The 55,926-nt window shown below is 60.8% G+C and carries 54 protein-coding genes (1 of these 54 only partly in view); 26 read left to right on the forward strand and 28 right to left on the reverse strand.

Annotated features, from left to right (window positions below):
- Positions 1-303 precede the first annotated feature (303 nt).
- Entirely contained in the window at positions 304-933 is a 630-nt protein-coding gene (locus QLG10_RS24375) for a PQQ-binding-like beta-propeller repeat protein (protein ID WP_110750559.1), read from the reverse strand.
- 35 nt (positions 934-968) lie between these two features.
- A complete protein-coding gene (locus QLG10_RS24380; RefSeq protein WP_282488180.1) occupies positions 969-2,189 on the reverse strand; it encodes a helix-turn-helix domain-containing protein in 1,221 nt (406 codons plus the stop codon).
- 219 nt (positions 2,190-2,408) lie between these two features.
- On the opposite strand from QLG10_RS24380, the gene QLG10_RS24385 reads away from it, so the two are divergent.
- The 4 genes from QLG10_RS24385 (at position 2,409) to QLG10_RS24400 (ending at position 4,669) form a co-directional block, all read left to right on the forward strand.
- Positions 2,409-2,864, forward strand: a complete 456-nt coding sequence (locus QLG10_RS24385; protein WP_282488181.1) for a glycine zipper 2TM domain-containing protein — start codon at positions 2,409-2,411, stop codon at positions 2,862-2,864.
- Positions 2,865-3,102: 238 nt separating this feature from the next.
- Complete coding sequence (locus QLG10_RS24390; RefSeq protein ID WP_033044024.1) at positions 3,103-3,555, forward strand: Ohr family peroxiredoxin; 453 nt, start codon at positions 3,103-3,105, stop codon at positions 3,553-3,555.
- 65 nt (positions 3,556-3,620) lie between these two features.
- The gene (locus QLG10_RS24395) at positions 3,621-4,073 is read left to right on the forward strand and encodes an Ohr family peroxiredoxin (protein ID WP_110750565.1); all 453 of its coding nucleotides are present in this window, start codon (positions 3,621-3,623) and stop codon (positions 4,071-4,073) included.
- A gap of 140 nt (positions 4,074-4,213) precedes the next feature.
- Positions 4,214-4,669, forward strand: a complete 456-nt coding sequence (locus QLG10_RS24400; RefSeq protein ID WP_110750567.1) for a MarR family transcriptional regulator — start codon at positions 4,214-4,216, stop codon at positions 4,667-4,669.
- Positions 4,670-4,780: 111 nt separating this feature from the next.
- On the opposite strand, the gene QLG10_RS24405 is transcribed toward QLG10_RS24400, so the two are convergent.
- On the reverse strand, positions 4,781-5,881 hold the full coding sequence (locus QLG10_RS24405; RefSeq protein ID WP_282488182.1) for a polyamine ABC transporter substrate-binding protein: 1,101 nt from the start codon (positions 5,879-5,881) through the stop codon (positions 4,781-4,783).
- 361 nt (positions 5,882-6,242) lie between these two features.
- Here QLG10_RS24405 and QLG10_RS24410 point away from each other — a divergent pair, with 361 nt between their 5' ends.
- From QLG10_RS24410 to QLG10_RS24425, 4 genes are all read left to right on the forward strand, one after another.
- Entirely contained in the window at positions 6,243-6,905 is a 663-nt protein-coding gene (locus QLG10_RS24410; protein ID WP_110750571.1) for a glutathione S-transferase family protein, read from the forward strand.
- Between the two features lie 346 nt (positions 6,906-7,251).
- On the forward strand, positions 7,252-8,628 hold the full coding sequence (locus QLG10_RS24415; RefSeq protein WP_282488183.1) for a pyridoxal-phosphate dependent enzyme: 1,377 nt from the start codon (positions 7,252-7,254) through the stop codon (positions 8,626-8,628).
- Complete coding sequence (locus tag QLG10_RS24420) at positions 8,625-9,803, forward strand: PLP-dependent aspartate aminotransferase family protein (protein WP_282488184.1); 1,179 nt, start codon at positions 8,625-8,627, stop codon at positions 9,801-9,803. Before QLG10_RS24415 ends, QLG10_RS24420 begins: the two co-directional genes overlap by 4 nt.
- Before the next feature lie 138 nt (positions 9,804-9,941).
- Positions 9,942-10,436 (forward strand): PaaI family thioesterase, encoded by a 495-nt coding sequence (locus QLG10_RS24425; RefSeq protein WP_110750578.1) that lies wholly within the window; start codon positions 9,942-9,944, stop codon positions 10,434-10,436.
- 16 nt (positions 10,437-10,452) lie between these two features.
- On the opposite strand, the gene QLG10_RS24430 is transcribed toward QLG10_RS24425, so the two are convergent.
- Positions 10,453-11,862 carry a DUF2252 domain-containing protein gene (locus tag QLG10_RS24430; RefSeq protein ID WP_110750580.1) on the reverse strand — a complete coding sequence of 470 codons (1,410 nt, stop codon included), beginning with the start codon at positions 11,860-11,862 and terminating at the stop codon, positions 10,453-10,455.
- 169 nt (positions 11,863-12,031) lie between these two features.
- Here QLG10_RS24430 and QLG10_RS24435 point away from each other — a divergent pair, with 169 nt between their 5' ends.
- On the forward strand, positions 12,032-12,484 hold the full coding sequence (locus tag QLG10_RS24435) for a hypothetical protein (protein ID WP_282488185.1): 453 nt from the start codon (positions 12,032-12,034) through the stop codon (positions 12,482-12,484).
- A gap of 443 nt (positions 12,485-12,927) precedes the next feature.
- On the opposite strand, the gene mqo is transcribed toward QLG10_RS24435, so the two are convergent.
- On the reverse strand, positions 12,928-14,571 hold the full coding sequence (mqo, locus tag QLG10_RS24440; RefSeq protein WP_188265452.1) for a malate dehydrogenase (quinone): 1,644 nt from the start codon (positions 14,569-14,571) through the stop codon (positions 12,928-12,930).
- A gap of 376 nt (positions 14,572-14,947) precedes the next feature.
- Here mqo and ilvD point away from each other — a divergent pair, with 376 nt between their 5' ends.
- Positions 14,948-16,630, forward strand: coding sequence for a dihydroxy-acid dehydratase (gene ilvD, locus QLG10_RS24445; protein WP_248678940.1), 1,683 nt, complete (start codon positions 14,948-14,950; stop codon positions 16,628-16,630).
- A gap of 134 nt (positions 16,631-16,764) precedes the next feature.
- Here ilvD and QLG10_RS24450 read toward each other — a convergent pair whose 3' ends face one another.
- Both QLG10_RS24450 and QLG10_RS24455 read right to left on the reverse strand, forming a co-directional pair.
- Positions 16,765-18,378 carry a methyl-accepting chemotaxis protein gene (locus QLG10_RS24450; RefSeq protein ID WP_282488186.1) on the reverse strand — a complete coding sequence of 538 codons (1,614 nt, stop codon included), beginning with the start codon at positions 18,376-18,378 and terminating at the stop codon, positions 16,765-16,767.
- 99 nt (positions 18,379-18,477) lie between these two features.
- The gene (locus tag QLG10_RS24455) at positions 18,478-19,152 is read right to left on the reverse strand and encodes a DUF2238 domain-containing protein (protein ID WP_110750862.1); all 675 of its coding nucleotides are present in this window, start codon (positions 19,150-19,152) and stop codon (positions 18,478-18,480) included.
- Between the two features lie 118 nt (positions 19,153-19,270).
- Here QLG10_RS24455 and QLG10_RS24460 point away from each other — a divergent pair, with 118 nt between their 5' ends.
- Positions 19,271-19,753 (forward strand): nuclear transport factor 2 family protein, encoded by a 483-nt coding sequence (locus QLG10_RS24460; protein ID WP_282488187.1) that lies wholly within the window; start codon positions 19,271-19,273, stop codon positions 19,751-19,753.
- A gap of 88 nt (positions 19,754-19,841) precedes the next feature.
- On the opposite strand, the gene QLG10_RS24465 is transcribed toward QLG10_RS24460, so the two are convergent.
- The 3 genes from QLG10_RS24465 to nirB are packed head-to-tail and all read right to left on the reverse strand — an operon-like array spanning position 19,842 to position 23,249.
- Positions 19,842-20,282: a CBS domain-containing protein gene (locus tag QLG10_RS24465; RefSeq protein ID WP_083349299.1), complete on the reverse strand. Its 441-nt coding sequence runs from the start codon at positions 20,280-20,282 to the stop codon at positions 19,842-19,844.
- Between the two features lie 31 nt (positions 20,283-20,313).
- The gene (gene nirD / locus QLG10_RS24470) at positions 20,314-20,688 is read right to left on the reverse strand and encodes a nitrite reductase small subunit NirD (RefSeq protein ID WP_020796362.1); all 375 of its coding nucleotides are present in this window, start codon (positions 20,686-20,688) and stop codon (positions 20,314-20,316) included.
- Entirely contained in the window at positions 20,688-23,249 is a 2,562-nt protein-coding gene (nirB, locus tag QLG10_RS24475) for a nitrite reductase large subunit NirB (protein WP_282488189.1), read from the reverse strand. The genes nirD and nirB overlap by 1 nt, the downstream gene beginning before the upstream one ends.
- A gap of 318 nt (positions 23,250-23,567) precedes the next feature.
- Between nirB and QLG10_RS24480 the strand changes: the two genes are divergently transcribed.
- A complete protein-coding gene (locus QLG10_RS24480) occupies positions 23,568-23,840 on the forward strand; it encodes a hypothetical protein (protein WP_248678945.1) in 273 nt (90 codons plus the stop codon).
- Positions 23,841-24,561: 721 nt separating this feature from the next.
- Here the strand turns inward: QLG10_RS24480 and QLG10_RS24485 are convergent.
- Positions 24,562-24,762 (reverse strand): YbdD/YjiX family protein, encoded by a 201-nt coding sequence (locus QLG10_RS24485; RefSeq protein ID WP_110750864.1) that lies wholly within the window; start codon positions 24,760-24,762, stop codon positions 24,562-24,564.
- 240 nt (positions 24,763-25,002) lie between these two features.
- Here QLG10_RS24485 and QLG10_RS24490 point away from each other — a divergent pair, with 240 nt between their 5' ends.
- From QLG10_RS24490 to msrA, 3 genes are read left to right on the forward strand one after another with little or no spacing between them, the layout of a single operon-like run.
- Positions 25,003-25,608, forward strand: coding sequence for an SCO family protein (locus tag QLG10_RS24490; protein ID WP_020800942.1), 606 nt, complete (start codon positions 25,003-25,005; stop codon positions 25,606-25,608).
- Positions 25,608-26,096, forward strand: a complete 489-nt coding sequence (locus QLG10_RS24495; protein ID WP_110750596.1) for a copper chaperone PCu(A)C — start codon at positions 25,608-25,610, stop codon at positions 26,094-26,096. Before QLG10_RS24490 ends, QLG10_RS24495 begins: the two co-directional genes overlap by 1 nt.
- 53 nt (positions 26,097-26,149) lie before the next feature.
- The gene (msrA, locus tag QLG10_RS24500) at positions 26,150-26,656 is read left to right on the forward strand and encodes a peptide-methionine (S)-S-oxide reductase MsrA (protein WP_110750597.1); all 507 of its coding nucleotides are present in this window, start codon (positions 26,150-26,152) and stop codon (positions 26,654-26,656) included.
- 4 nt (positions 26,657-26,660) lie between these two features.
- On the opposite strand, the gene QLG10_RS24505 is transcribed toward msrA, so the two are convergent.
- The gene (locus QLG10_RS24505) at positions 26,661-27,200 is read right to left on the reverse strand and encodes a hypothetical protein (RefSeq protein WP_282488190.1); all 540 of its coding nucleotides are present in this window, start codon (positions 27,198-27,200) and stop codon (positions 26,661-26,663) included.
- 492 nt (positions 27,201-27,692) lie between these two features.
- Between QLG10_RS24505 and katG the strand changes: the two genes are divergently transcribed.
- Entirely contained in the window at positions 27,693-29,945 is a 2,253-nt protein-coding gene (gene katG, locus QLG10_RS24510) for a catalase/peroxidase HPI (RefSeq protein ID WP_110750601.1), read from the forward strand.
- Between the two features lie 56 nt (positions 29,946-30,001).
- On the opposite strand, the gene QLG10_RS24515 is transcribed toward katG, so the two are convergent.
- The 9 genes from QLG10_RS24515 to QLG10_RS24555 form a co-directional block, all read right to left on the reverse strand.
- Positions 30,002-31,999, reverse strand: a complete 1,998-nt coding sequence (locus QLG10_RS24515) for a U32 family peptidase (RefSeq protein ID WP_282488191.1) — start codon at positions 31,997-31,999, stop codon at positions 30,002-30,004.
- A 449-nt stretch (positions 32,000-32,448) separates the two neighbouring features.
- Positions 32,449-33,885, reverse strand: coding sequence for a sigma 54-interacting transcriptional regulator (locus QLG10_RS24520; RefSeq protein ID WP_110755224.1), 1,437 nt, complete (start codon positions 33,883-33,885; stop codon positions 32,449-32,451).
- Positions 33,882-35,012 carry a PAS domain-containing protein gene (locus tag QLG10_RS24525; RefSeq protein WP_282488192.1) on the reverse strand — a complete coding sequence of 377 codons (1,131 nt, stop codon included), beginning with the start codon at positions 35,010-35,012 and terminating at the stop codon, positions 33,882-33,884. Before QLG10_RS24525 ends, QLG10_RS24520 begins: the two co-directional genes overlap by 4 nt.
- Before the next feature lie 593 nt (positions 35,013-35,605).
- Positions 35,606-36,025, reverse strand: a complete 420-nt coding sequence (locus QLG10_RS24530) for an organic hydroperoxide resistance protein (RefSeq protein WP_248679170.1) — start codon at positions 36,023-36,025, stop codon at positions 35,606-35,608.
- Positions 36,026-36,177: 152 nt separating this feature from the next.
- On the reverse strand, positions 36,178-36,945 hold the full coding sequence (gene phnE, locus QLG10_RS24535; protein ID WP_179054125.1) for a phosphonate ABC transporter, permease protein PhnE: 768 nt from the start codon (positions 36,943-36,945) through the stop codon (positions 36,178-36,180).
- Positions 36,942-37,769, reverse strand: coding sequence for an ABC transporter permease (locus tag QLG10_RS24540; RefSeq protein ID WP_282488193.1), 828 nt, complete (start codon positions 37,767-37,769; stop codon positions 36,942-36,944). The genes phnE and QLG10_RS24540 overlap by 4 nt, the downstream gene beginning before the upstream one ends.
- Positions 37,763-38,560, reverse strand: coding sequence for an ATP-binding cassette domain-containing protein (locus tag QLG10_RS24545; RefSeq protein ID WP_282488194.1), 798 nt, complete (start codon positions 38,558-38,560; stop codon positions 37,763-37,765). The genes QLG10_RS24540 and QLG10_RS24545 overlap by 7 nt, the downstream gene beginning before the upstream one ends.
- Entirely contained in the window at positions 38,557-39,408 is an 852-nt protein-coding gene (locus QLG10_RS24550) for a putative selenate ABC transporter substrate-binding protein (protein ID WP_020800824.1), read from the reverse strand. The genes QLG10_RS24545 and QLG10_RS24550 overlap by 4 nt, the downstream gene beginning before the upstream one ends.
- A gap of 528 nt (positions 39,409-39,936) precedes the next feature.
- A complete protein-coding gene (locus QLG10_RS24555; protein WP_188265556.1) occupies positions 39,937-40,149 on the reverse strand; it encodes a hypothetical protein in 213 nt (70 codons plus the stop codon).
- Between the two features lie 263 nt (positions 40,150-40,412).
- Here QLG10_RS24555 and QLG10_RS24560 point away from each other — a divergent pair, with 263 nt between their 5' ends.
- Positions 40,413-40,862, forward strand: a complete 450-nt coding sequence (locus QLG10_RS24560; protein ID WP_188265557.1) for a cupin domain-containing protein — start codon at positions 40,413-40,415, stop codon at positions 40,860-40,862.
- 6 nt (positions 40,863-40,868) lie between these two features.
- On the opposite strand, the gene QLG10_RS24565 is transcribed toward QLG10_RS24560, so the two are convergent.
- Positions 40,869-42,281 (reverse strand): MFS transporter, encoded by a 1,413-nt coding sequence (locus QLG10_RS24565; RefSeq protein WP_282488196.1) that lies wholly within the window; start codon positions 42,279-42,281, stop codon positions 40,869-40,871.
- A gap of 132 nt (positions 42,282-42,413) precedes the next feature.
- Between QLG10_RS24565 and QLG10_RS24570 the strand changes: the two genes are divergently transcribed.
- The 6 genes from QLG10_RS24570 to QLG10_RS24595 all read left to right on the forward strand — a co-directional run bounded on the left by QLG10_RS24570 (position 42,414) and on the right by QLG10_RS24595 (position 49,464).
- Entirely contained in the window at positions 42,414-43,307 is an 894-nt protein-coding gene (locus tag QLG10_RS24570; RefSeq protein WP_248679157.1) for a LysR family transcriptional regulator, read from the forward strand.
- A 509-nt stretch (positions 43,308-43,816) separates the two neighbouring features.
- Positions 43,817-45,214 (forward strand): diguanylate cyclase, encoded by a 1,398-nt coding sequence (locus tag QLG10_RS24575; protein WP_282488197.1) that lies wholly within the window; start codon positions 43,817-43,819, stop codon positions 45,212-45,214.
- A complete protein-coding gene (locus QLG10_RS24580; protein WP_110755215.1) occupies positions 45,211-46,539 on the forward strand; it encodes a glycosyltransferase in 1,329 nt (442 codons plus the stop codon). Before QLG10_RS24575 ends, QLG10_RS24580 begins: the two co-directional genes overlap by 4 nt.
- Before the next feature lies 1 nt (position 46,540).
- A complete protein-coding gene (locus QLG10_RS24585; RefSeq protein WP_110755214.1) occupies positions 46,541-47,383 on the forward strand; it encodes a hypothetical protein in 843 nt (280 codons plus the stop codon).
- Between the two features lie 6 nt (positions 47,384-47,389).
- Complete coding sequence (locus tag QLG10_RS24590; RefSeq protein ID WP_110755213.1) at positions 47,390-48,514, forward strand: biotin/lipoyl-binding protein; 1,125 nt, start codon at positions 47,390-47,392, stop codon at positions 48,512-48,514.
- Positions 48,515-48,516: 2 nt separating this feature from the next.
- Positions 48,517-49,464: an NAD-dependent epimerase/dehydratase family protein gene (locus QLG10_RS24595; RefSeq protein WP_110755229.1), complete on the forward strand. Its 948-nt coding sequence runs from the start codon at positions 48,517-48,519 to the stop codon at positions 49,462-49,464.
- Here QLG10_RS24595 and QLG10_RS24600 read toward each other — a convergent pair.
- On the reverse strand, positions 49,436-49,696 hold the full coding sequence (locus QLG10_RS24600; RefSeq protein ID WP_110755212.1) for a hypothetical protein: 261 nt from the start codon (positions 49,694-49,696) through the stop codon (positions 49,436-49,438). The genes QLG10_RS24595 and QLG10_RS24600 overlap by 29 nt on opposite strands.
- A gap of 436 nt (positions 49,697-50,132) precedes the next feature.
- On the opposite strand from QLG10_RS24600, the gene QLG10_RS24605 reads away from it, so the two are divergent.
- A complete protein-coding gene (locus tag QLG10_RS24605; RefSeq protein ID WP_188265564.1) occupies positions 50,133-51,197 on the forward strand; it encodes a hypothetical protein in 1,065 nt (354 codons plus the stop codon).
- Between the two features lie 15 nt (positions 51,198-51,212).
- Entirely contained in the window at positions 51,213-51,566 is a 354-nt protein-coding gene (locus QLG10_RS24610) for a DUF1428 domain-containing protein (protein WP_110755210.1), read from the forward strand.
- Between the two features lie 14 nt (positions 51,567-51,580).
- Here the strand turns inward: QLG10_RS24610 and QLG10_RS24615 are convergent, their stop codons facing one another.
- Complete coding sequence (locus QLG10_RS24615) at positions 51,581-51,775, reverse strand: hypothetical protein (protein WP_008063752.1); 195 nt, start codon at positions 51,773-51,775, stop codon at positions 51,581-51,583.
- 110 nt (positions 51,776-51,885) lie between these two features.
- Between QLG10_RS24615 and thpR the strand changes: the two genes are divergently transcribed.
- Positions 51,886-52,425, forward strand: coding sequence for an RNA 2',3'-cyclic phosphodiesterase (gene thpR / locus QLG10_RS24620; protein WP_110755209.1), 540 nt, complete (start codon positions 51,886-51,888; stop codon positions 52,423-52,425).
- Between the two features lie 148 nt (positions 52,426-52,573).
- Here the strand turns inward: thpR and QLG10_RS24625 are convergent, their stop codons facing one another.
- The 4 genes from QLG10_RS24625 to potA all read right to left on the reverse strand — a co-directional run.
- Positions 52,574-53,671, reverse strand: a complete 1,098-nt coding sequence (locus tag QLG10_RS24625; protein ID WP_282488198.1) for a polyamine ABC transporter substrate-binding protein — start codon at positions 53,669-53,671, stop codon at positions 52,574-52,576.
- Between the two features lie 159 nt (positions 53,672-53,830).
- A complete protein-coding gene (locus QLG10_RS24630; RefSeq protein ID WP_282488199.1) occupies positions 53,831-54,715 on the reverse strand; it encodes an ABC transporter permease subunit in 885 nt (294 codons plus the stop codon).
- The gene (locus QLG10_RS24635; RefSeq protein ID WP_171017102.1) at positions 54,712-55,593 is read right to left on the reverse strand and encodes an ABC transporter permease subunit; all 882 of its coding nucleotides are present in this window, start codon (positions 55,591-55,593) and stop codon (positions 54,712-54,714) included. The genes QLG10_RS24630 and QLG10_RS24635 overlap by 4 nt, the downstream gene beginning before the upstream one ends.
- Positions 55,594-55,622: 29 nt before the next feature.
- Positions 55,623-55,926, reverse strand: partial view of a polyamine ABC transporter ATP-binding protein gene (gene potA / locus QLG10_RS24640; RefSeq protein ID WP_110755180.1) — the final stretch only. 839 nt of this gene lie beyond the right edge of the window; the window shows 304 of its 1,143 coding nt (coding positions 840-1,143); its start codon lies beyond the right edge, outside the window; the stop codon is at positions 55,623-55,625.

Raw genomic sequence — 55,926 nt, forward strand, 5'->3', positions numbered from 1 at the left:
TGGGCCAAGGATGGCCCATCGCGGCGACCCACGGAGCAGGACCGGAGCGAGGGTACCCCGAGCCTCAGCGAGGGGCCGAACGCCAGGGGCAAGAGCCCTTGGTTACTTGGGGCTCTTCCAAGTGACTCGCCGTAAGGGCGAAACCCTAAGTGGCCGTTACCGCAGCAATGGATATGCACACCTGAAAGACAATCATCGTCTGTCAGGACGCCTTCACCGGCAAGCCTGGCTCCTACAGTAAGTGCGAAACCCTAGGTAGCCGTTACCGCAGCAATGGATATACACCCAATCCAAATCAACCCATCAGGGCCGCTGCACCACCCTCACCCGCCCACTGCTACCGCCCCCGCAGAAGAACCGCTCGCCACCGTCTGACTCAAGCCCCGACACCCCAATGCCATCAGGGAGCCTGAGGCTCTCCAGGACTTCGCCGGTGTTCGGGTCGACGCGGCGCAATTCGCTCTCCTCGTCTTCCCAGGTGCCATGCCACAGCGCGCCCTCGACCCAGGTCACCCCCGTGACAAAACGGTTGGATTGCAGGGTACGCAGGACAGTCCCGGTCTCGGGGTCGATCTGGTGGATTTTCCGTTCGCGGTACTGACCGACCCACAATGAGCCTTCGGCCCATGTCAGCCCCGAATCGTTGCCACCGCCGGGTGCCGGGATCGTGGCCAGGATTTCTCCGCTGCGAGGATCGACTTTCTGGATGCGGTCCTCGGCAATCTGGAACAGATGCTTACCATCGAAGGCGGTCCCGGCATGCGCAGCAACATCGAGGGAGCGCACCGTACTTCCACTGTCGGGGTCCAGGGCGTAGAGCTTGTCGGTGGTCGCAAACCACACCTGCCGGCCGTCCCAGGTGACGCCGTGCACATCGGCGACGTCGGCAAAGGGGCCATATTCACGCACAATTTTGGCGGCTGACTGTTTCATCTCGGTGTTCCTCCAAAGGGGTTGACGGGATCATCCTAGCCACCGGGCAGCGGAACCGGGAGTAACAAGGTCGTCGCGAAACCGGGCACCGGCGGGGTCACCCAGCGCCGTGCCCGTCCCTGTCCGAACGACTGCACCTTGCCCTTGGCTGCCAGTGCTTCGAGCGCGCGTTGCACCGCGCGCTGGCTGCTACCCAACGCCAGGGCCAGGGCCGAACTCGACCAGGACTCGCCGTCGCCAAGCAAGGCGAATACTGCTGCATACTTTTCTTCGACCGGTGGCGTGAGCAGCACCACGTCCGGTGAAACCTGAGCAACCAATGTGAACCCGCGTCGGGTGGCGATCACCGTCGCCAAGGGTTTCAACGCCGCGCGCAAGCGTCCGATTTCAACCCGCAGCCGGGCTCGATGGGATTCATCACTGAGCTTCAACCGAAAGGCCTGGGCGATGAGGGTCTCCCTGGGCACATCGCCCGGCCAGGCCTCAGCGAGTGTTCGCACCAGGGAAAACAGGATCGGACGCCTGGACAGGGAAACCGACATGCCCGCGCCGCGTACGACATAGCGGCAAGCGTCCACCACCAGTGAAGTCGAGGCGAGCAGCGCTTCCACCTCGTCCAGCAACAGAGGCCGTTCTTCACCACGCACGAGCTGGTGCGCGGCGGGGCTGTCGAGAATGGAGGATGCACTTTCGACTTCTGCAGACAGCGCGGGAATGCCGGCGAGTTGCGCGGCGAGTTCGGCCCTGGCGAGCGCGGCCCGTGCTGCCTGGGAATTCAGATGGCGCATCGCGATCCCTGCCACGACCAGCTCATGGGTCGCCCGCAAGGGTGGCGGCAACGTCGCCGGGTCCAGGTCAACGAGTTGCCCATGGGCCTCATCGAGCCGGCCGATCAGCAACAAGCGACGGATGCCCAGATAACGCGCGTGGGCTGCATTGATAAGATCGCCGTGGGCTTGCAGCGTGACCCGCGCCGCTTCCAGCGCCTTCACCGGCCAACCAAGATCCCGCGACGCCAGTGCAATCTCGGCTTCGGCGACGGTGCAGCGTGCCCGCGCCACGACTTCTTTCGGCCCAAAGGCCCGCGAGGCCCTGCGTACCAGCGCTTTGGCCCGCACCAAATCCCCCAGTTGCGCCATGGCGATACCGCGCAGTGCCAGCGCGGGCGCATCCTCGCGCAGCGCGATCCGGTCCAGCGCACCCAGCGGATCGCCCGCCGCCAACGCCTGCGCTGCGGCGGTGATCAGCGAATCCATTGCAGTCCTGCCACGCGTGTCACTCCTGCCGTGATAAGCCCCGTATGAGTCTATCTCACCCCTCAGTGAGCGTATCCGGCAGATGCGCGCGTGCCCTCGGCAGTACAGCCAGGCCCGCCGCCACAGGCCAGCGCGTCGAGGGCCCTGTGCTAGTCTCCTTCGTCAAACGCGCACTGATGCGTTTGAACGAACCGCTTCCCCCGGATGATGGAGTTCAACATGAAAAACATCGCTTCCTGGTTAACGATCACGCTTGTAAGTCTAGTGCTTTGCGCCTGCGCCGCCGTCGATGCTGGCAGCGGTGGCGCCGGCGAGATGGAAATCCGCTCGGGAAAAATCGAGCAGATCACCATGACGCAGATGCAGACCAACCACGACAGCGGCGTCGGCGCCATCCTTGGCGGACTCGCGGGCGTGGGCATCGGTAGCCTGATCGGTTCGGGCACCGGGCGAGATGTCGCCATGGTCGCTGGCGCCCTTGCGGGTGCGGCGGGTGGCAACTACGCCGAGAAGAAAAAATACGATCAACCGCAACAGGCCCAGCAGATTATCGTGCGTACCAAGAGCGGCGTCCTGGTCTCGGTGACCCAGCCGATCAATGCCGCACTGAGCAAAGGCCAGAGTGTTTATATCGAAGGCACCGGCAACGAAGCCCGGGTAGTGCCGCAAAGCTGATCACCTGTTGCACCCGAAATCGATGGTCACGCGTCAATGCTGATGCCCCGAGCCTGAACAGCTCGGGGCATTTTTCTTTCTGAATAGGCGGGCATCATTCGCTTCGACCGTCCGTCGTCCGGGCATGAAAATACCGCTTGACGTCGATTGGGATCTGGAAGAACATTACTTACATCGGATGCGATCTAAGCGCACACGACACTATATTCAACTTGACCGCACCCTTGAGGATTGACCCATGAGCAAGATCGAAAAAGTCCTGGCCACCGGCACGACCCACACCACCCTGAGCAGCGCCGGCAATGCCTTGCGCGGCCACAACGGCAACCTCGACATCGAACTGTCGACCCCAGGCTCTGCCCAGCCAGCCCATGTGTTCGCCGCCACCCAGCCGCACCCGAAAGCCGAGCAATTGTTCGCCGGGGCCTGGTCGGCCTGCTACACCGCGGCCGTCGGCCTGGTGGCCGCAGAGCGCAACATCGCGCTGCCGGCGGATCTGGCGGTCGACATCGAAGTGGACCTTGGCCAGACGGGTCCAGCGTACTTCCTCCAGGCCCGACTGACCCTGCGCGTGCCGGGGCTGGCACAGGACGTTGCAACGGAACTGGCGCATATCGCCGACTCCATCTGCCCCTATTCCAAGGCCACGCGCGGCAATATCGACGTTGCCCTGAACGTCATTACCGCATAATTAATATCGCATGCGATTCTAGCGCATGCGAATACTATACCTACAGTAAACTTGAGGAACTCATCATGAGCAAGATCGAAAAAGTCCTGGCCACCGGCAAGACCCACACCACCCTGAGCAGCACCGGCACCACCTCGCGCGGCCATAACGGCAACCTCGACATCGAATTGTCGTCCCCTGGCAGCGTCACACCGGCACATGTGTTCACCGGCGTACAACCGCACCCCAAGGCCGAGCAACTCTTCGCCGGAGCATGGTCGGCCTGCTACATCGCTGCGGTGGGCCTGGCCGCCCAACAGGCGAAGGTGACATTGCCCGCCGACACGGCCGTGGACATCGAAGTCGACCTGGGCCAGACCGGTGCAGCCTACTTTCTCCAGGCCCGACTGACCCTGCGGGTGCCAGGCCTGTCACATGAAGTCGCGACCGAACTGGCGCACAACGCCGATGCGATCTGCCCGTACTCCAAGGCCACCCGCGGCAACATCGACGTGAGCATCAACGTCCAGACCGCGTGATGCACCGCACGGCCGGTTCGCCAGGGTTATCCCCGGTAACCGGCCGCTTGGGGGGCGGGACCCGGAGGTTTAGAGCACTTCCGACACCATCGCATACGACGTATAATTCCAGCGTCGCAGCCTGCCCAAAGAGAGCACCCATGAAAACCACCGACAAGACGTCCGCCCTGGACCTCAAGCTTTCCGATTTCCTGTGTTTTGCGGTCTATTCCACCAACCTCGCTTTCGGCAAGGCCTACAAGCCGATGCTGGAACGACTCGGCCTGACCTATACGCAATACATCACCCTCGTTGCGCTGTGGGAGCAGGACAACCAGACCGTCGGCAGCCTCGGGGAAAAACTGTTCCTGGAATCCAACACCCTCACCCCGATCCTGAAAAAGCTCGAAGCGATGGGTTACCTGCTGCGTCAGCGCGACCCGGAAGACGAACGCCAGGTACGAATCAGTCTGACCGACGCCGGTCGCCAGTTGCGCACAGAGCTGACGGAAGACGGCTTTCCGCAAACCGGCCTGGATCCCGACGATTTCGTGCAGATGCAGCAGGCGATCGTGAAATTGCGCAACAACCTTATCCGCACCACCAAAGCCGTGTAGGAGCGAGCATGCTCGCGATGGTGGTCAACGATGACGCGGGGCATCTGACACCACGGGGCACTCTCAGGTGCATCGTCGCCCGGCGCCTGCTCGCGCCTACAGGATTGAGGGTTATTTGTCCGACTTGATGGCCGTCCACACCCGCGTGCGCACCCGCTCCAGCTTCTGCGGCAACGGCTGCACGACGTACAGGGTTTTGAGGGCCTCGGGGGTCGGCGTCAGGTTCGGGTTGCCGGTGATCTCCTTGTTGATCAGCGCCAGCGAGTCCTTGTTGGCATTCGGGTAACCGAGGAAGTCGCTGATCGGTGCGATGACGGTCGGGTCGAGCAAGGTGTTGAGAAACGCGTGGGCTTCATCGACGTTCTTCGCGCTCTTGGGAATGGCAAAGGTGTCGAACCAGATCGGCGCGCCCTCCTTGGGCAAGCGCCAATCGACCACCACGCCATTGTCGGCCTCCTTGGCGCGGTTGCCGAACTGGTAGAAGCTGCCGGAGTAGCCGATGGCCACGCAAATGTCACCGTTGGCGATATCGGTCATGTACTTGGCCGAGTTGAAGTAGGTGACATAAGGGCGAATCTTCAGCATCAGCGCCTTGGCCTTTTCGTAGTCCTCGGGGTTCTGGCTGTTGGGGTCCAGCCCCAGGTAATGCAGGGCCAGCGGCAGAATCTCGGAGGGCGAGTCGAGCATGGCGACACCACAGGCCTTGAGTTTTTCCATATTCTCGGGCTTGAACACCAGGTCCCAACTGTCCACCGGTGCATTCTCGCCCAGGGCGGCCTTGACCTTCGCCGGGTTGAAGCCGATCAACACGGTGCCGTACATGTAAGGCACGCCGTACTGATTGCCAGGGTCGTTCTTGTCCAGCAACTTGAGCAGCGCCGGGTCCTGGTGTTTCCAGTTGGGCAGCTTGGTCTTGTCCAGTTTCTGGAACACACCGGCCTTGATCTGGGTTTCGATGAACTGATTCGACGGCACCACCAGGTCATAGCCGCTGTTGCCGGTCAGCAGCTTGGCCTCCAGGGATTCGTTGGTGTCGAAGGTGTCCCAGGTGACCTTGATCCCGGTTTTCTCGGCGAAGTCCTTGGGCACGGACGGCAGGATATAGTCCGCCCAGTTGTACACCCGCAATTCACGCTGCTCGGCATGTACGGCACTGGCCAGCAGCGTCAGGCCGCAAACGGTGGCACCCAATAGGCGTTTGATTGTGTCCATGGATCAATTCCCCAAGTCAGCTCGATGGTTTTTATGTGCTGTACACGGCAGCGCCCGGCAAAACAGCCAAGGCAAGGAAGATCGGGTTCATAGTTATCGATGGGAGGCTCTTGCGCATCAGCCACCGGTTTCGATTCTTGCCGACAGCCCGGCAGGTTCACAGCGCGGGGTTGGCCAAAAGGAGATCGTAATGGCCATTATCGGTGTCCGGGAGCATAGCCCACGGTCGCTATGCGCAACGTTTTCGACAGCCTGGAATACGGCGCAAACCCGCAGGGCTGGCGAACACCGTGCCTGCGACTTAATCTGCCTGTCACAGCAATCACCCCATGGGGCGCCTTCCCGCCCGAGGAGTTGACCGATGCCGCTGACCCTCTATTACCACCCGCTTTCGTCGTTCTGCCACAAAGTGCTGATCGCACTCTACGAGTACGACATCGATTTCCAGCGGCGAGTCATCGATCTTTCCAGTGCAGCAGACCGCGCGGAGCTCGAGGCGTTATGGCCCCTGTGCAAGTTCCCGGTCATCCGCGATCACACGTACCCGCAGGGGCTGGCGGAATCGAGTGTCATCATCGAATACCTGGACCGCTTCCATGCAGGTGGGCGCTGCCTGCTGCCCGGTGATTGGGAAACTGCCTTGCAAGTACGCCTGTGGGATCGGTTTTTCGACCAGTACGTGCAGGGACCGTTGCAACAGATAGTCGCCGATCGCATTCGCGCGACGAACGGCGACCTGAGCCGGGAACGGGCCATGCTCACCACGGCCTACGGCATGCTCGAGCGCCAGCTGGCCTCGCGAACCTGGGTGGCCAGCCCGGACTTCAGCCTGGCCGATTGCGCGGCGGCCCCGGCCCTGTTCTATGCCAGTACCCTGGTGCCCTTCCCCGTCGATTGCCAGCACCTGAGCGGGTATTTCGACAGGCTGGTACAACGGCCCTCATTCCAACGCGTCATCGACGAAGCCAGGCCCTGGTTCGCTTTCTATCCGTTTGCCGAAGCCATACCCCAACGCTTTCGCTAACAACCTCATGCGCACACCGCAGGGCTCGATTGGCCCGCTACGTGGGTGTATATCCATTCCTGCGGTAACGGCTTCGCACTGGTAGGAGCGAGCATGCTCGCGATGGAGGTCAACGATGACGCGGGGAGCCTGACACCCCGCAGTGCTCTCAGGTTTTTCGCGAGCGTGCTCGCTCCTACAGGGCTCTACCCAGTTCTTAAATACATCCCGAAGGACACTTTCACCCGCACGGTTGCGAGTCTGGCGATCCCGGCCTATGGTCCAGACACAACAATTTCAAGACCGGTGCGATGATTCGCCGCCGTCTTCTTGTCCATCCATGGTGCTAGCGCAACGAGGTGACGACATGCCCCAAGACTCCCGCCCCGCCGTACTCGAACTGATCGGCAATACGCCCCTGGTGCGCGTCAGCCGTTTCGATACCGGCCCGTGCACGCTGTTTCTCAAGCTCGAATCCCAGAACCCCGGCGGTTCGATCAAGGACCGCATCGGCCTTGCCATGATCGATGCCGCCGAACGCGACGGCCGCCTGCGACCCGGTGGCACCATCGTCGAAGCCACGGCCGGCAACACTGGCCTGGGCCTGGCACTGGTCGGCCGCGCCAAGGGTTATCGGGTGGTGCTGGTGGTACCGGACAAGATGTCCACCGAGAAGGTCCTGCACCTCAAGGCCATGGGCGCCGAGGTGCATATCACCCGTTCCGATGTCGGCAAGGGCCATCCGGAGTACTACCAGGACGTTGCCGGGCGCCTGGCCAGCGAAATCCCCGACGCCTTCTTCGCCGACCAGTTCAACAACCCGGCCAACCCACTGGCCCATGAGTGCAGCACCGCACCGGAGATCTGGGCGCAAACCCAGCATGATGTCGATGCCATCGTGGTCGGCGTGGGTTCGGCCGGCACGCTGACCGGGCTGACCCGGTTCTTCAACCGTGTGCAACCGGAACTGGAAATGGTCCTGGCCGACCCGGTCGGCTCGGTGATGGCCGAATACAGCCGCAGCGGCACCCTCGGCACACCGGGCTCCTGGGCCGTCGAAGGCATCGGCGAAGACTTCATTCCGTCGATTGCAGACCTGTCCAGCGTGCGCCACGCCTACTCGATCAGCGACGAGGAAAGCTTCGATCATGCCCGCCAGTTGCTGCGCGCCGAGGGCATTCTCGGCGGTTCGTCGACCGGCACCCTGTTGGCGGCCGCATTGCGCTACTGCCGCGAGCAAACCCAACCGAAACGGGTGGTCAGCTTCGTCTGCGACACCGGTACGCGTTACTTGTCGAAGGTCTATAACGACCAGTGGATGAACGATCAAGGGCTGCTGAAAAGCAAGCAGTACGGCGACCTGCGCGACCTGATCGCGCGGCGCTTCGAGGACGGCCGGGTGATCAGCGTCGGCCCCGACGACACCCTGCTCACCGCGTTCCAGCGCATGCGCCTGGCGGATGTGTCGCAACTGCCGGTGCTGGTGAGCGGCAAGCAACTGGTCGGTGTAATCGACGAGTCGGACATCCTGCTGGGCGTGCATGAAGACGCTACGCACTTTCGCAAGACCGTCTCCAGCGCCATGACCGACAAATTGCAAACCCTGGCCCCCGACGCCTCACTGGCGGATCTGGAGGCGGAACTGGGCCGAGGACTGGTGGCGATCATCCAGGATGCCTCAGGTTTCCACGGCCTGATCACCCGAACCGACATGCTCAATCACCTGCGGAGATCCCTGCCATGAGTCAGCACGATGAAAATGCCCCGCCACGGGGCTTCGCCACCCGCGTGATCCATGCAGGGCAAGCGCCGGACCCGTCGACCGGCGCGCTGATGCCGCCGATCTACGCCAACTCCACCTACCTGCAGCAGAGCCCTGGCGTGCACAAGGGGCTGGACTACGGACGTTCACACAATCCGACGCGCTGGGCGCTGGAACGCTGCGTCGCCGATCTCGAAGGCGGCACCCGGGGCTTTGCATTCGCCTCGGGCCTGGCGACCATTTCCACGGTGCTGGAACTGCTCGACGCCGGCTCGCACATCGTCTCCGGAAATGACCTGTACGGCGGCACCTTCCGCCTGTTCGACAAGGTGCGCCAGCGCAGTGCCGGACATCACTTCAGCTTTGTCGACCTGACCGACCTCGCCGCCTTCGAGGCCGCCTTGCAGGACGACACACGCATGGTCATGGTCGAGACGCCGAGCAATCCACTGCTGCGCCTCACTGACCTTGCCGCCATCGCCCGCACCTGCCGCGACCGCGGCATCATCTGCGTGGCGGACAACACCTTTGCCAGCCCGTGGATACAACGCCCCCTGGAACTGGGCTTCGACGTCGTGCTGCATTCGACCACCAAGTATCTCAATGGCCACTCCGACGTCATTGGCGGCATCGCCGTGGTCGGGCAAAACGCCGAACTGGCCGAGCGCCTGGGTTTCCTGCAGAACGCGGTAGGCGCCATCGCCGGACCGTTCGACGCCTTCCTCACCCTGCGCGGGGTCAAGACCCTGGCGTTGCGCATGGAGCGCCACTGCAGCAATGCGCTGGATCTGGCGCAATGGCTGGAACGTCAACCGCAAGTCGCCCGGGTCTATTACCCCGGCCTGCCCTCGCACCCGCAGCATGAGCTGGCGCGGCAGCAGATGCGCGGCTACGGCGGGATGATCTCTGTCGACTTGAACACTGACCTGGCCGGCTCCCGGCGTTTCCTGGAAAGCGTGCATATCTTCGCCCTGGCCGAAAGCCTGGGCGGCGTGGAAAGCCTGATCGAACACCCGGCGATCATGACCCACGCCACCATCCCGGTGGAAACCCGCGCGCAGTTGGGCATTGGCGATGCGCTGGTGCGGTTGTCCGTGGGGGTTGAGGATATCGAAGACTTGCGTGCAGACTTGGCGCAGGCGCTAGCCCGGATTTAGGGTTACACAACCCCCTGTAGGAGCCAGGCTTGCCGGCGAAGAACGATAACGCGGTGCGACAGATACACCGCGGCGTCCGGTTCGCCGGCAAGCCTGGCTCCTACAGACAATAATTTGAATATTTCGGAACATCGACACATGTCCAACCACGATACCTCCCTGCAAGACGCCGCCGCGCCCGATGGCGTTTGCTACGGCTGCGGCAGCAGCAACCCCCACGGGCTGCACATCAAGAGCTACTGGCATGAGGACGGCGTGCATGTCATGGCCGAGCACGTACCCGATGCCAAATACTGCGGCTGGCCGGACCTGGTCTACGGCGGACTGATCGCCATGTTGGTCGACTGCCACTCCAACTGGGCGGTCATGGCTTATCACTACCGCGCGGAAAACCGCGATGCCGCAAGCTTGCCGCGCATCAGTTGCGTCACCGGCAACCTCGGCATCAAGTTCATCAAGCCGACACCCATGGGTATCCCGCTGACCCTGCGGGCGCGAGTGGAAGGTGAAGTAGGACGCAAGACACGGGTCATCTGCGAAGTCTTCGCCGGCGATGTGCTGACGGCAGTGGGCGACTCCATTTTCGTACGGGTCGATACCGCGCAACTGGCAGACACCGCGCACGGGCGGTAGTTGCCCCAGTCGCCGGTCACTCTTCTTCCATGAGCGCGGTGATCCGCCCGGACTTGTACGCAGCCAGCAGCGCGGCATAGTCCTTGGCATTCTGATCGGCATAGGTCACGGCAAATTTGCCGATGGCCTGGTCGAAACTATCCGATTTGCCCAGATAGCCGCTGATGAGCGCTGCGTCCCCGGACTTGGCGTGGGCCCTGGCAAGCGTCTGGCCGCACCATTGGGCATACCGCTTCAAGCGCGCTGGCGTGATGCCTTCAATCGGGGCCGACATTTTCATGTCGCGCATCTGGCGTACAAAGAAATCACGACCTTTCTGGCCACGGGTCCAGCCCAGAAAAATATCGCTGGAGGACTGCATCAGTCGCTGCCCGGTGACGACGCGCTGCCCCTGGTTTTCGAACTCGCTCTTGCCGGCGTAAGGCGCCAGCACGGAAGGGCAGGCTTCCTTGAATTGCAGGAGCAACGGCTGGTTTTCTGCGCTGAAGAACAGGCCGACGAAACAGTAGGTACCCACGCTGCCGATCCCGACCGCCTTGACGGCAATGTCTTCGAGGCGATATCGATCGAACAACACACGCCGTTCATGGGGTAGCGACAATCGATAAGCCTGCAGCGCTGCACGGGCTCGCTGCATGAAGTCCGGTTCATCCACATGATAAAGGATCGGGGGCTGATCGATCAGCCGTCGGCGCCCTGCCACTTCGTTGCTGATTTTTGGATAAAGATACTCGCCGACCCGCACCCTGGCCCTGGCCATCACTTGTTCGCGAAACTTCCGGATCTCGGCCGTGGGCGCGGTGTCGATGATCGTCTGGGCATCCAGGCGCTCATACCAGACCTCCAGCGGGCTCAACTTCGACAGTTTACGCAAGCGCTCACGGTAAACACGTACGCACTCCATGGCGATGCCCCGTGCCACCTTATCGCTGATCCGGTTATCGCGGGCCGCCACTACAAAACTGATCGCCAGGCGTTTCACGTCCCATTCCCAAGGCGCGGGAAGCGTTTCGTCAAAATCATTGATGTCAAAAATAAGGTTGCGTTCGGGGGTGGCGAACAAGCCAAAGTTCAACAGGTGGCAATCGCCACAGGCTTGCACCTCGATCCCCGTGGTGGGGGTCTTGGCCAGGTCGTACGCCATCAAGCCCGCTGAGCCACGCAAAAAAGCAAACGGGCTGCGCAACATGCGCCCGTAGCGCACCGGTATCAGGTTGGCCAGCCGATAACGGTTGGACGCTTCCAGCAGCTCGATCGGATCGCGATGCTTGCGTGGCGGTTTCCACTCGGCGTGCAGCGCATGGGGCAGGTTCTGGCTTAATCGTTCACCCGCGTGCAGGCGTTCCTTGCGCGAGCGAAACACCGGTTCTTCAATGACCGCGGTATTTTTTTTGGCTTTGGCGGGCTTGTTTTTGCGGGGAGGCATGATCACTCCTTGGCCAGCGATTCTCGACAGATGGCTGACGGTCAAAGTCTAGAACCGGTTTCACATCTGTGCGCATCGATTGCGGCAAAATCGACAGCCACTCAGCGCTCGAAAAATGAGCGATACCCGCTAATCTCCACTTGCCGTTTTTCAACACAGGAGTTTGGCCATGAAGCTCAGACATTCACTGGCGGCGCTGTTGATTTGCGCCAGCCTGCTCGGCTGCGCCACCTCATCCAGGCAGAGTGTGTCGGTCACCCTGGATCCTACTCGGCAGAACACCGGTCAGATCGGCAATGTCACGTTGTCCGAGTGGGACCAACAAACCGGGCTGAGTTTCTTCATCAGTGGTGTACCAAGCGGTGCCGCCCTGCCCCTGCGTCTCTACAGCTTCATCAACAAGGGCAGCTGCCATCAACCCGGCCCCGTCGCGTACGCCATGAATGACAAGGTCAACACCGAACGCCAGCCGATTCGCGGCTGGTCGTTTTCCAGAAGCGTGCCTGTGGCCCTGCCTGTCTTGCTGTCCGGTGACTATCACATCGTCGTGCGAACCGCAGCGACAGACGGCAACGTCGATATTTTCTGTGGGAACATCAAGCAACAAGGTCCGGCGACCTAGGCACGCGTAGCCTCTGGCCTCAGACCGGCGAAATCGTTGCCAGCACGCCAATCAGAATGGTCAACACCAGAAAACCACCGAGGAAAATCGCCATCTTGCCCATAGAGCCTCCAACATTTCGAAAGTGCGGTGCACCGCGGCTACCGCTGCGCAACTTGCCGTCATTGTGGGGCTCGAACTGATTGCATTACAGCGTCAGAAAGCGCTGAAAAATACGGATCAGATGAAACAGATGGAGCCAATGAACCTGTAGGAGCGAGCATGCTCCGGGCGGCGTTCCGACGATGGTCGTCAACGATTACGCGGGAAGCCTGGCACCCCGCGGTGCTCTCAGGTTCATCGCGAGCATGCTCGCTCCTACAGGTACGGGGATTTGTTGCAGGGGTTACAAAAAAGCCCACTGGCCATCCCTGGCTCAGTGGGCTTTTTGATCAAGCGCTCAGTTAAAGCGCCATGTCCGCCGCAGCATTCTCTTTCGGTGCCTTGGCTTTTTCAGCCTCGACAGCCGGAGCCACAGCCTGGCCGATCGCAGGTGGTGGAGTCAGTTCCAGCACCTTGGCGGTGTAGGCCCATTCCTCGGCAACCTTTTGCGGATTGGCGTTGAGCTGGGTGCCGTAGCTCGGCACGATTTGATGCAGTTTTTCCTGCCAGGCCGGGGTCGCGACCTTGTCCTTGAACACTTTCTGCAGCACGGTCAGCATGATCGGTGCGGCAGTGGAAGCGCCCGGGGACGCGCCCAGCAGGCCGGCGATGGTGCCGTCTTGCGAGGCGACGATTTCGGTGCCCAGTTTCAGTACGCCACCGGCAGCTTCGTCACGCTTGATGATCTGCACGCGCTGGCCGGCTTGCCACAGGCGCCAGTCCTCGGCCTTGGCGTTCGGGAAGTATTCCTTCAGGGCGTTGAGGCGGTCTTCGTCCGACAGCATCAGTTGACCGGCAAGGTACTCGACCAGCGGGTATTCCTTGATGCCGACCTTGGTCATTGGCCACACGTTATGCGTGGTGGTGGTGGTCAGCAGGTCCAGGTACGAACCTTCCTTCAGGAACTTGGTGCTGAAGGTCGCGAATGGGCCAAACAGGATCACGCGCTTGCCATCCAGCACGCGGGTGTCCAGGTGCGGAACCGACATCGGCGGTGCGCCAACCGAAGCCTTGCCGTAGGCCTTGGCCAGGTGTTGTTCGGCAATGGTCGGGTTCTCGGTCACCAGGAACGAGCCGCCCACCGGGAAGCCTGCGTATTCCTTGGCTTCAGGAATGCCGGACTTCTGCAGCAGGTGCAGGGCACCGCCACCAGCGCCGATGAACACGAACTTGGCGTCGGTTTCGGATTTGCTGCCGTCTTTCAGGTTTTTGTAGCTGACGCGCCAGCTGCCGTCGGCGTTCTTGCTGATGTCCTGCACTTCGCTGGACAGTTTCAGGTCGAATTTCGGCGTGGTTTGCAGGTGTGCAACGAACTGGCGGGTGATTTCGCCAAAGTTCACGTCGGTACCGATCGGAGACCAGGTGGCCGCGATTTTCTGGTTCGGGTCACGCCCTTCCATCATCAGCGGGACCCACTTCTTGATCACGGCCGGGTCTTCGGAGTACTGCATGCCGGCGAACAGCGGGCTTGCCTGCAGGGCTTCGTAGCGCTTTTTCAGGAACTTGATGTTGTCATCGCCCCACACGAAGCTCATGTGCGGTGTGGAGTTGATGAACGAACGCGGGTTCTTCAGCACGCCTTGCTGGACCTGCCAGGCCCAGAACTGACGGGAGATCTGGAACGCTTCGTTGATTTCAACGGCCTTGGGAATCGAGACGTTGCCTTTCTCGTCTTCCGGGGTGTAGTTCAACTCGGCCAGGGCAGAGTGACCGGTACCGGCGTTGTTCCAGCCGTTGGAGCTTTCCTGGGCGACACCGTCGAGGCGCTCGATCATTTCCATCGAGGTGCCGGGTTCCAGCTCATTGAGCCACACACCGAGGGTTGCGCTCATGATGCCGCCGCCGATCAACAGCACGTCGACTTTCTTGGCATCTTCGGCCTGGGCTGTCGTCATCCCCAACGACAAGGCCAGCCCCAGCAGGGCCGTGTTCACTTTCTTAAACATCTGTAGCACCTATGATAAAACGCCATCCACCCTTCCAACCGCGATCGCAAGCCGCTTGTCTCACGGCATTCAGGCAAGTCTGCCGCGGGTTCTCGTACATAACGGCTGCACATGACGGCTGGAAGGTGGGCACACAAGGCCGATGGACTGCATCGACCCCAGTTATATGTCCCTACTGAACTGACTTTTTATCTTTTTTGGCTTCAGCTACTTGAGCGACAGTGATTCTGCTCGCCCGCCTCAAGGACAGGAAAACTGAATAGATCAAACCAAGTTGTTGCGAAGAATATCACGACAAGCCCAGCCCGCGCGTGATGGATGCCGTGGATGGGCGACTATACTCACTGGTCTTCAATCGAGCAGGTGGGCAAGAGCCATGAGCGATAAAGACGATCTGCGCAAACATTCCTCCCAGGTAATCGACGGCGTGGAGGCTGCCCCCGCCCGCGCCATGCTGCGTGCCGTGGGTTTTACCGACGAAGACTTCAAGAAACCACAGATCGGCATCGCCTCCACCTGGGCGATGGTCACGCCGTGCAACATGCACATCGACAAACTCGCGATCGAAGCGGAAAAAGGCGCGAATGCCGCGGGCGCCAAGGGCGTGATTTTCAACACCATCACCATTTCCGACGGCATCGCCAACGGCACCGAAGGCATGAAATATTCACTGGTGTCCCGCGAGGTGATCGCCGATTCCATCGAGGTGGTGGTCGGCTGCGAAGGCTTCGATGGGCTGGTGACCGTGGGGGGTTGCGACAAGAACATGCCAGGCTGCCTGATCGGCATGGCGCGGCTCAACCGACCTTCGATCTTCGTCTATGGCGGCACCATCCGCCCCGGCGCCGGCCACACCGACATCATTTCCGTGTTCGAAGCCGTGGGCCAGCACGCGCGCGGTGACATCAGCGAGATCCAGGTCAAGCAGATCGAGGAAGTGGCCATTCCCGGCCCCGGCTCCTGTGGTGGCATGTACACCGCCAACACCATGGCCTCGGCCATCGAGGCGCTGGGCATGAGCCTGCCCGGTTCGAGCTCCCAGGACGCCGTTGGCAGCGACAAGGCCTCGGACAGTTTCCGCGCCGGCCAGCAGGTGATGGAATTGCTCAAGCTGGACCTCAAACCCCGGGACATCATGACCCGCAAGGCCTTTGAAAACGCCATCCGCGTGGTGATCGCCCTCGCCGGCTCGACCAATGCCGTGCTGCATCTGTTGGCCATGGCCAATGCCGTGGATGTCGAGCTGACCCTGGACGACTTCGTCGAGCTGGGCAAGATTTCACCGGTGGTGGCCGACCTGCGCCCCAGTGGCAAATACATGATGAGCGAGCTGGTGGCCATTGGGGGCATCCAGCCCTTGATGAAGCGCATGCTCGCCGCTGGCATGCTGCACGGCGATGTGATGACCGTGACCGGCAAGACCCTGGCGGAAAACCTCGAAAACGTGCCCGACTACCCCGCTGGCCAGGACGTGATCCTGCCCTTCGATCAGCCGATCAAGAAGGACTCGCACCTGGTGATCCTGCACGGCAACCTCGCGCCCACCGGGGCCGTGGCCAAGATCACCGGCAAGGAAGGCCTGCGCTTCGAAGGCACGGCCAGGGTCTACCACGGCGAGGAAGGCGCCCTGGCCGGCATCCTCAACGGCGAAGTGCAGGCGGGCGATGTGATCGTGATTCGCTACGAAGGGCCCAAGGGCGGACCGGGCATGCGCGAAATGCTCTCGCCGACATCGGCGGTGATGGGCAAGGGTTTGGGCAAGGATGTCGCGTTGATCACCGACGGCCGTTTTTCCGGTGGCTCCCATGGCTTCGTGGTGGGGCATATCACACCGGAGGCGTTTGAAGGCGGGCCGATAGCGCTGGTCGAAGATGGCGACCGGATCACCATTGACGCTGAGACCCGGCAGATCACGGTCGCTGTGTCCGACGCCGAACTGGCCGAGCGCAAGAGCCGCTGGGTACGGCCGGAATCGAAGTACAAGCGCGGGGTGTTGGCCAAGTATGCGAAGACGGTGTCCAGTGCTTCGGAGGGGGCGGTGACGGATAAGTATCTTTAAAAATTCGGTTTTGTGTTGTCTGATCGACTGCTTTCGCGAGCAAGCCCGCTCCCACATTTGAAATGCATTCCAAATGTGGGAGCGGGCTTGCTCGCGAAGGGGCCCTTGAAGGCAGTACAAAATGAAAGGATGTATCAAAGGCGGAAGCGATCCACCGACTGCGACAGTTGCCCCGCCAGCGAAGACAACTCATCCGTCGTCAAGGCAGTCTGCCCAATAACCTTGCTGTTGCCCTCGGACATCCCGGCAATCATCTCCACCTGATGGGCGATTTCATTGCTGGCCAGGCTCTGCTCGCCGATGGTGCGACTGATGTCGTTGACCAGTTGCGTGGTGTTGAGGGTGGCCTCGAGGATCTCGCGGATGGCACGCTCGACGTCGGCGGTCACGGCCATGCCCTTGTCGACCTGGGTCACGCCCTCCTCCATGCTGATCACCGCTTCTCGGGTGTTTTGCTGGATGCGCGAGACCATGGCGGCGATTTCCTGGGTCGAAGCGCTGGTGCGGCCCGCTAGGCTGCGCACTTCATCGGCCACCACGGCAAAACCACGGCCCTGCTCCCCGGCGCGGGCGGCTTCGATGGCGGCGTTGAGCGCCAACAGGTTGGTCTGGTCGGCGATGCCCTTGATCACCTGGATGATGCTGAAAATCCCTTCGGATTCCTTGTCCAGGGTGCGGATCACCTGTGCCGACTGCTGCGCCGAACGGGCGATGCCGTCCATGTCGCTGACCACCTGATGGATCACCCGCCCACCATCCTTGGCCAGCGCCTCGGCCTGGTTGGCCATGTCCAGCGCGCGCTCGGCGTGCCGGGTGATTTCCTCGATGCTCGCGGTCATTTCGCTGGCGGCGGCGGCCATGGTGCTGGCGGCGGCGCTCTGTTGCTGGCTGCTGCCGGCTACTTCATGACAACCATTGCTCAGTCGCGTGCTCATGCCACTGACGCCATGGGCATTGCTGCGCACCACCTCGATCATGGCGCGCAGATCACGCTGCATGGTCGCCAGGCTGCGGATCAGGGTGCTGGCTTCGTCCTTGCGCTCGGGTACTGCAATCGTCTCGCTCAGGTTGCCATGGGCGATGCGTTCGGCGATGCGGCTGGCCGTTTGCAAGGGGTTCATGATGCTCAGGATCACCCAGCGTCCCTGGACGAGCAGCAACAACAGGCTGGCGAAAAGCACGGTGCCGAGGGCCAGGTTGGCGCTGCCGAGCGCTTGACGGGTCCCGGCACTGGTCTTTTGGGTGTTGCTTTCGATCAGCTCGCTGACGGCGGCCATCTGGTCTTCCAGTTGGCTGAACACGCTGTTGAAGGAGCCGAGTTCTTTTTGCGCGGCCTCGGGGTTTTCCAGGGCCATGCCAACAATGCGCTCGGCCGCGGCGATGTAGGTGTCGAGGCTGGGCTTGATCTTGTTCAACGCGTCTTTGAGGGTGGCGTTGACCGCCAGGTTCAGGTTGTCGCCGAGCACTTCGCGAAAGTGTGCCGCGTGCTCTTCGATGGACGTGCGTACTTCGGCCTTGCTGCTGGTACTTTTACCCAGCCCGACCAACATCGCGGACAACACGTCGGCACGTAGCGCGTCGTGCATCATGTCGGCTTCCATGTGGTTGCGCAGCACGGTCATGCCAACCTCGTTTTCCTGCACCGCATCCGCCATCCGGGCAGTCCCCAGGTAACCGACCAGGCCCATGATCAACGCGGTGAGCAACCCCGTCCCTATCAGCAGCAGCAAACGCAGTTTTATGGACACTCTGTGGTTCCTCTTTCTGGCACGTATGTCGATGGTCCAAACGGCCATCGCGAATGGCGTCTCAAGAGGTTATCGACGGGTCGCTGCGCGAATTGAAGGCTATCCCCACTGATTTCTGTTTTTACGACATGCGGTAGGTAAAGCGGCTTTTTCTGCCGTATGTCGCAGTGAAACCAACAGCAAACTCACCCATGCGCCAGCGACGGCGAGCGCCATGTCCTTTTGAGAATCCCAGGGGTCGTTTTGCGCGCCGACAAAGGCTTTTGCCGTGTCGTCACCCAAGTAAGCCCCGCCAATCCATTCCACCAGTTCGTAGACGGCCGAGGTCGACAAAATGATGTTCAGGGCCATGAAGAACAGCCAGCGCCCGCGCAACGGTGTCAGCTGCAACAGCACTTCGCGGATGGGCCATGCCATCAACAGCCCGTAGCTCAAATGAACCAGCCGGTCGTAGTGATTACGGTGCAGGCCAAGGCTCTTGTCGAAGCTGATGCCGGTCAGGGCTGAACACCAACGATCGTAGGGCACCAGGGAATAGGTGTAATGCGCGCCCAGTTCGTGAATGCACAAGAACACGAATACCAGCGTAAGGGAGGCCGCCGACAGGCGAAACTGGCGATAGAACACCACCAATGCCCCCACCAGCAGCAGCGCAAGCATGTTTTCCAGCGCCCAATCCACCCGGCTACGTGGGGAATAGCCCAGCGCAATGACAATCAGCATGAACAGAATCAACAGCGTCAATTCGTATCGCGGATGTTCCCTGGGCTGCATCATGTGAGTTCCTCGACACCCGTGAATTCAAGATCCATAGGGACTTTTAACTTCGAGAGGAACCCTCGCCGCAAGTTCGCTTTTTTCCTTTGACTCATGCTAGGTTGTACGATGACCGATGAGCAACATTACCCGGTCGCTCCGATCACTCATAACAACAAGGAACCCTCATGAAAAAGCAAAGGTGCTGATTGGTTTTCTGTGCCTGTTCTGCGGCTACGTCGCAGCCAGCCCGGCGGCCGCGGACAAGGACGTGGCAAAAGCCGTCGATCACTTGACCCAGGCAATGCTGCATAAGGACATTGCCGAGCTGAATGCGTTGACGGCCGAAAACCTCAGCTACGGCCATTCCAGCGGCAAAATCCAGGACAAGCAACAATTCATCGCCGATATCGAAACCGGCAAAAGCGCCTTCAAGACCCTTGAGATGCAGAACCAGACCATCACCGTCTCCGGCGATGTGGCGTTGGTTCGCCACCACTTTTCGGCCCAGGCTCTCAAGGGCACCGAGGTGGTCCCGACGGAAATCGAGAACTTCCAGATCTGGCAGAAACAAAGCGGAAAATGGCTACTGGTAGGACGACAGGCGTTCAAGTTCTGATGTGGGGGTGACCCCCGAAAAAGGGGACGAATGGGCGTCTACCCGCCGATCCGTCCCCTTGGGTGTTGCGCTGGTGCCGCCCCTGGTTTCAGTGCCCGCGAATGTAATGCTCGAACTGTCGAATCAAGTCGGCCTGTTCGACAATGGCTTGCTTGACCAGATCGCCGATCGACAGCAAACCGATCAGCTCGCCGTTTTCCACCACCGGCAGATGCCGCAAATGGCTGTCAGTCATGACCGCCATGCAATGCTCGATGCTCTGTTGGCTGTCGGCCGTGACCACCGGCGAGCTCATGATCGCCCGGACCGGCGTGCCCACTGACGAACGCCCCAGTAGCACCACCTTGCGCGCATAGTCACGCTCGCTGATCACCCCGACGACCTGGCCCTTTTCGATCACCGGCAATGCGCCCACGTTTTTTTCGGCCATTTTCTGCACGGCCTCCAACACCATGGCGTCGGGTGCGATGCTGTGCACCTGCTGGTTTTCCACGACCTTGAGCTTGAGCAACTGTGCGGCTGTCTTCATGTTCGTCTCCTGATGTAAATGGCCTGCAACGTCAGGCCACTCCGACTTCCACCAACCCTTCGTTCAACCGCACCGGCCAGACCCGCAAGCGCTGTTGCGGGTACTCCAGGCAACTGCCGTCCTCAAGACGAAAATGCTGCTTGTAGATCGGCGAGGCAACGACCAGGTCGCCCTTGATGCTGCCGACCAGTCCGCGGCCGATGACATTGGCCCCCGATTGGGGGTCGTGGTTGTCGATGGCATAGAGTTGTTTGCCTTCCATGCCCGGCAGGTAGAACAGCGCCACCTGGGCACCGTCCAGCCACACCACCACACCGGAGTCATTGACCAGGTCCTGCTGGCTGCACACCGATTGCCAGACGACAGACGCAGGGGCTTCAACGCGTAGGGTATTGGACGGATTCATCAGACACTCTCCTCGGTAACAGGGATCAGGTTGAGTTCAGCCGCCATGATCGGCCGGCGCTGGCCGCGCTCCTGGACAAAGTGGATGTCCGGATCCGGGCGTTTATCGTTGACGAAGGTCCGGAAGCGCTTGAGCTTTTCCGGGTCCTTGAGGGCATTGGCCCACTCGCATTCGTAGCGATTGACCACCAGTTGCATCTGCGACTCGAGCTCGGCGCCCAGGCCCAGGCTGTCGTGGATGATCACGTCCTTGAGGTAATCCAGGCCGCCTTCCAGGCTTTCGCGCCAGACCGAGGTGCGCTGCAGCTTGTCGGCGGTACGGATGTAGAACATCAGGAAGCGGTCGATGTAGCGGATCAGGGTCGCGTCATCGAGGTCGGTGGCGAACAGCTCGGCATGGCGCGGGCGCATGCCGCCGTTGCCGGCGATGTAGAGGTTCCACCCCTTCTCGGTGGCGATCACGCCGACGTCCTTGCTTTGCGCCTCGGCGCACTCACGGGTGCAACCGGACACCGCGAACTTGAGCTTGTGCGGCGAACGCAGGCCCTTGTAGCGATCCTCAATGGTCAGGGCCATTTGCACGCTATCCTGCACGCCATAGCGGCACCAGGTGCTGCCGACACAGGATTTCACCGTGCGGGTCGACTTGCCGTAGGCGTGGCCGGTTTCGAAGCCCGCTTCAATCAGTTCGCCCCAGATGTCCGGCAACTGGTGCAACTGGGCGCCGAACAGGTCGATGCGCTGGCCGCCAGTGATCTTGGTGTAGAGGTCGTATTTCTTCGCTACGACGCCTATGGCAATCAGCTTGTCGGCGGTGATCTCGCCACCGGGAATGCGCGGCACGACCGAATAGGTGCCGTTCTTCTGCATGTTGGCCATGAAGGTGTCGTTGGTGTCCTGCAGCGGCACCAGCGACGGGTCCATGATCGGCTGGTTCCAGCACGACGCCAGGATCGAGCCCACCGCCGGCTTGCACACATCGCAACCGGTGTGGCCACGGCCATGCTTGGCCAGCAATTCTTCGAAGCTGATCACCCCTTCTACCCGCACCAGCGCATACAGCTCCTGGCGGGTGTAGGCGAAGTGTTCGCACAGGCTCTTGTCGACGCTGACCCCACGGGCAATCAGCTCATGTTCGAAGACTTGCTTGAGCAACCCGGCGCAACCGCCGCAGCCGGTGCAGGCCTTGGTCTGCGACTTGAGCAGGCCAAGGTCGGTGCAACCGCCGTCGATGGCCGAGCAGATGGCGCCCTTGGTCACGTTGTGGCACGAGCAAACCGTGGCCGTTTCCGGCAAGGCGCCAGGCCCCAGGGTTGGTGCACCTTCGGACGACGGCAGGATCAACGCGGCGGGTTCGGCCGGCAAGGCGATCGCGTTCTGCATGTATTGCAACAGCGTGTCGTAATAGCTGTTGTCGCCGATCAGCACTGCACCGAGCACGTGTTTGCCGCTGGCATCCACCACCAGGCGGCGATAGCTGGCCGTGGTTTCGTCGATGAACTGATAGCTGCGCGCGCCAGGCGTATTGGCGTGGGCGTCGCCGATGGAGCCAACGTCGACGCCCAGCAGCTTGAGCTTGGTCGACATGTCGGCACCCTGGAACGGCTCGGCGGCATCGTCACACAGGCGCGCGGCGACACTGCGGGCCATCTGGTAACCCGGCGCGACCAGGCCGAACAGGCTGCCGTTCCAGGACGCGCATTCACCGATGGCGTAGATGTTCGGGTCACAGCTCAGGCAGGTGTCATCGATCACCACGCCACCGCGCGGGCCGATCTCCAGCGCACATTGCCGGGCCAGCGCATCCTGGGCGCGGATACCGGCGGAGAACACGATCAGGTCGGTTTCGAGGAATTCGTCGTTGGCGAAGTTCATCCGGTAGCGGTACTGCTCGCCGGCGCTGATCGATTGCGTGGCGCGGGACAGGTGCACGCCGACGCCAAGGCGCTCGATCTGCGCCTTGAGCGCCAGGCCACCCAGATCATCCAGTTGCACCGGCATCAGGCGCGGGGCAAATTCCACCACGTGCGCTTCGAGCCCCAGGCTTTTCAGGGCGTTGGCGGCTTCAAGGCCCAGCAAGCCACCGCCGACCACCACACCGCGCCGGGCATTGGCCGCCGCGGCACGAATGGCATCGAGGTCTTCCAGGGTGCGATAGACCAGGCGCGAATCGCCTTCGGCGCCTTCGATCGGCGGCACGAACGGATAGGAGCCGGTGGCCAGGACCAGCTTGTCGTAGGCCACGCAACCTTGAGCGGTGATCACCTGGCGCCGGGCGCGGTCGATTTCCAGCACCGGTACCCCCAGGTGCAACGTGACGCCTTGGGTCTCGTACAGCGCCGCGTCACTGAGTGCCAGCGACTCGGCGTCGCGACCGGAAAAGTACTCGGACAGATGCACGCGGTCATAGGCACGCATTGGTTCTTCGCTGAAAACATGCAGCCGATAGCGGTCAAGGGCGCCACGTTCGATCAACTGCTCGACACAATGATGCCCGACCATGCCATTGCCGATCACGACCAGCGTTTGCTGTTTGTTCAAAGTGGCTACATTGGAATTCATAAACGACACCTGCCCTAAGCCCATCACGGTGAAAAAAAGCAAAAAAAAACGCCTGAAACCTTGCGGTTCCAGGCGTCTTTGCCTGTTCTTTTGCGGTGTTGAAAACCAGACGGCCATGCCTGATCCACCGATGTTGCCCACGACCTGTGCGGCCAGTCGATCGTCGTTGACCGAGAGGGCTGCCCATCTTTTTCAGAGGGGCTTGATGGGGTTAATGCAGGGTTTGTGCCAGCCGAACGCAAGAAGACATCATGGTGGTGCAGACGTGAGTGTTTAGTCCTTGCTGGCCGCCAGATTGGCGGGTTTGTGGTGAAATGAATGGTGCTGCCAGTGGTAAATTTCGCAGAGAAAAATGCATCGGCAACCCGCTTCGCACTGGTGCACGCTTTCGGTCACCGCGCTTTAAAAGTGCGCAAAACCTGTAGGAGCGAGCATGCTCGCGATGAACCTGAGAGCGCCGAGGGGTGTCAGGTGCCCAGCGGCCGCCTCGTCGTTTCTTTGGCTTTTGATTTTCTTACCCCCTCACGCCATGAGCCTGTCCGTCAACCTGTGACGATTGCCATCGGCGCTTCTACCAACGTTGATCCATGATGCGTCGAAGCCTGTGGGCGATGTTGTTGGAGTACATATCCATTGCTGCGGTAACGGCCACTTATGGTTTCGCCCTTATGTAGGAGCGAGCATGCTCGCGATGGACGTCAACGATAACGCGCCCTGTCTGAATGAACGCGATGTCTGGACGTTCATCGCGAGCAGACTCGCTCCCACAGGGGAATGCGGACAGACCTGCCATCAGGTCGGCTGTCAGGCCGCCTCGCTTTGGCTGTTGCTTTTGATTTGGCTTTTGATTTTCTTGCCCCCTCGAGAGGCTGAGTGGAGGTTCTGCGCAGTGGGTAAACCGGCAAGGATGCCGGTTTAGCCGCGCTGGGCCATGGATGGCCCATCGCGGCGACCCACGGAGCAGGACCGGAGCGAGGGCATGCCGAGCCCTAGCGAGGCACCGAACGCCAGGGGCAAGAGCCCTTGGTTACTTGGGGCTCTTCCAAGTGACTCGCTGTAAGAGCGAAACCATAAGCCGCCGTTACCGCAGGAATGGATATGTACTCCGTCAACAAACAATAGGTCGGCTGTCAGGCCGCCTTCGCGAGCAGGCTCGCTCCCACAGTAGATCGCGTACAGCCGCTAGAAAATTGTCGGCTGTCATGCCGACATCGCCAGCAAGCCGGCTCCTACAGTAGATCGGGTACATCCGCGAGCGATTGGTCGGCTATAAGGCCGCCATCGCCGGCGAGCCAGCTCCCACAGTAAAGCGTCAGCAACACCGCGTATTACATTTCCCACGCCCAAAACGCGCGTCCTGACGCTCACGGAAAAACGCCTCGTAGCTCATCACCGGCTCGCCCGGATGATTGATCGCCATTTGCGCGACATAGTTATCGTAATCGGGAACGCCCACCATCAAACGCGCGCTCTGGCTAAGGAAACCGGCGGCTTGCTGCAGTTTTCGGAACATGGCACTGCTCTCAAAAAGATTTGGACAGCCCGATTCAAACCCACTCATGTATCTGCAATATGTCCGCTCCCAGGACATTTGTATGTTCATGTATCCAAGCCCCCGCGACCTTTTGGCGCATGACCGGCTGGCCATCGATTGAGCGCCAACGGGCAACAGTTTGTTAACATCCCTGCGCTTTTTTTCGCCTGATCCGTCAGGCACTGTGTTTTCTCTGTTGCACACAGGAAGCTTTTTTCCATGAGTACGTTGTATTCCCGCCGCACAGTCCTGCAAGGCATGAGCCTGTTGAGCCTCGGCCTGCTTGCCGGCTGCGATGACAGCAGCAAGCTGTCGTTCAAGTACGGCAAGGACCTGAGCGACAAGATCATGGGCCGCTCCTTCAAGCTCAAGGACACCGAGGGCGAAACCCGGATGCTCGGCAGCTACCAGGGCATGATGCCGATGATCTTCTTCGGCTTCACCCAATGCCCGGCGGTCTGCCCGACCACGCTGGCCCGCGCCGCCCAGGCGAAAAAACTGATGGGCCGCGATGGCGAGCGCCTGCAAGTGATCTTCATCACTCTGGACCCTGAGCGCGATACACCCGAGTTGCTCGACAAATACGTAAAGGCCTTCGACCCGAGTTTCGAGGCGCTGTATGGCACCCTGGAAGAAACCGCCGCCACCGCCAAGGAGTTCGGCGTATTCTTCGAAAAAGTCCCAAGCGGCGATACCTACACCCTGTCCCATACCGCGACCAGCTTCGTGTTCGACTCCCGTGGCAATTTGCGCCTCGGCCTGTCCGCGTCCCTTACCGCTCAAGAGTGCGCAGAAGACCTGCTCACCGTCATGGAGGTTTGCTGATGACTTCGTTTTGCGCACCACGTATCAAGCAACTTGTACTGGGAATGGCCCTGATCGGCATGGCGTGGCAGGTGTCCGCGCAAACCCGGGTCAATGATGCCTGGGTCAGGGCGACGGTGGCCGGCCAGCCTTCGAGCGGCGCCTTCATGACCTTGCAGGCCGACAGCGACAGCAAGCTGCTCAGCGTGCAGTCGCCCGTGGCGAAGACCGTGCAGATTCACCAGTCGAGCATGAAGGACGATGTAATGAGCATGCAGCAGGTCGAGTCCGTGGCATTGCCGGCCGGCAAGGCGGTGAGCTTCGATCCCCATGGCTACCACGTCATGCTCATGGACCTGACGGGCCAGATCAAGGAAGGCGACAGCGTGCCCCTGACCCTGACCGTGGAAAACGCCAAGGGCGAGAAAGAAACGATCCAGGTGAACGCGCCAGCAAAGGCACTGAATACGATGGATCATGGCAATATGGATCACAGCAAGATGCATTGAGGGTCTGACGGCCTCCGCCATGGAGGCCGCTCTTTGATGGGAGGTGCGTACTGATGACGACGAACACTGAAACCGCCATCCTCGCTGGTGGCTGCTTCTGGGGCATGCAGGACCTGTTTCGACGCTACCCGGGGGTTATTTCCACGCGGGTCGGTTACTCGGGGGGCGATGTACTCAATGCCACCTATCGCAACCATGGCACCCACGCCGAAGCGATCGAAATCGTCTTCGACCCGGAGCAGATCAGCTATCGCCAGATCCTCGAGTTTTTCTTCCAGATCCATGACCCGAGCACCAGAAACCGCCAGGGCAATGACTTGGGGACGAGCTATCGTTCGGCACTCTTTTACCTGGATGACGAGCAGAAACGCATCGCCGAAGACACCGTGGCCGACGTTGACGCCTCCGGCCTCTGGCCCGGCAAGGTAGTCACGGAAATAGCGCCCGCCGGCCCATTCTGGGAAGCGGAGCCCGAGCATCAGGATTACCTCGAGCATTACCCCAACGGTTACACCTGCCACTTCATACGACCGAACTGGACACTGCCCAGACGTAAATAGTCAATCAAGACAGATAACTGCGTTGTACGCAGACCCGTCGATCAATGGCCTGGCGCAACCGTTCACTGTGTTCGTCCCACACTTGGGGATCGATTTTGGGTGAACGCATCAGCTCCAGCATGGCCGACAGTGCCGCCGTGTATTCGGCCTGGGCATCGTCGGCCATGATTTTCAAGCGCTCGTACTTGCTCATCTCCAGACGACGCAAGGCCAATACCGTTTCGTCAGTGATGACCGTGCTCAAGGTCAATTGTGCTCGATGGGGCGCGATGAACGGCTGGGTCTCCAGGAGAATCGCCCTGGCCCGCTGACTACCCCACTGCAGCGCCAGCGCAAACGGCTCGCGCAGGCTGCGGTCATGAAATTCTTCGCAAATCGATGAACCATTGGCGGCGTAGATCCCGATGAATACCTGGGTCATGCCCTGCGGGGTAATGCGCGCCTGCACCTCGATTTGCCTGCCGTCGCCCAATACGTCTTCGTAGCTTTTGACGGGCAGGCGATTATTGAGCCAAAGCCAGAATTGTGCGCCTCTATGTCGCATCCACTGCCCTCCCCGGACCGATTCCCGAGTAAGGCACAGGATGGTGCTGTTCGCCATGCCAGTGGTCGGCTGATGTGGCAAATAGCTATCAAGCCGACGCCGCCCTTGAGGGCACGATTTCAGCCGCGTTGTGGGAAGGAAATGAGCGGTGCCCGACAGCAATCGAAGACGCCTTGAAAGATTCCGCCTATCGGCTACAAATACTCCAGCTATTAGCCGTCTGCTCAAGGGCGGTCTAGCCTTATCTAACGCCGGTGCCGTCTGGCCGGTCGAGACCTGATAAGAAGATAAAGCGGGAGTCAGAAACCGACTAGGCATACCGTGGGTCATCCCGTTGGCAATTCGCTTGCCAGTGCCGGAGATGCCCATTTGGCCACGATGATCAGTTGATCGACTTGCTGGGCCAACAGCCTGAGTCATTGATTTCACTCACCGCCATCGTGCCCTGAAGGCAACGATGGCTGAATGAACACGACCAAAGGTAGCTCACAGATGGGAACTGAAACGAAATGCCCGTTCAATCATGCCGCTGGTGGTGGCACCACGAACCGCGATTGGTGGCCGAACCAGCTGAATCTGAATATCCTGCACCAGCACTCGTCCCTGTCCTCCCCCGCGGACGAGGGCTTCAACTACGCCGAGGCGTTCAAGGCCCTGGATTTTGCCGCGCTCAAGCGTGACCTGAGCGCCTTGATGACAGACTCTCAAGACTGGTGGCCTGCGGACTTCGGACACTACGGACCGCTGTTCGTGCGCATGTCCTGGCACGCCGCGGGCACCTACCGTACCGGCGATGGCCGAGGCGGCGCCGGCTCTGGCCAGCAGCGCTTTGCGCCGCTCAACAGTTGGCCCGACAACGTCAGCCTGGACAAGGCCCGCCGCCTGCTGTGGCCGATCAAGCAAAAGTACGGCAACAACATTTCCTGGGCCGACCTGATCGTCCTGACCGGTAACGTCGCGCTCGAAACCATGGGCTTCAAGACCTTTGGCTTTTCCGGCGGCCGGCCTGACGTCTGGGAACCGGACGAGGACGTCTACTGGGGCTCGGAAAACAAATGGCTGGGGGGCGACGTACGCTACGACAAGGCGCAAAAAGCCATGCAGGAGCCCGGCGAAGGCCCACTTGTCGCTGAGCCCGGGGAAAATGAGGAGAGCCGTACCGAGCAAGGACGCAATCTGGAGAACCCGCTGGCGGCCGTGCAAATGGGCCTGATCTACGTAAACCCGGAAGGCCCGGAAGGCAATCCTGACCCGGTGGCGGCCGGCAAGGACATTCGTGAAACCTTCGGCCGCATGGCCATGAATGACGAGGAAACCGTGGCGCTGATTGCCGGCGGCCACGCCTTCGGCAAGACCCACGGCGCTGGCCCTGCCGACAATGTCGGTGCCGAACCCGAAGCCGCTGGCCTCGAAATGCAAGGGCTGGGCTGGAAGAACAGCTTTGGCACCGGCAAAGGCCCCGACACCATCACCAGTGGCCTGGAAGTGACCTGGACCACCACGCCGACGAAATGGAGCAATAACTTCCTGGAGAACGTATTCGGTTTCGAATGGGAACTGACCAAGAGCCCGGCAGGCGCCCATCAGTGGACGCCGAAAAACGGTGCTGGCGCCGGGATCATTCCCGACGCGCACGATCCAACCAAGCGTCGCAACCCGACCATGCTGACCACGGACCTGGCGCTACGCTTCGACCCGATCTATGAACCGATTGCACGGCGTTTTCTGCAGAACCCCGATCAACTGGCCGACGCGTTCGCCCGTGCCTGGTACAAGCTGCTGCACCGCGACATGGGCCCGCTCTCGCGCTACCTTGGCCCGGAAATGCCCAATGAAGAACTGCTGTGGCAGGACCCGATACCTGCAGTCGATCATCCGCTGGTCAACGACAGCGACATCGCGGCCCTGAAAAGCAAACTGCTGGCCTCGGGCCTGTCGGTCTCGCAACTGGTCTCGACGGCCTGGGCCGCGGCATCCAGCTTCCGCGGTTCGGACAAGCGCGGCGGTGCCAACGGCGGGCGCTTGCGCCTGGCCCCACAGAAATTCTGGCAGGCCAACCAACCCGAGCAATTGGCGGGGGTACTGTCGAAACTGGAAAGCATCCAGCAGGAATTCAACGCCGGTGGCAAGAAGATCTCCCTGGCGGACCTGATCGTGCTCGCCGGTTGTGCAGGCGTTGAACAGGCCGCTAAAAATGCCGGGCACACGATCACGGTGCCTTTCTCGCCGGGGCGCACGGACGCTTCCCAGGAACAGACCGATGTCGAATCCTTCGGTTTTCTCGAACCGATTGCCGATGGCTTCCGCAACTACCTCAAGGGTCGATACCGCGTATCGGCAGAATCGCTGTTGATCGACAAGGCACAGTTGCTGACCCTCACCGCGCCGGAAATGACCGTGTTGATTGGCGGCATGCGCGTGCTCAACACCAACGTCGGACAGACTTCCCACGGCGTCTTCACCACGCGGCCCGAGGCACTGACCACCGACTTCTTCACCAACCTGCTGGACATGGGCGTGGAGTGGAAACCGGTGTCGGACGCCCAGGAAGAGTTTGAAGCGAGCGATCGCAAGACCGGCCAGAAAAAGTGGACGGGTACGCGAGTCGACCTGGTCTTCGGCTCCAACTCGCAATTGCGCGCGCTGTCGGAGTTCTATGCCAGCAACGGCGAGGAAAAGTTTGTGAAGGACTTCGTGGCGGCCTGGACCAAGGTGATGAACCTGGACCGCTTCGACCTGAGGTGAGCAGCCCCGTAGGGTGAGTTGACGAGCGCGCAGCCTTGACTGCGCGCTCGAAGGTCTCAGTGCGGTGCGCGATGGATGGTCTTGAGCAGGTCCTCGGGGCTGATGTGCCCGACGACCTGTTGCACGCTGCCCGGTTGCGGCAGATCGAGGATATGCCCCTTCATCTTGCCGATCACGTGCATCTCGCACGGCTTGCAGTCGAATTTCAACGTCAGCACTTCGTCGCCGTGGATCAACTGCATCGGGGCGACCTTGGTGCGCACGCCCGTCACGCCCTTGGCCTGCTTGGGGCACAGGTTGAAGGAGAACCGCAGGCAGTGCTTGGTGATCATCACCGGGACTTCGCCGGTTTCTTCATGGGCCTCGTAGGCCGCATCGATCAGCTTGACCCCGTGACGGTGATAGAAGTCGCGGGCCTTCTGGTTGTAGACGTTGGCCAGGAACGACAAGTGCGACTCCGGGTACACCGGCGGCGGGCTGGTCTCGGCTTTACGGCCGCCCCGTGGGTGTGCCGCGACGCGCGCCACGGTCAGCGTTTCGATGACTTCGCGGCGCAAGGCCTTGAGCTGCGAGTTGGGAATGAAGTACGCCTGCGGTGCATCCAGCTTGATGTCGGTGGCGTGGTATTCGGTGGTGCCCAGTTGGCCGAGCAGATCGTGCAATTGCTCAAGGGCCTGCTGCGGCTTGTTGGCCATACCGAATGGCCCGTCCAGGACGACGCTGGCGCTGACGCCCTCTTCGCTGGTGGCGGTCAGTTCCAGACGCTCCTCGCGCAAGCGGGCGACCCAGGACAGGCCGATCCGGCGCTCGGCGGAGGTCTTTTGCAGCGCCTGGGCCCAGTTGTGATCCAGGTTGCGGCTCAGCGGGTGGTTCGGGCGCAACTGGTGCAAGCCCTTGGGCATCTCGTTAGGCTCGACGCGGTAGCGATAGCGCTTCTCGCCATCCTCTTCGAACTCGCCTTTGGGCTCGGCGATGTTGGTGCGCCAGCCCACCACTTCACGCTTGACCAGTACGTTGAGGCCGTCACCGTTGGACAGCGGCTCGTGGGTGACCACCAGCAGATCGCGCTTGCCGACTTTTTCCACCACGCCCACCGGCAAGCCGGTGAAGGTCGGTGAGTCAAAGGCGCCGATGTCGATCTTGCGCTCGCTGACGAAGTAGTCGGTACTGCCTCGGTGGAAGGTCTTGTCCGGATCGGGCAGGAAGAAATGCGCGGTGCGGCCGCTGGAGGCGCGGGCCAGGTCCGGGCGGTCTTCGAGCACAGCGTCCAGGCGCTGGCGGTAGTAGGCGGTGATGTTCTTCACGTAGCCCATGTCCTTGTAGCGCCCTTCGATCTTGAACGAGCGCACGCCAGCTTCCACCAGCGCACGAATGTTGGCGCTCTGGTTGTTGTCCTTCATGGACAGCAGGTGTTTCTCGTAGGCGATCACCCCGCCCTTCTCGTCCTTGAGGGTGTACGGCAGGCGGCAGGCCTGGGAGCAGTCACCGCGGTTGGCGCTGCGGCCGGTCTGCGCGTGGGAAATATTGCACTGGCCGGAAAACGCCACGCACAACGCACCGTGGATAAAGAACTCGATCGCCGCCTCTGTTTCATCGGCAATGGCGCGGATCTCTTGCAGGTTCAGCTCGCGGGCCAGTACCAATTGCGAAAAGCCGGCCTGGTCGAGGAACTTCGCCCGCTCCAGGGTACGGATATCGGTCTGGGTGCTGGCGTGCAGCTCGATCGGCGGGATGTCCAGCTCCATCACACCCAGGTCCTGGACGATCAGCGCGTCGACACCGGCATCGTACAGTTGATGGATCAGCTGGCGGGCCGGCTCCAGTTCATTGTCGTGCAGGATCGTATTGATCGTGGTGAACACCCGGGCGTGGTAGCGGTGGGCGAACTCCACCAGCGCGGCGATATCGCTCACCTCGTTGCAGGCGTTGTGGCGCGCGCCGAAACTCGGGCCACCGAGGTAAACGGCGTCGGCGCCATGCAGGATCGCCTCACGGGCGATGGCCACGTCACGGGCGGGGCTGAGCAATTCCAGGTGATGTTTGGGCAGGGACATATATTTTTTAGTCAGGCTGTCACGGTCGAGGCGCGCATTGTAGCGGTGAAATGAGCGCGGGGCACCCGTGTACTGCCAGGTGGCGGGTTCGGGAGCTGCCTTCAACATCGCGTGCACCGCAAAAACCCTGTAGGAGCCCGGCTTGCCGGCGAAGGCGGCCTTATAGGCGAATCTATTTTTACGGTGTACATATCCATTCCTGCGGTAACGGCCACCTATGGTTTCGCTCTTACAGCGAGTCACTTGGAAAAGCCCCAAGTAACCAAGGGCTCTTGCCCCTGGCGTTCGGTGCCGAGCCCTAGCGAGGCACCGAGTGGTGGGGCAAAGCCTTTTGGTTCCTTTTTGCTGGGCCGGCACTCCGGCGTTTGAAAAAGGGACTCGCTGTAAGAGCGAAACCATAAGAAGCCGTTACCGCAGGAATGGATATGTACGCCGACCACAACCTGCAGTCAGTCGCGCTGCAGCTTACGAATCAGCGTCCCTATATCAATCCCCAAATGCTGCGCAGCCTTACGCTTGCTCCCACACAAATGCACCGCGCGCAAAATCACCTGCCGTTCAAAATGCTGGACCTGGAGCTTGAGGTTTTGCTGCGGGTCGTCCGAGGCTTCATCCTGCACGACCGAGGGAACCGACTGTTCCCGTGTACGCACCGGTTGAAGCAGTTCAGCCGGCAGGTGATGCTCCTGCGCCTCATCGTCAGCCAGCACCGCCAGGCGTTCGAAGATGTTCACCAGCTCGCGAATGTTGCCCGGGAAGTCGTAGCTCAGCAGACGCTTGCGACACCCGGCGGACAGGCTCAGGGACGGTACGCGATCGCCATTGATGCGGCTCAGCAGGATGTCGATGAGAAACGGCAAGTCATCGCGGTGCTGACGCAACGGCGGAATTTCCACCGGCAGCACGGCAAGACGATAATAGAGGTCGGCGCGAAACTCACCCATGTCCACCAGATGACGCAAGTCCTTGTTGGTGGCGGCAATCACCTGTACCTGCACGGATTTGCTCAGGGGCGAGCCGACCGACTGGATGGTGCTGTCTTCGAGAAATTTCAGCAGCTTGGCCTGTACGTGTAGCGGGATCTCACCGATCTCGTCGAGGAACAAGGTGCCGCCGGACGCTGCTTCGATATAGCCTTGCTTGCCGCCCGCCAAGGCGCCGGTGAAGGCGCCGCGCTCGTAGCCGAACATCTCGGACTCGAACAGGCTCTCCGGGATGCTCCCGCAATTGACGTGGATGAACGGACGATCCCCCCAGCCAGCCGCACGATGAATGTGCCGGGCGATGGCGGTCTTGCCGACGCCGGGTTCACCCAGCAGCAACAGACGCGCGCGCCGGCGAAAAGCCCGCACGCCGGTGTCGGCGATGCTCGACAGCTGCGGTGACAGGTGCAGGGCGTTGTCCTGTGGATCACGCAGGCCTTGAGGCTCCGGTGGCCGGGTATTGAGTGAAGCCCGGCGCTGCGGCTGGCTGGCGTCGAAGTCTTTCTGGGTGAGCATCCTGAACGGTTTTTCGTAGGCCCCCGTGGGGATCGCGTGGGTACTGCTGAGCAGCACCCGGCCTTCCCGAGAGCGGGTCAACGCACTGTTGCCACCGCGGTTCAACGCTGCCAGTAAATCGTCGTAGTTCAACGCCGAGCGCTGGAAAAAATCACTTTCGGACAGCCCCACGGCCTGCTGCTTGGACAGGCGGTTGACGCGTTCGGCGGCCAGGTTGATAAAGCGCAATCGGCCCTCGCCGTCAGTGACGATCAGCGCTTCGCTGAAGCTGTCGAGCAAGGCATGCAAGGCCGGCGTTTCCAGCAGCGCGCCCAGCACTTCGCTGCTGACATTGACCGAAGAACGCATGCCCATCTGCAGCGTGGGTGGCAGGTTGGAGTCTTTCATGGGTGCAACTCTAGGGGAGTGCGAACGCCCTGGCATTCGCGAAACACCGCCACGCGCCAGGCCACGCCTTCGCGAATCAGGATGCGCGAGCAATGCACATTGAAGTTCAGGCTGCGCCCGCTCAAATCCGGCAGGGGCAAGCTGTGCCAGGTGCGTTCGGGCAAGGCATTGTCCAGCAGCAAGCGGGCGATGCCGGCGCCATGGGTGATGCCGAAGGTGTCCTCGAAGGCTGCGTTGCGCCATTGCGGTTGCAGGTGTTCATCGATGACCAGCACTGCGTCAGGCACGGCATCGAAGACCCGGCGCAAGGCGTCGATGCGCTGCTCGGCATCGTGCTGCATGCGCAACTCCTGGCTGACGTCACGAATGCTGCCCCACATGCGCAACAACTGGCCATTGACGATGGTGGCCCGGACGTCGTTCTCCACGTAGGCAGGCGAACCGTCGTGGCGGCGATCCACCGACAGTGCTCCGTCGACATGGAACCCGGCCTCGATCAGGCGTCGCACGAATTCTTCGTTGGCCGGGCTGCGCGGCCAGTACAGGCGCACCGGTTGCTGGTTGAAGTCGACGTCCGACGGCATCTCGTACACGTCGGCCATGGCCCGGTTGCACAGGCGCCAATGGGAGTCGTTTTCGAACACCTGGCGCACAATCTCATCCGGGGCATGGTTGATGTCCACCGCCTCGGCGAATTCGATGCACCAATAGGCGACCTTGGCGCTTTGCAGCATCTGGTTCATCACTTCATTGGCGTTATGCATTTCCCGCAACCGGTGCCCCAGCGTGCCCAGCGCAATCATCAACAGGTGCAGGCAGGCTGGTTGCACGTCACGCCATTGCAGCAAGCCGCTGGCAATCACAGGCAGCAGGCCGCCGTTGCGCCGTATCAGCGTCAGTTCCAGGCTGTGGACCAGCTCGTCCGCTGGCGGGTTGGCAAGTAGCGCCTGTACCGTGCGCAACGATTCGAGACTCAGTACACGTTCGATCGGCTGATTGAGCAGTTCTTCAGGTGCATAGCCCAATTGATCGCTCAGGCTGGAGGACAGGCTGAGCAGTTGTCCGTCGGCAGCGAAGGTACTGGTCAGGGGCTGGGCTTTGTTTGCCAGCAAATTCAGGATATCCATCGGTGGATCGGCTCGATTCGGCTAATGGGACCTGGGCAAAAAGTGCCAGGGCAATTTAACAGGGCATTTCGCATGCCAACTCAAAAGCCATTGAACAGGAGGGCATGCGCGCAACCGTGATGATCGAGTGCTGCGTTATTGCAGCATAATCGGCAAACCCGCAGCGTGTTAAAAGATCAACGGTGATGCGCAGGCGCTGGGCTGTCAGGGAAGGTGTGGGTAAATTCGCGTTCGCCATCAAGCCGGCGCGTACAGGAAAAAATCGATCTAAAAATACCGGCCCACACGCCGGTTGTTTTGCTAATCTGAGGTTGTAGGTGAAAACGCAGACTGATGCGCAAGCGGATAGCGAGGACGCGTGGGGCGCGCTCCGAAGGGTACACGGTTAGAAAGATCTCCGCGCTGAGATCCAGCCCTTATGCCGTGTGAAGCAGGACAGCGCTTATTGCTGTTGCTGTGGGAGTCCTGATAAACCTCGTAAGCCAGAGACCAGCGCTGGCCACCTACTTGGCTCTCGAAGCCGACTTGTGCAGCTGGATATATACAGCTAGCCAAGATCAAATGCCCCGAACTCCGGGGCATTTGTTTGTCTGTCATACCAGGTTGATCGTGACATCGATATTGCCACGGGTTGCCTTGGAGTACGGGCAAGTCTGATGCGCTGCGTCCACCAGCGTCCTGGCCAGCACAGGGTCCAGGCCCGGCAGGCTGACATTCAGGCGCGCCTGAAGGAAATAGGCATTGCCGGTATTGCCCAGGTCCACTTCAGTAGCAACGCTCACGTCAGCCGGCAAGCTCACCTTCAACGCAGTGGCTGCCTTGCCCATGGCGCCGATGAAGCAAGCCGACCAGCCCGCACCCAACAGCTGTTCCGGATTGGTGCCGCTACCGGAAGAACCGGGCGGGGATAGCTTGATGTCCAGGCGGCCGTCGTCGCTTCGCGATTCGCCTTGACGGCCGCCAGTGGTCACGGTCCTGCCGGTGTAAAGGACAGATTCTATTTGATTGATCATGCAAGACTCCTGCTGAGGTTGGGGGCTTCAGTCCTGGCTGAAGTGCGCCCCACCCACTGTTTCATCTTCATGTCATGGAAATGTGTCCTGAACCGAGAGATATGTAATGCTGTGTACGTTCGCCGGCGATCAATACACATTGATACAAAAACTCAGGCTTTCACCCAGCGCTGGCGACTCCAGCTGCTCAGGGTGTCGACGGCAAACACCAACACCAGCATCGCCAGTATGACCGTGCTGGCCTGGGCCTCCTGGAACAGGCTGAGGCTGAGGTAGAGCATTTGTCCCAAGCCACCGGCCCCGACGAAACCGAGCACGCTGGCCATGCGGATGTTGTTTTCCCAGCGGTACAGGATATAGGCCAGCAACTGCGGGAACAGATTGGGCAGGGTGCCATAGCAGAACGCCCCTATGGCGTTGCCCCCCTGAAGGCGAATCGCATCGGCAGGTTCGGGCGGGGTGTTTTCCAGTGCTTCGGCAAACAGTCGGCCAAGCACACCGGTCGTGTGCAGCGCCAAGGCCAGGGTGCCGGCATTGGGGCCGAGCCCGGCGGCCAGGACCATCAGCACCGCCCACACCAGCTCCGGAATTGCGCGCAAGGCATTGAGAATCAGACGCGACAGTCCTTGCAACGGCCAGCCGAATCGACCCGCCGCGGGCAACGCCAGCAGCAAGCCGAACACGGTTGCCAACAGTGTGCCCAGGGCTGACATCGCAAGGGTTTCCAGCGCGCCGCGGGCAATGGCCTGCAAATGCCCCGTGCTCAGGTCCGGGCTGAGAAAGCGCTGCACATAGGCGGCCATCTGTTTCAGGTTGCCACTGGCGCCCAGTTCACCGAGGTCGATGCCCAGGTAGCGGAACGAAGTGAGCACCGCGGTGCCGATGCACAGCACCAACAGCAGGTTGACCAGGCGCTTCATGCCAGCCTCCAGCGCAGCAGCCTGCTCAACTGATCGGCGAACAGCACCAGGACGAGGAAGGTCAGCAACAGGCTGGCCACCTCACCGCCGGCGAACATGCGCATCGACAGGTCGATTTGCTGGCCCAGGCCACCGGCCCCGACGAAGCCCATCACCACCGAAGCGCGAATGGCGCATTCCCACCGGTACACCGTGTACGACAACAATTCCGCCGCGACATTGGGCAGGATCCCGTAGCTGAATGCCGCCAGCCGACCACTGCCGGCTTGCAGCAACGCGTGGGCGGGGCGTTGGTCGACCGACTCGAAGATTTCCGCGTAGACCTTGCCCAGCATGCCACTGTAGGTAATCGCAATGGCCAGGACCCCGGCCGTCGGGCCCAGGCCAACGGCGCGCACGAACAGCAGCGCCCAGACGATTTCCGGCACGCTGCGCAGGAAAATCAGCACGCCGCGCACCGGCCAGCGCAGCAGTTGCCCCCACTGGCTCGGGCGACCGGCGCGGGATGCAGCCGACAACGACAGCGCGCGGCTGGCCAGCAGGCTGGCGGGGATCGCCAGGAGCAGCGCCAGCGCCATGCCGGCCGTGGCGATGGCCAGGGTCTGCAAGGTGGCTTGCCACAACAGCTCGAGGAATTCGGCGCCATGGGCGGGCGGCCAGAAGGTCGCGACAAAGCGGCCCATCTCGCCCCGGTTGTCACTGGCCAGCAACACACTCAGGTCCAGTTCGCTCAAGCGCAAGCCCGGCCACAACAGGGCAATCGCCAACAGGCTTAGGAGCAGGCGTGGTCGGGCGGCGGGGTCACGGGTGTCACGGCTCAGCATCGGGGAATCTGCACACTCAAGGGGAGGACCGGGGGCGGTGAGGGCTGCAACTGTTCGTTGGCGTAGAGTGCATCGAGCTGCTCGCGGTCGACGGCGTTGGCCGGCAGGTCGAAGAGGATCTGCCCGTCACGCAAGCCGATGATCCGCGAGAAGTGCGCCAGCGCCAGGTCCACCGCGTGCAGGCTGGCGACCAGGGTCACGGCGTGCTCGCGCGCATGCTCGCAGAGGACCTTGAGCGTATGGCCGGCCAGCACCGGGTCCATGGCCGACACCGGTTCGTCGGCCAGCAATACCTCGGGGGCCTGGTACAGCACCCGGGCGATGCCCACGCGTTGCAGTTGACCGCCGGACAATTGCTGGCACTGGGTGAAGAGCTTGTCGTGCAGGTCCAGCCTGGCCAATGCCGCGCGAGCCCCCGGAACATCCAGCGGATGCACCAGGTTCAACAGGCTCTTGCCCAATCCCCATTGGCCGATTTTTCCCGCCAGCACTGCAGTGATCACCCGCTGGCGCGGTGGCAGCGGCGGTGCTTGATGCACCAGGCCGATACGCGCGCGCAGGCGTTGGCGCTGGCGCGCCGACAGATGCCAGGGCTGTTCACCCAGCACCTGCAATTCGCCGTTGCCAGGGCGCAGGCCGGTGGCGAGGACGTTGAGCAGGCTCGACTTGCCAGCGCCGGACGGGCCGATGATGGCGACCTGTTCACCGGCATCGATGTGCAGGTCCAGGCTGCGCAATGCCTGTACGCCATTGGCGTGGGTGAGGCTGACCCGGGTCAGGTGCAAGGTCATTTGAGCAGGTCGGCGGCGCGTGCGGCTTCCTCGATGCCCTTGTAGTTCTCAGGCTTGGTCTCGATGAAACGACTGGCCGCCTGCAAGTCCAGGATCGCTTTTTGCTCGGGGTTCGCCGGATCGAGGGCGAGGAAGGCGGCCTTGATCTTTGCCGCCAGCGCCGGGTCGAGGGTACCGCGCACGGTCCAGTTGTAGTCGTAGTAGGCCGGGGTGGTGGCAAAGACCTTGACCTTATTGGTGTCGACCTTGCCGGCCTTGACCAGTTTTTCCCAGACGCTGGCGTTCAGCACACCGGCGTCGACTTTGCCCGCCTGGACCCAGGCAACGGTGGCGTCATGGGCCCCGGAGTAGCCCACGCGACTGAAGAACGTTTCCGGCTTGATGCCGTCCTGCAGCATGAAATAGCGCGGCATCAAGCTGCCAGACGTCGAGGACACCGAACCGAAGGCGAAGGTCTTGCCCTTGAGGTCGGCGAGGGACTTGACGTTCGGGTCGGCGGTGATGAACTTGCTGGTGAACTGGGCATCCTGTTCGCGCTGCACCAAGGGAATGGCATTGCCTGTCTTCAGGCGCGCCTGGACGAAGGTGAACCCCCCCAGCCAAGCCATGTCGATCCGGTCAGTGGCCAGCGCCTCGACCACGGCCGGGTAGTCGCTGACCGGCACGAACTCGACCTTCATGCCTAATTGCTGTTCCAGGTAACTGCCCAGGGGCTGGAACTTGCGTAGCAGTTCGGTGGGGGCTTCATCCGGAATGGCGCTGACCTTCAGGGTGTCGGCCGCCTGCGCCAGCAGGGTGGACAGCGACAGGGTCAAGCCGACAGCCAAGGCCAGGGTGCGTTTGAGCATGGAAGTTCTCCGGTTCATTAGCGCAAATATGTGCAAGCGCCTGACACGCATGGATAGCCGTCAGGTGCTTGTTGAGGGTAGACGAAGTGCGGCGATTGTAAGGGTTACGGGCCATTGTTCCCACTACCCGTTTCCGGGTCTTGGGCTTGCAGCTGGCGCAGCAACCAATCGCTGAAGCTTCGCGCACTGTTCTCGCTATCACGATGGGTCAGCAGGGCCCAATTAGGTCCGCGAATGGTCGGTTCCACCAGCGGCTGCAGAACCAGGGAAAGGGGCGGCGCACAAGCATTGTAGGAGCTAGCCAGCGGTGCGGCGTGCAGACTTGTTGGCGAAGACGTCCTGGCAACTGACCTGGATTTTGTTGACTGTGTACCTATCCATTCCTGCGGTAACGGCCACCTAAGGTTTCGCCCTTACGGCGAGTCACTTGGAAGAGCCTGTAGGAGCGAGCATGGTCCGGGCGGCGTTCCGACGATGGTCGTCAACGATGACGCGGATCAACGTTGGTAGAGGCGCCGATGGAGGTAGTCACAGATTGACGGACAGGCTCAGGGCGTGAGGAGGCAAGAACATCAAAAGCCAAAGCAACAGCGAGGCGGCCTTAAAGCCGACCTGATTGCAGATCTGTCCGCGATCCAATTGTGGGAGCGAGCCTGCTCGCGAAAACGTCCAGACAACGCATACATCCAGACAGGCCGCGTCATCGTTGACCTCCATAGCGACGGTGCGAGGATTCGACATGTTCGCTCCTACAGCCCGGGCGGCGTTCCGCTTTTCAAAGTGACCCGCTGTAGGAGCGGAACCACAAGTGGCCGATACCGCAGCGCTGGATCTACACCCCAAGTTCCCGATCATCCGCAAGGCGTATCGCAACGTATCCGCCATTCACAAAGCTACAGTCGCATACAAAAACCGGGGTGACAGGACACGAAGGCGTTACACGGCGAGTGCGTAATGAGACCGCCCCCTAACGGTTTTTACCTAACGCACACCGGAGAATCAGCATGTCCCGAACCCCCACCCGCTACGTTGCAGGCCTGCTCGGCGTTGCCCTCGTCACTGCAACATTGACCGCTTTCACCGGCCTTGCCCAAGCCCAGGAGGCAGGTCAGCCGCCGGCGAAAAACTGGCAGGCCGGCCTCAAGCGCACGGACCTGGTGCGCCGTGACCTGGATGTCGCCGGGCGCGAAGTCATCCAGGTGCGCGTTGATTTCGACCCGGGCGTGGTGTCGCCGAAACACTCGCACCCCGGGGTGGAAGTGGCCTACGTCATCGACGGCACCTTCGAGTATCAGCTCGAAGGGCAACCGGCCGTTACGCTCAAGGCCGGTGACTCCTTGTACATCCCCGCCGGTACCGCCCATGTGGCCAAGAATGTCGGCCAGGGCAAGGCGTCGGAACTGGCGACCTACATCGTCAAGAAGGACACACCGCTGGTGGTACTGGAGCAGTAATCGCCTTTACCGCCGGTTAGCCTGCCTGCGCCACGCGATCAGGCAGGCGACGACGATCAGCCCCAGCGCGACCAGAAACGTCGTGCGCAGGCCGCTGGCGATGGCCTGGGGATGCGCGGTGCCGATGTCGACCGCCCTTGAGGCCAGGGCGAATACGGCGCCCAACGCCGAGGCCCCGGTGACCAGCCCCAGGTTGCGCGAAAGGTTGAGCAGGCCAGACACTACCCCGCGCTGATCAGGCGCAACGTCGAGCATCACGGCGGTGTTGTTGGCGGTCTGAAACACCGCATAGCCCAGGGTGAGGACGACCATGGGGGCGAGGTAGCCGCCCACGCCGAACGACTCGGGCACGAGCGACAACATCAAGCAGCCCAGCGCCATGCCCAAGAGCCCGGCGAGGGTCATGCCAGGGGCTCCGCAACGGTCGACGATGCGCCCGGCGGGCACCCCGGTCAGCGCGGCAACCAGCGGCCCGACCGACAACACCAGGCCGATCTCCATTGCCGACAACCGCAGGGTCTGTGAGAGGTAGAACGGCCCGACCAGCAGCGTGGCCATCATCACGGTGGTCACCAGCAGGCTCATGGCGAGGCTGCCGCTGAGGCGGCTGTCGCGAAACAAGGCCAGGCGCACCAGGGGTGCCGGGACCCGCGATTCAACCCGCACGAATAATCCGAGACCCAGGCAGGCCGCCAGCAGCAGGACGATATTCGGCAGGCCGAAGTGCGCGCGTCCAAGGGTCATGGCCAGGGCATAGGCGGCGAGGCTCAGGGCCAGCAACAGCGTGCCTGCTGGATCGAACCCCGTACGCGCGGATTGCGCCGGGCGATCATCGGGCAAGTAGCGTTGCGCGAGCAGCCATGTCGCCATTCCCAGGGGCACACTGATGAGGAACATCGAGCGCCAGCCGAATTCGCCGATCAGCACACCGCCGAGCGCCGGGCCCAGCGCGGTGCCAATGGCCGACATCGTCCCCAGCAGGCCCATGGCGCCACCGGTCTTGCCCTTGGCCACCGTCTCGCCGACAAGCGCCAAGGTCAGCGCCATCATGATTGCCGCGCCCAGGCCTTGCAGCGCCCTGGCAGCGATCAGCAGGCCAAGGTTGGGCGCCAGGCCGCACAAGGCCGACGCTGATGTGAACAGGGCAATACCGCACAGCAACAGGCGGCGTCGACCGACCAGATCACCGAATCGACCGACGCTGACGATCAAGGTAGTAATGACCAGCAGATAGGCGATGACGACCCACTGCACCTGTTGAAAGGACGCACTGAATGCCTGGGCCAAGGATGGCAGGCCGACGTTGGCGATGCTGGTGCCCAGCGAAGACAGCAACATCGCCAGCGACAGGCTGACCAACGCCCCCTTCACCGAAGGCGACTGTTGAGCAACTGCCGCGACTGCAGATCCGTCATTCATGATGTTCTCCTCTCTGGCCACTCCCGATTGGAGCTACCAGAAATCTACGCCCAGGCCTAACATGGCGGAAGGCGCACGAATTGCACTTGATACGTGCATGCAGCGCCATATCTGCCGACCATGAGGCCACGCATGTCCATACCCGATCTCAACTTGCTGATTACCCTCGACGCGCTGCTGGCAGAAGGCAGTGTCGCCCGCGCCGCCAAACGCCTGCGCTTGAGCCCGTCGGCGATGAGCAGGGCGCTGGCGCGATTGCGCGAAACCACCGGCGATCCGCTGCTGGTCAGGGCCGGCCGCGGCCTGGTGCCTACTCCGCGCGCGCTGGAGTTGCGCGAGCGGGTCGGTCAGCTTGTGCAGGAGGCAGAAGCGATGCTGCGCCCGGCCGAGCAACCCGACCTCATGCACGTGTCGCGCACCTTCACCTTGCGCACCAGCGAAGGCTTTGTCGAAAACTTCGGCGCCGCCTTGATCGCCCGCGTCGCCGAACAAGCACCGGCCATACGCCTGCGCTTCATGCACAAGCCCGACAAGGACAGCGCTGCACTGCGCGCCGGCACGGTCGATCTGGAAACGGGTGTGGTGGGCCAGGCCGCAAGCCCGGAACTGCTTACCCACGGATTGTTCCGCGATCGTTTCATCGGCGTGGTGCGCACGGGGCACCCGCTGTGCGATGGCGAGATAACGCCCGCGCGTTATGCCACGTACAGCCACATCAGCGTGTCACGGCGAGGATTGGACAAGGGGGCGATTGACGAAGCCCTGGAGTTGCTCGGGTTGCAACGGCACATCGCGACCATGGTCGCCGGATTCTCGACGGCGCTGGCGCTTGCCCGATCCAGCGATCTTGTTGCCAGTGTGCCCGAGCGGCACACCACCAATCTGCGGTCCGGCATGCACAGCTTTGCACTGCCAGTGTCACTGCCCCCGTTTTTCCTGGCCATGATCTGGCATCCCCGACTGAATGCCGATCCAGTGCATCGATGGCTGCGTGGCTGTCTGCGGGAAGTTTGTACTTCTGATTGACGACCTATTCACTTGTATTTACCTGATTTGATATTAAAGTAATGGCTGTATCATTGTTGTAACTGTGTGCGGATATGTTTTAGTTTGGTTATATGTCTTGGTTGCGATGATATAAAAAATTTGAACTTATAAGATTGATTGCGGTATTCATGGGTCGTAGTGTGTTGGGAAGTTTTTCTGAGTAATTGGAAGAGTCTCTCAGTCGCAATTGGGGCGTTTGGAACTATCAATGTTCCATGCTCGCCGGTAGTTTCGATTGATAGGGATTGTTCTTGGTTACAATTTTTAAATTATTGATTTTAAATGTTTTTTATAATAATTGGTTTGTGTTGCAGGCACCGCCTGTCTGATGAATACCGCTTGAGAAATTAACGACGAATGGCGACGAATTTTTGGCGCTGGCCGAGTCAAAAAATAACTTGACTATAAAAACTGACACTTCGCAGATGTGATGCTAGTGTTCCTTCCTCCAATTAACCGCACTTGTCTGTTTGTAGAGGACGTGCGTCATGCCGACTTCAAACCCCAGGGTTGCGATATTCGGTAACAGAGTTCCAAGCTTGAATCTTCCAGAGCTTGAGCACTTTACCGATCTGGGCAGCTTGCTGGCTGCCGAAGCATTTGATGTGGTGCTGCTGGACATGCCAGCCGCGTATGCCGGCAAAGTGCTACGAAAATTGCGCACGCTTGCCCCTTACCGCTACACGCTGATTTTCTGCTGCCGTGATCAGGATGGCTGGTGTGAAGCCTTGGGCGATGGCGCGTGTCCCGTTGAAACCAGCGAAATAAAAAGGCTCTGGAGCGTGTGGCAGGAACGCTTCAGGCTGTTCGAACAAGGCTCGGCCCCCGAACGTTTTGAAAGCCGGGTGCTTTCCTGGCTGTGGTTGCGCGAAGGCGCTCAGTTGCTTGCCTTACGCGATCCGGAGGTGCCTCAACACTATCGTTATCCGTTGCTGGACGCCTTGGCAGACAGCGAGCAGGTCAACGCGTTCGTCTGGCTCAGCCTGATGGTGCAACAGGACTGGCTGGAAGAGGGGGTTCTGGTGGATCGCGTCCGGCTCTGTTCGGATTGTGGTTCGGGCCGCCTCAATTACATTGATGTGTGTACCGAATGTCACGCCATGGACATTGCACGGCAACCTTCATTGCATTGTTTTACCTGTGGTCATGTTGGCGCACAGGAGTCATTTCTCAAGGACGGGGTGTTGCTGTGCCCCAACTGCTTGAATCGGCTGCGCCACATTGGTAGCGATTACGACCGCCCGATGGAGAATTATCGTTGCCGGTCGTGTCAGGCTTTTTTTGTCGATGCCGAGGTGCAGGCGCGCTGCCTGGATTGCGGCCTGTCACACACACCCGACAAGTTGCGCATACGGGAAGTCAGGGATTTTCGCCTGTCCGAAGCCGGGCGATTCCGTTGCCGCCAGGAGTTCAGTGAAAAGTCGGTTGAGCATTTCGGTCGGCTCAGTCTGTTAGGTGGCAAGGACTTCTATGATTTGCTGACCTGGCAGATGCAGATTGTGCGCCGCCACCCGGTGCCTGAGTTCTCACTGATCGGCCTGCGCTTTGTCAACCTGGCCGGTACGTTGTCGCACCTGGGTGAACAGCGCGGCCATGCCTTTATCGATAGCGTGGCCGATCGTTTGAAGGAAACTGTCAGGGAAACGGACCGCTGCTCGCGCAGTACCGAAGAGTTCTTCTGGATCATGCTTCCCCATACCGACGAGAAGGGGCTGGAAATCGTCAAGCAGCGCATGGCTCGGGTCGCCGAACTCTTCTCGGCGCCGGAAGTCAGCGACATCACCTTGCGTGTGGTCAGCATTACCGCGCCCCAGGATCTTCTTGATCAGGAGGATGGCGAGCTTTTACTTGCACGTTTGGCCGGTGAGTTGGGGGATAATCCATGAGCCCATTCCTGGAGCAAGTCTTGAGCGCACTCAGCGCGCTCGCGGGACCGGATGGATTGAGCCGCTTGTTCTACATGCTTTTTCCAGCGTTCATCCTGTTCGAATTGCCCATGATCATCATCGTGTTGCTGGGCGTACTGCGCTGGTTCACCCGTCGGCGTACCAGTGTTCCGAAGATCAGTATTTACCGACCCAAGGTCTCTTGCATCATTACCTGCTACAGCGAGGGCATGGACGTTCAGACCACGCTGTTAAGCCTTTGCGAGCAAACCTATGGCGGCCACATCGAGATGATCCCGGTGGTGGATGGCGCCACGGTGAACCAGGCCACACTCAGCGCCGTTCGCAATTTCCATGTAGACCCGCAGTTGTACCCCAAGCGTCATTTACGGCCAATCGCCAAATGGCAAAGGGGTGGCAGGGTATCGTCCCTCAACGCCGGCCTGTCGCTTGCCGGCGGCGAAATCGTGATGGCGCTCGATGGAGATACCTCCTTCGACAACAACATGGTCGCCTCCATCGTGCGGCATTTCGAGGATCCCAAAGTACCTGCTGTCGCCGGCAGCCTGCGGGTGCGCAACGTCTGGAGCTCCTGGGTGACGGCGATGCAGGCGCTGGAGTACCTGCTGTCGATCCATATGTCGAAAATCGGCCTGGCGGAATGGAACCTGGTCAACAACGTTTCCGGCGCCTTTGGCGCGTTCCGTCGCAGTTTTTTGGTGAAGATCGGCGGCTGGAACACCCACACCGCCGAGGACCTGGACTTGACGTTGCGCATCAAGAGCTACTTCAAGCGTCATGACCTGAAGATTCCCTTCGAGCCGGAAGCGGTGGGGCACACCGATGCGCCGGCGACTCTGCGTCAGTTTCTGATGCAGCGCCTGCGCTGGGATGGCGATCTGTTTTTTCTCTACATCAGAAAACACAACCGCAACATCAGCCCCACTTTATTGGGCTGGCCCACCTTTGTGATGATCCTGATCACGGGCTTCTTCTTTCAGTTGGTGCTGCCGTTCGTCATCTTCATTTATACCTTGCTGGCGCTGTTCATCCTGCCGGGCAAGACACTGTTGTTCCTGTTCGCGCTGATCTACCTGCTGTACCTGTTGATCACCCTGCTGATGTTCGCAGCCATGCTGGTGATGGTCTCCGACCGGCCTCGACAGGACATGGTGCTGGGGTTGCTGGTGCCTCTGTTTCCGATGTTCATGCTACTCCTGCGGTGCTGGAGCGTCGTGGCCATGCTCAACGAGATATTTCGTCGCGGCCATGAAGAAAGCTCGATGGCGCCATGGTGGGTGCTTAAACGCGCCACGAGGTTTTGACATGCGCTCGATACTTCTGGCCGCGTCGCTGTGGATGCTCACGGTGATGCTGGCGGTACAACCCATGACGCTTGAAGCGGCACAGGCGCAAAAATGGTCCCAGGCCAGCTATGTATGGGACAGTGAGGCTTTGCTCGATCCGGGGCATCGGGCGGCAGAACTGACGGCCCTGCGCAGAGCCGGCATGGACAAGATTTATCTTGGCCTCAAGGGCGCGCAGTTCAAGGACTTCGCCACTACGCGCCAGCGCCTTGAGCAATTGCTGCAGGAGGCAGCCGGCGAGGGGCTGCAGGTGAGCCTGTTGCTGGGCGATCCTGAATGGATGAAGCCGCAGGAGCGCCACCAGCTCACCGAGCTGCTGGACAAGCTCAAAGGGCTTTCATTTACCAGCCTGCACCTTGACCTGGAGGTCGAACAGTTGGGCGTGCCTGTGCCTGACCAGCATTTGAAGGACTTGCTCGATACCTTGCGTGCGGCATCCCGGGAGAGCCCTTGGCCGGTCGAGATTTCCAGCCATCATCGCTGGTTCGCCGAGACCAAGCCCGGACAAACCTGTGTGCCATGCGGGCTTCCCGCCGCCGGTGTGCGCCAGATCAGCCTGATGATTTATACCCGCAACCCGAAAAACAGCGCACGCATGGCCGAGCAGATCGCCCGGCGCTGGCCCGAACTGCAATTTCGCCTCGCCCAAAGCACGGAGCCGCAACTGGATGCCACGGAATCCTGGGCCGGCGCGTCGACCGAACAGTTGCAACACCAGAGCAATGTCTGGCGTGAGCAACTGCAACCCCTGGGGATTGCCGGCATCGACTGGCAAGCCTGGCGAGACTTTCCAAAACGGTGAGCCGTCATGAAGATTCGTTTCGATAGTCGTAAAGAATTGAGTCCGACTCAGGAGCAGGGTTTGACCGTACTCTACGCGCCGGGCAAACGCATGGCCTTTCGCGTGCGCTGGTACCTGATCCTGCTGTTGGTCGCCAGCCCGTTGATCTGGCTGGGTGGCAAGTTGGCCTACGGCATGCTGATGATCGATGCGCCGGCGCAGTTGCGCCTGCCGATTCTTGAGGTGCGGGCGCGTGATACCGGTCGGGTCGAGCAACTGTTCGTCAAGGCCGGTGATCAGGTCCGGGCTGACCAGCCCTTGGTCAATCTCGACAACCCGGAATGGCGCGCCAGGCTATCGCAACTGGCCGCCATGCCGACCAATACCAAGCCTGCGCTCAATACCAAATTGGGCGGCAGTGAACGGGCATTGCTGCAGACCCGCATAGGCCGCGCGCAGGAGCGGGTGAAGGTGCTCGAAGACCTGGTTTATCGAGGTGCTGTGTCTCCCGGTGAAGTGTTGACGGCCAAATCCGAACTCGACGGTTTCAGGGCGGACCTGCTGGCATTCGAGCGCCGTGAACAATTGGCTAACCAGGCGCCGTTGAGCGTTGAGCGCGATGTTATCCAACAGCAGGCCGAGCAACAGTGGTTGAAGACTCGCCTTGCCGCGCTACCGATCAACGCCGCGCAAAGTGGACGCGTGGCGGAAGTACTGGTCAATCCCGGCGAGAACGTCGGTGCTGGCACATTGCTGATGCGCATCGAGCGACTGGAAGACCCGCTGCTGTGGATTTATCTGGAACCGTTGAACATCAGCTACGCCGCTATTGGTCAACCGCTGCGGGTACGCATGCCGGACGGCGAGTGGTTGAGCGCTCATGTGGTCCAGGCAGTCGACAGCGCCGGTCGCACGCCAACAGTATTGCGCGGGCCGTTCGCTGCCAGCGAAATGGGCTTGCAGGTCGCCGCGCGGTTTGATCAGCCGCTGTCGCCTCGTTGGCGCATTGATCAATTGCCGTTGAATGTTCGTTTTCCCACTGACTGGCCACAACTGCTCAGTGACAGCCGTGAGTTCATCAACCAATTAGGGGACTTGATTGCAATGGATCGACCACAAAACCCCAGCACCCGCGTATCGGAGGCTCAATAATGATGACTGCTGAGCGAATTCTGGTTACCGGTGGCGCCGGCTTCATCGGCTCGCACCTTGTCGAAGCCCTGCTCGAACACGGTTACAGCGTTCGGGTCCTGGACGATCTTTCCACCGGAAAATTATCCAATTTGCCGATTGATCGTTGTCATCTGACGTTGGTCGTGGGCGACGTCGCCGATGCGCCGACGGTGGCGCGCGCCATGAAAGACTGTACCGCGGTGGTCCACCTGGCGGCGGTGGCGTCGGTGCAGGCCTCGGTCGACGACCCGATCGCCACGCACCAGAGCAACTTCGTCGGCACGCTCAATATCTGTGAAGCCATGCGCGAGGCGGGTATAAAACGAGTGGTCTACGCCTCCAGCGCGGCGATTTACGGCAACAACGGCGAAGGCACCGCGATCAATGAAGACACGCCAAAAAATCCCCTGACGCCCTATGCCGCCGACAAGCTGGCCAGCGAACACTTCCTTGATTTCTATCGACGCCAACACGGACTGGAACCGGTCATCCTGCGCTTCTTCAATATTTATGGACCGCGCCAGGATCCTTCGTCGCCTTATTCCGGCGTCATCAGTATTTTCAGCGAACGGGCACAAAAAAAACTCCCCATCACCGTTTATGGTGATGGAGAGCAAACAAGGGACTTCGTCTATGTCAATGATCTGGTCAAGATCCTGGTACAGGCGGTCACTGAATCAAAACCGCGTAATGAACCGATCAATGTCGGGTTTAACCGCTCCACCAGCTTGAACGATCTGGCGACGATGCTGGGCGAACTGCTGGGTTGGCCGCTTTCGCTGACCTACGATGCGCCGCGATCCGGTGACATCAGGCACTCGCGCGCCGAAAACAGTCGATTGCTGAGGCATTTTTCGTTGGAAAAGCCGACCTGTTTTGCCGAGGGGCTGGGTCAGCTTCTCAGAAGTATTGATGCCGGCGGGCGCTAGAGGCGACTTCGGTTGCCAGCAGGTGCTCGGCCAATACGTCATTGAGAAAGCGGAACTGATCGTTGAGACCGATGACTTCGTTATTGAAGTGATGACCGGCTGCCGGAATCAGCAGTGCCTCGAATTTTTCGTCGAACATCAGGGTCAATACCTTACGAGACTCGAATTGCTGCGAGTAGTAGTTGTTGCCGAACACCGGAAAGCTCACGGCCAAGGTGACGTTGGTGATCATGACGTGCGCTCCTCAGAGAGAAAGAACCAGCCGAATACGCTTAACGTGAAGGCCGTCAGGGCCAGGCAGGTCAGGAGATGGATCAGCATGGTTCGACCCTCCGCTACAGGGTTTTGTGTTGGGTTGAAGTTGATCCTACGCTGACGGTCGGCTGGCGGAAGGCAATCGTGGCGATGGTGAATATCGATGGGAGTGATGGTCTGACGTTGTGGGTGTTTCTGATGGCCCCATAGCGGGCAAGCCCGCTCCTACAGGGGATTGGGTTGGAACACGATTGTTGTGTACACCTGTAACCATTGTGGGAGCGGGCTTGCACGCGATGGCGGCCTCAAGAGCACCATCAATTCTGAGCGGCTAACCGCCGCCACCTATACTCAAACCAGGGGCCTCAGAGCGCCGAACCTCCCGTTCGGCTCACACTTCAGGAGCCGCGATCTTGAACCTTCGTTCGCTGATCGTCGCCGTGCTGGTAGTGTTGGCGGGATGCGTCACGGCTCCGCCTGCGCCGGTGGAGGTGCCGCAAATCATGATTTCTCCAAGCACCTGGCAGCAGGTGGATCGGGAGATTATCGATGCGTCGCAGTCGGCCACCGAACAGGCCAAAATCTACGCCCACGGCGCCATGGATTACTGGCGCACCCGGGTATATCAGCTGACCGAAGAAAACTTCATCCCCTGGTTCAGCAGTTACTGGACCCAGGAATGGTTATCGATGAAGGTCAGTTGGTACACCATCAGTGCCAAGGGCGAGCAGGATGCCACGGAGAAACGCCTGGCAGCGTATCTGCTGGAGAAGTACCAGGAAAAGGTGCTGGCTCCGGCGGCGCTTGAGGTGGATCCGGATGCGATTCTCACCCTGGCAGCGGCGTTCTACCTGGACATAATGAAGGAAGAACTGCAGAAAATTTCCCAACGTCATGGCGTGCCGATGGCTCAGCTCAATGGTCGCATCCGCAAAATTCCCGCGATTGCCCTCGGGCCGCCACCCGCCAGGGACGCCTCGCTGTTCCAGGTGGTGCACGCTGAGCAGTTGAGCGCGTTGCCGGCGTACGCCGCGCTGGTCGACAAGGTCCACAAAGCCGGTGGCGACAAGGGTGTAGGCTCGACGGACACCGCCATGGCACCGGTAGCCAAGCGCGCCAGTCAACGCATTGAAGCCGAGATGGCCCCGCGCGGGGCGGCCAGCGCGGTTGCGGCGGCAGCGGGCAAGTTGGCCGGCGCGTTGATTTCCGTCGGCGTCGCGGGCGTTCGGGCGATCATCCAGGCCAACGACCGACCGGACAGCGAAGCGTTGATCCGCAGCAGCCTGGGCAACACATTCGACAAGGCCTGGACCAAGCTGCTGCAGAACCCGACTACCGGCGTGATGGCAGGCACCTTGTACATGGCCTCGCAGATAGAGGGGAGCCTGGCGCAAAGCGCCCAACCGTCGGTCGGTACGGACCCAGGGTCTGTCGATTGGAGCCCGACCCAGTCGACTAATCAACAGATCAACCCATGACCCAAGGAGAACCTCATGTCCTATGTTGATGGCTTTGTCATTGCCGTACCCACTGCCAACCGCGAAAAATTCCGCAAGCACGCCGAGATGGCCGCTGCCATTTTCATCGAGAACGGCGCGCTCAGCCTCGCCGAGTGCTGGGGCGACGACGTGCCTGACGGCAAGGTGACCTCGTTTCCCATGGCGGTGAAACTAAAAGAGGACGAAACCGTGGTGTTTTCCTGGATCGTCTGGCCGGACAAGCCCACGCGCGACGCCGGGATGGCGAAACTGATGAGCGATCCGCGGGTGCAACCGGACGTCAATCCCATGCCATTCGACGGTCAAAGGATGATTTTCGGCGGTTTCGAAATGATCGTGAAGGCTTGATCCGAACCGCCGGCTCACTCCGCCGCCGGGGTGATCCGGCAACTCTTGCGGTTGCGGATTTCGTCATCGGTCGGTCGCTCGCGGACAAACTCGAAACGCGGCTCGCCTTCGCTGTAATGCACCAGCCAGCCCCATTCCAGCTTGAGCTCGTCCTGACCGGGTTCAGGGGGCTTGGCCCACCAGGGTTCCTTACTGAGGATCTGTCGCATGCTTCCCTCCGGTTGGTTCGCTTGCATCAACTATAACGTGCATGCCGGCAGACGCCAGAAGCGGCCTTGCAGGTTGTAGACTCAGGTTATTTCCGGCAGAGATATCTGGCATGAATGACGAAACCCATGAGCCGTTCAAGCGCTTGTTTTTCGCGCTCGGCTGCGCGCCGGCGCAACGCAAGGCCATCGCCCAGTGGCGCAGCGCCTTGCAACTGCGCAGCGGGCGTGCGGTGCCGGTCGAGAACTTTCATTTGACCTTGAAGTTTCTGGGGGCGGTCGCGATCGCGCAGATTGCCGATATCTGCACGGCTGCCGCGTCTGTGCGAACGCCGGGCGAACGCTTGACCGTGGAGCTCGATCGACTGGATGTCTGGCGCAGGGCAGGGGTCTTGGTGTTGGCACCCGGGCAGGCATCGCCCGCGTTGTTGCGGCTGGTGTATGACCTGGAGCAGGCCATGTTGCCCTTTGGCCTGGAAGATGCGCCACGGGAATTTCGCCCGCATTTGACCCTGGCGCGTGACTATCGGGCGCCGGTGCCGGAGTCCGCCACGCCACCCGAGTTTGTCCTGCGTGCTGATCGCTTTGCGTTGTTCGAATCGCACAAGGGCCGCTATCGGGCGTTGGCCGAGTGGCCGTTGGGCGGTGTTTGATCCAAAAAAAAGGCGCCCGAGGGCGCCAAACTTCACCTTAACCGAGGAGCCAGGTGAGGGATGCAGCGGTGGTAAGGCGCTGCATGAATGTAATGGTGCTGCGATGTGATCGTTCCCACGCAGCGCGTGGGAACGATCCTCAGTAGGGTTACTGGCCGAGTTTCACCTTGGTCCAACCCCGGGTCATGATCCGCTGTACCGCAATCGGCTGGTCAGGAATGGCATACAAGGTTGCCATCACCGCTTCGGGCGGATACGAGCCCGGCTCATTGCGAATCGCCTCATCCACCAACGGCGTTGCGGCCGCATTGGCGTTGCTGTAGCCGATGTTGTTGGTGATCTCGGCAATGATGTCCGGGCGCATCAGGAAGTTCATGAACAGGTAGGCGTTCTCGACGTTGGCGGCATCGCGCGGGATGGCGACCATGTCGTAGAAACTGCCGGCGCCTTCTTTCGGGATGCTGTAGTCGATCTTCACCTTGTCCCCGGCTTCCTGGGCGCGAGCCTTGGCCTGCAGCACATCGCCGGAGTAACCGACGGCCACGCAGATGTTGCCGTTGGCCAGGTCCGAGATGTACTTCGAGGAATGGAAGTACGCCACCGATGGGCGGATTTTCATGAACAGTGCTTCGGCTTCGGCGATTTGCGCCTTGTCCTTGTCGTTCACCGGGTAGCCCAGGTAGTGCAGGGCGGCCGGGATCATCTCGGTGGGCGAGTCGAGGAAACTGATGCCGCAGGCTTTGAGTTTTTCAGCATTTTCCGGTTTGAACAGCAGGTCCCAGGAGTTGGTCGGGGCGTTGGCGCCAAGCACTTCCTTGACCTTCTGCGGGTTGAAGCCGATGCCGATCGAGCCCCACATGTACGGGAAGGCATGGGCGTTGTCCGGGTCGCTGGCGGAGGCGTTTTTCAGCAGCACCGGATTGAGGTTCTGCCAGTTGGGCAGCTTCGACTTGTCCAGCTCCTGATAGACCCCGGCCTTGATCTGCTTGGCCAGGAAACTGTTGGACGGCACGACGATGTCGTAGCCGGACTTGCCCGCCAGCAAGCGAGCTTCAAGGGTTTCGTTACTGTCGAAGACATCGTAGGTCACGCGGATGCCGGTCTCGTCTTCGAACTTCTTGACGGTGTCCGGGGCAATGTAATCCGACCAGTTATAGACGCGCAGAACCTTGTCATTGGCCTGGGCGCCCGAGGCGATCGCGCCCAATAAGGACAGTGTCAGCAGAGTCCTGCCAAACATTTTCATCGGTACAACTCCATATCTTTTCTTATTCAAATCCTTGTAGGAGCGAGCCTGCTCCGGGCGGCGTTCCGACGAAAAACTCAAGGACGCCGCGTTGATTCAGGTTTCCCGCGACATCGTTGACGTCCATCGCGAGCATGCTCGCTCCTACAGGGGGTGGTGCTAGGCCGTTGCTCCGACCATTGGCTTTTTCGGTTGTTGCCAGGATTCGCTGGCGGTCTGGTCCATCGCTTCCTGGATCGCCCGTTTACGGCTGGCTTCGGCACGGCGGCTGAAGTACCAGACCATGAAGGTCACGATCGACACGGCCAACAGGATCAGGCTGGCCACGGCATTGATCTCCGGCTTCACGCCCAGGCGCACCGCCGAGAACACTTCCATCGGCAGGGTGGTGGAACCCGGGCCCGAGACGAAGCTTGCCAATACCAGGTCATCCAGCGACAGGGCAAACGACATCATGCCGCCGGCCGCCAGTGACGGCGCGATCATCGGGATGGTGATCAGGAAAAACACCTTGAACGGTTTCGCACCCAGGTCCATGGCCGCTTCCTCGATGGACAGGTCCAGCTCGCGAAGGCGCGCGGAGACTACCACTGCAACGTAGGCGGCACAAAACGTGGTGTGGGCGATCCAGATCGTGACGATGCCACGCTCCATCGGCCAGCCGATCAACTGCGCCATCGCCACGAACAGCAGCAACAACGACAGACCGGTGATCACTTCCGGCATCACCAGCGGCGCGGTCACCAGGCCACCGAACAGCGTGCGGCCCTTGAAGCGCGTGACGCGGGTCAGCACGAATGCAGCCAATGTCCCCAGCGCCACCGCGGCAATCGCGGTGTAGCAGGCGATTTCCAGCGAACGCACCACCGAGCCCATCAGTTGCGAGTTGTCGAGCAGGCCGGCGTACCACTTGAACGACCAGCCACCCCACACCGTCACCAGCTTGGAGGCGTTGAACGAGTAGATCACCAGGATCAGCATCGGCAGGTAGATAAACGACAGGCCGAAAACCAGCATGAACTTTGAAAATCCGAAGCGTTTCATCCCCGTGCCTCCATCTCTTTGGCCTGGCTGCGGTTGAACAGCAGAATCGGCACGATCAGAATCAACAGCATCACCACCGCCAGGGCGGACGCCACCGGCCAGTCGCGGTTATTGAAGAACTCCTGCCACAGCACTCGGCCGATCATCAGGGTCTCGGGACCGCCCAACAGCTCCGGAATCACGAACTCACCGACCACCGGAATGAACACCAGCATGCACCCGGCGATGATGCCGTTCTTTGCCAACGGCACGGTGATTTTCCAGAAGCTGTTGAAGGTGCTCGAACCCAAATCCGATGCCGCTTCCAGCAGGCTCTGGTCGTGTTTGACCAGGTTGGCGTACAGCGGCAGGATCATGAACGGCAGGTAAGCGTAAACGACCCCTATATAGACGGCGGTGTTGGTGTTGAGGATCTCGATCGGGTGATCGGTCAGCCCGGTCCACATCAAAAAGCCGTTGAGCAGGCCGTTGTTGCTGAGGATGCCCATCCACGCATAAACGCGGATCAGGATCGCGGTCCAGGTCGGCATCATGATCAGCAGCATCAGCACGTTCTGTGCTTCCTTGCTTGCCTTGGTAATGGCATAGGCCATCGGAAAACCGATCACCAGGCACATCAGCGTACTGAACAGCGCAACCTTCAACGAACCCAGGTAAGCCGAGAGGTACAGCTCATCTTCGCCCAGCAACGTGTAGTTGCCGATGTTGAGCAGCAGATTGAATTTCTGCTCGGCGTAAGTGTAGATCTCCGAGTAGGGCGGAATGGCCAGGGCTGCTTCCGAGAAGCTGATCTTCATCACCAGGAAAAACGGCAGCATGAAGAACAGGCACAGCCACAGGAACGGGATGCCGATGACCAGTTTTCGTCCGCTGGGCACCAGGCGCAGGAATTGCTGATTGAAGGTTCTCATGCGCGCAGTACCACGCCGCTGTCGTCTTCCCACCACACGTAGACCTGATCGTCCCAGGTCGGACGTGCGCCACGGCGTTCGGCGTTGGCCATGAACGATTGCACGACCTTGCCGCCAGGCAGCTTGACGTAGAACACCGAGTGGCCGCCGAGGTAGGCGATGTCATGCACGGTGCCGCTGGACCAGTTGTAGCGGGTGTCGGGCTTGGTGGTGCTGACCAGCAGTTTTTCCGGGCGAATGGCGTAGGTGATCGACTTGTCCTGCACCGAAGTGCTGACGCCGTGACCGACGTAGATCTTC

Origin of the sequence: Pseudomonas sp. V98_8 (genome assembly GCF_029967975.1) — a bacterium.
Lineage (GTDB): Bacteria > Pseudomonadota > Gammaproteobacteria > Pseudomonadales > Pseudomonadaceae > Aquipseudomonas > Aquipseudomonas umsongensis.

What these genes read in the sequence shown, in the direction of transcription:
- QLG10_RS24375 (WP_110750559.1), bottom strand. Translation starts at nt 933, where the DNA reads ATGAAACAGTCAGCCGCCAAAATTGTGCGTGAATATGGCCCCTTTGCC.
- QLG10_RS24380 (WP_282488180.1), bottom strand. Translation starts at nt 2,189, where the DNA reads ATGGATTCGCTGATCACCGCCGCAGCGCAGGCGTTGGCGGCGGGCGAT.
- QLG10_RS24385 (WP_282488181.1), top strand. Translation starts at nt 2,409, where the DNA reads ATGAAAAACATCGCTTCCTGGTTAACGATCACGCTTGTAAGTCTAGTG.
- QLG10_RS24390 (WP_033044024.1), top strand. Translation starts at nt 3,103, where the DNA reads ATGAGCAAGATCGAAAAAGTCCTGGCCACCGGCACGACCCACACCACC.
- QLG10_RS24395 (WP_110750565.1), top strand. Translation starts at nt 3,621, where the DNA reads ATGAGCAAGATCGAAAAAGTCCTGGCCACCGGCAAGACCCACACCACC.
- QLG10_RS24400 (WP_110750567.1), top strand. Translation starts at nt 4,214, where the DNA reads ATGAAAACCACCGACAAGACGTCCGCCCTGGACCTCAAGCTTTCCGAT.
- QLG10_RS24405 (WP_282488182.1), bottom strand. Translation starts at nt 5,881, where the DNA reads ATGGACACAATCAAACGCCTATTGGGTGCCACCGTTTGCGGCCTGACG.
- QLG10_RS24410 (WP_110750571.1), top strand. Translation starts at nt 6,243, where the DNA reads ATGCCGCTGACCCTCTATTACCACCCGCTTTCGTCGTTCTGCCACAAA.
- QLG10_RS24415 (WP_282488183.1), top strand. Translation starts at nt 7,252, where the DNA reads ATGCCCCAAGACTCCCGCCCCGCCGTACTCGAACTGATCGGCAATACG.
- QLG10_RS24420 (WP_282488184.1), top strand. Translation starts at nt 8,625, where the DNA reads ATGAGTCAGCACGATGAAAATGCCCCGCCACGGGGCTTCGCCACCCGC.
- QLG10_RS24425 (WP_110750578.1), top strand. Translation starts at nt 9,942, where the DNA reads ATGTCCAACCACGATACCTCCCTGCAAGACGCCGCCGCGCCCGATGGC.
- QLG10_RS24430 (WP_110750580.1), bottom strand. Translation starts at nt 11,862, where the DNA reads ATGCCTCCCCGCAAAAACAAGCCCGCCAAAGCCAAAAAAAATACCGCG.
- QLG10_RS24435 (WP_282488185.1), top strand. Translation starts at nt 12,032, where the DNA reads ATGAAGCTCAGACATTCACTGGCGGCGCTGTTGATTTGCGCCAGCCTG.
- mqo (WP_188265452.1), bottom strand. Translation starts at nt 14,571, where the DNA reads ATGTTTAAGAAAGTGAACACGGCCCTGCTGGGGCTGGCCTTGTCGTTG.
- ilvD (WP_248678940.1), top strand. Translation starts at nt 14,948, where the DNA reads ATGAGCGATAAAGACGATCTGCGCAAACATTCCTCCCAGGTAATCGAC.
- QLG10_RS24455 (WP_110750862.1), bottom strand. Translation starts at nt 19,152, where the DNA reads ATGCAGCCCAGGGAACATCCGCGATACGAATTGACGCTGTTGATTCTG.
- QLG10_RS24460 (WP_282488187.1), top strand. Translation starts at nt 19,271, where the DNA reads ATGAGCAACATTACCCGGTCGCTCCGATCACTCATAACAACAAGGAAC.
- QLG10_RS24465 (WP_083349299.1), bottom strand. Translation starts at nt 20,282, where the DNA reads ATGAAGACAGCCGCACAGTTGCTCAAGCTCAAGGTCGTGGAAAACCAG.
- nirD (WP_020796362.1), bottom strand. Translation starts at nt 20,688, where the DNA reads ATGAATCCGTCCAATACCCTACGCGTTGAAGCCCCTGCGTCTGTCGTC.
- nirB (WP_282488189.1), bottom strand. Translation starts at nt 23,249, where the DNA reads ATGAATTCCAATGTAGCCACTTTGAACAAACAGCAAACGCTGGTCGTG.
- QLG10_RS24480 (WP_248678945.1), top strand. Translation starts at nt 23,568, where the DNA reads ATGGTGCTGCCAGTGGTAAATTTCGCAGAGAAAAATGCATCGGCAACC.
- QLG10_RS24485 (WP_110750864.1), bottom strand. Translation starts at nt 24,762, where the DNA reads ATGTTCCGAAAACTGCAGCAAGCCGCCGGTTTCCTTAGCCAGAGCGCG.
- QLG10_RS24490 (WP_020800942.1), top strand. Translation starts at nt 25,003, where the DNA reads ATGAGTACGTTGTATTCCCGCCGCACAGTCCTGCAAGGCATGAGCCTG.
- QLG10_RS24495 (WP_110750596.1), top strand. Translation starts at nt 25,608, where the DNA reads ATGACTTCGTTTTGCGCACCACGTATCAAGCAACTTGTACTGGGAATG.
- msrA (WP_110750597.1), top strand. Translation starts at nt 26,150, where the DNA reads ATGACGACGAACACTGAAACCGCCATCCTCGCTGGTGGCTGCTTCTGG.
- QLG10_RS24505 (WP_282488190.1), bottom strand. Translation starts at nt 27,200, where the DNA reads ATGCGACATAGAGGCGCACAATTCTGGCTTTGGCTCAATAATCGCCTG.
- katG (WP_110750601.1), top strand. Translation starts at nt 27,693, where the DNA reads ATGGGAACTGAAACGAAATGCCCGTTCAATCATGCCGCTGGTGGTGGC.
- QLG10_RS24515 (WP_282488191.1), bottom strand. Translation starts at nt 31,999, where the DNA reads ATGTCCCTGCCCAAACATCACCTGGAATTGCTCAGCCCCGCCCGTGAC.
- QLG10_RS24520 (WP_110755224.1), bottom strand. Translation starts at nt 33,885, where the DNA reads ATGAAAGACTCCAACCTGCCACCCACGCTGCAGATGGGCATGCGTTCT.
- QLG10_RS24525 (WP_282488192.1), bottom strand. Translation starts at nt 35,012, where the DNA reads ATGGATATCCTGAATTTGCTGGCAAACAAAGCCCAGCCCCTGACCAGT.
- QLG10_RS24530 (WP_248679170.1), bottom strand. Translation starts at nt 36,025, where the DNA reads ATGATCAATCAAATAGAATCTGTCCTTTACACCGGCAGGACCGTGACC.
- phnE (WP_179054125.1), bottom strand. Translation starts at nt 36,945, where the DNA reads ATGAAGCGCCTGGTCAACCTGCTGTTGGTGCTGTGCATCGGCACCGCG.
- QLG10_RS24540 (WP_282488193.1), bottom strand. Translation starts at nt 37,769, where the DNA reads ATGCTGAGCCGTGACACCCGTGACCCCGCCGCCCGACCACGCCTGCTC.
- QLG10_RS24545 (WP_282488194.1), bottom strand. Translation starts at nt 38,560, where the DNA reads ATGACCTTGCACCTGACCCGGGTCAGCCTCACCCACGCCAATGGCGTA.
- QLG10_RS24550 (WP_020800824.1), bottom strand. Translation starts at nt 39,408, where the DNA reads ATGCTCAAACGCACCCTGGCCTTGGCTGTCGGCTTGACCCTGTCGCTG.
- QLG10_RS24555 (WP_188265556.1), bottom strand. Translation starts at nt 40,149, where the DNA reads ATGTCGAATCCTCGCACCGTCGCTATGGAGGTCAACGATGACGCGGCC.
- QLG10_RS24560 (WP_188265557.1), top strand. Translation starts at nt 40,413, where the DNA reads ATGTCCCGAACCCCCACCCGCTACGTTGCAGGCCTGCTCGGCGTTGCC.
- QLG10_RS24565 (WP_282488196.1), bottom strand. Translation starts at nt 42,281, where the DNA reads ATGAATGACGGATCTGCAGTCGCGGCAGTTGCTCAACAGTCGCCTTCG.
- QLG10_RS24570 (WP_248679157.1), top strand. Translation starts at nt 42,414, where the DNA reads ATGTCCATACCCGATCTCAACTTGCTGATTACCCTCGACGCGCTGCTG.
- QLG10_RS24575 (WP_282488197.1), top strand. Translation starts at nt 43,817, where the DNA reads ATGCCGACTTCAAACCCCAGGGTTGCGATATTCGGTAACAGAGTTCCA.
- QLG10_RS24580 (WP_110755215.1), top strand. Translation starts at nt 45,211, where the DNA reads ATGAGCCCATTCCTGGAGCAAGTCTTGAGCGCACTCAGCGCGCTCGCG.
- QLG10_RS24585 (WP_110755214.1), top strand. Translation starts at nt 46,541, where the DNA reads ATGCGCTCGATACTTCTGGCCGCGTCGCTGTGGATGCTCACGGTGATG.
- QLG10_RS24590 (WP_110755213.1), top strand. Translation starts at nt 47,390, where the DNA reads ATGAAGATTCGTTTCGATAGTCGTAAAGAATTGAGTCCGACTCAGGAG.
- QLG10_RS24595 (WP_110755229.1), top strand. Translation starts at nt 48,517, where the DNA reads ATGACTGCTGAGCGAATTCTGGTTACCGGTGGCGCCGGCTTCATCGGC.
- QLG10_RS24600 (WP_110755212.1), bottom strand. Translation starts at nt 49,696, where the DNA reads ATGATCACCAACGTCACCTTGGCCGTGAGCTTTCCGGTGTTCGGCAAC.
- QLG10_RS24610 (WP_110755210.1), top strand. Translation starts at nt 51,213, where the DNA reads ATGTCCTATGTTGATGGCTTTGTCATTGCCGTACCCACTGCCAACCGC.
- QLG10_RS24615 (WP_008063752.1), bottom strand. Translation starts at nt 51,775, where the DNA reads ATGCGACAGATCCTCAGTAAGGAACCCTGGTGGGCCAAGCCCCCTGAA.
- thpR (WP_110755209.1), top strand. Translation starts at nt 51,886, where the DNA reads ATGAATGACGAAACCCATGAGCCGTTCAAGCGCTTGTTTTTCGCGCTC.
- QLG10_RS24625 (WP_282488198.1), bottom strand. Translation starts at nt 53,671, where the DNA reads ATGAAAATGTTTGGCAGGACTCTGCTGACACTGTCCTTATTGGGCGCG.
- QLG10_RS24630 (WP_282488199.1), bottom strand. Translation starts at nt 54,715, where the DNA reads ATGAAACGCTTCGGATTTTCAAAGTTCATGCTGGTTTTCGGCCTGTCG.